Consider the following 56,452-nt stretch of genomic DNA (forward strand, 5'->3'; position numbering starts at 1 on the left):
TACCGAATTCAAGACCGATTTCATTCACTTTGTCAACCAGATTTTTCAGGCCGCCTTTGATCTTCTCTTCGTTGACAACCCAGTCACCGAGGGAAGAATCGTCTTTATTTCGTTTTCCGAACCAGCCGTCATCCATAACAAGCATCTCGATGCCGTCTTTTTTTGCCTCTCTTGCGATATCGAGGAGTTTATCGGTATCAAAATCAAAGTAAGTTGCTTCCCAGTTGTTAATCAGAATCGGGCGTTTTTTGTGGTTGTACGGGCTGCGGATCATATGTCTGCGATAAAATGCATGGTAGGAACGCGTCATTTTGCCAAGTCCCTCGGCAGAGTAGACCATAACAACCTCCGGCGCCTGGAATTCATCGCCGGCTTTTAAATTCCAGCAGAACTCCTCCTGGTTGATACCCATGACCATACGAACGGTATCAAACTGGCATCTTTCCACCTGTCCGATAAAGTTGCCGGAATATACGAAGTGCATTGCGTAAACCTCGCCGCGCTCCTGATCCGTTCCCGGTGTCACCAGGGCCACAAACGGGTGCTCCTGATGGCTGGACTCTCCTTTTCCGGAGGAAACGAGCTGTTTTCCGTAACGGAGCGCACCCTGCTGGATGTGGCGTTCTCTTCCCCAGGATCCATGAAGAGAAAGCATCTCAAAGTCTTCGTTGTCCATATCGAGGCAGGCACTGTAGATTTTCTCTACCTTCAGCGCTTCACTGCCTTCATTTTTCACGCGGACACTTCGGGTGATAACGTTTTCTTTTGTAAAAACAGAGTAGGAAAGGACAACAACAAGATCAAGAACAGGATCTTTGCAGGTGATTTCCAGAGTTTCTACTTCGTCCTCGGTTCCAAAAGAAGCCGGAAGACCGGTCAGCGGGCGTTTTCCTTTGAAAATTTCATAGGAATCAAAGAAAATCTCACATCCCATACGGCCCTGTGCATTTCTTATATTCAGACAGCTCTCACGGTAATCGCCGACTCCTCCGGTCGGGTATTCCATTGGAAAACGGTCGAGGAACGAAGATTTCTCTCTCTTATTGACGGACGGGGTGAACGGCGGCTCATCCATGCGGAGCGGATACAGATCCGGCTCTCCGTGCAGAAGGGGTCCGTAGTAAACATGTCCGACGTAGCCTTCCGGGCTCAGGCCGATCACATACGTCGTATTCTCTGTATTTAACTGAAAAAGCTTTTTCTCATCATAATATAAAATCGCCATTTTCTTCTCCTTATTTCAGGTAAGCTTGATCCGCCGGGCCGATTTTTGTACAAAAAGACCTCACCCGCCGGGCTGAGGCCTTTTTTTTGTTTCTATATCACACAGCGTTTAAGCAGTTACCATTGCATTTTTTAATTTTTCCAGTTTCTCGGCTGCATCTTCAAGGGATGTGCCTTTTACGCCGAAATAGAATTTGATCTTCGGCTCAGTACCGGATGGGCGCACACAGCACCATGCGTTGTTTTCCAGCTCATAGTAAAGAACGTTGGAGGACGGAAGTCCGGTCGCGCTCTTCTCTCCGCTTACGAGATCCTGGCGTACATCTGCTTTGTAATCGCGTACGGCAAGAACCTGGAAACCGCCCAGCTCTTTTGGCGGGTTCTCACGGAAGTTGGTCATCATGGTCTGGATCTCTTTTGCACCGTCGATACCTTTTAAGGTCATCGTTGCAAGACCCTCTTTGTAGTAGCCGTACTCCTCGTACATATCCACCATGGCATCCCACAGTGTTTTGCCCTGCTGTTTGTAGTATGCAGCAACCTCGCAGAGCATCATAACTGCCACGCAGGCATCTTTATCTCTTGCATATGTTCCGGCCAGGCAGCCATAGCTCTCTTCCAGACCAAATACATAATTGTGTGCACCGCTCTGCTCAAAAAATTTGATCTGCTCGCCGATGTATTTGAATCCGGTCAGAACCTCGATCAGTGCCACGTTATAAGCTTTTGCGATTGCTTTTGCCATATCGGTCGTAACAATCGTCTCAACGAGTGCCGGGTTCTCCGGCATGGTTCCGTTCTTGGTGCGCTCACGCAGAATATACTCTGCGATCAGCATACCGGACATGTTTCCGGTGAAGCTTACGTACTCGCCGGTCTTGCTGTCTTTTGCATAAACGCCGAGACGATCTGCATCAGGGTCGGTTGCAAGGATGATGTCAGCGTCTACTTCTTTTGCCAGTTTCAGCGCCAGTGTCCATGCTTTCTCGTCTTCCGGGTTCGGGTAAGCCACCGTCGGGAAGTTTCCGTCCGGCACTTTCTGCTCTTTTACAACGTAAACCTGATTAAAGCCAAGCTCGCGCAGAACGCGGCGTACCGGCACATTTCCGGTTCCGTGAAGCGGTGTGTAGACGATCTTCATATCTTTTGCCGCATCTTTGATGATTTCCGGATGAATGCTCTGCTCTTTTAATTTTGCAACGTAACGGTCATCAAAATCGGTTCCGATGACCTGGAACAGGCCTTCTGCTCTTGCATCATCTTCTTCCATCGTTTTAACGGCAGAAAACTCGGTTACTTTTGCTACCTCTGCGAGAATGTTTTTGTCGTGCGGCGGTGTAATCTGTGCGCCGTCCTCCCAGTATACTTTGTATCCGTTGTACTCTCTCGGGTTGTGGCTTGCGGTAATGACGATACCGGAAATGCAGCCGAATTCACGGACAGCAAAAGAAAGCTCCGGTGTCGGGCGCAGGGACTCGAACAGATACGTTTTGATTCCGTTTGCATTCAGGCAGAGTGCTGCTTCGCGTGCGAATTCCGGAGACATTCTTCTGGAATCGTGTGCGATGGCTACGCCTTTTTCCTGTCCGTTCTGGGAAATGATGTAGTTGGCAAGGCCCTGGGTTGCCTGGCGTACGGTGTAGATGTTCATGCGGTTGGTACCCGCTCCGATGACACCGCGGAGTCCGCCGGTACCGAACTCAAGCTGACGGTAGAAACGGTCTTCGATTTCTGCCTCATTTCCTTCGAGTGCTTTCAGCTCTTCTCTGGATGCCTCATCAAAATATGGATCATTGCACCATTTTTCATATACTTCTCTGTAACTCATGTTTGTTATCCTCCCTGTCTGTTGTACTTTATTTAACTTAAGACAGCAGACTTTTTCTGGATTTAAGCTCGTTTCATCACAGCTTAAAGTTACCATTTGTTTAGTCTGCTGTCAACTTAAAAATTAATTTATTTTTTCTAATTCTCTTGGTTCCTGATAAAGCTCTTTTAGATCACTGAGAACCTGTACTTTTCCTTTGCGGTCTGCGGTGCTCCAGGCTTTTCGTCAGTTCCATGACAGCCTTCATATAGCAGGCATGATCCTCTCTTAACCGGCCATACCTTCCGCAGCGTTCCGCGCAGACGGTACATCATATTTTTCAGTGCTCCGTACGGATTTTCACTCTCCTCATCCGTCCAGAGTGCTTCGGTTAACTGTTCCAGTGTTACGATGTGGTTTTTGTTGCAGATCATATAAACCAGCAGCTTTGTGATCATCGGGGAATGAATCGCTTCCTCGTTGAGGCAGCGTGTTTCATCGTACATGCGGAATCTTCCAAGCAGCTGTACGCGAATCATAAAACATCGTCTCCTTCTAAGAACTCAAGCTCTTTTTCGATCTGAATTGCCGGCAGTGCACTGTATTTCAGATTCTTTGCCCAGCCTTTTTTCTCCTCGGAGAAGCGCTCGCTGATTCTCTTGTAGACGAGTTCGCATCCTCTCTGGCTGCCGCCCTGCAGCAGAATCACATACTGGGACGGGCTGTATTTTGCAAAAAATCGGAATGACGCAGGCTGCGTTTCATTACCTCAAGCAGCTTTTCGGACATACGGTCAAGGCGCGGACCGCCTTTTGCCGGGTAACCTTTTCCGTCTGTAATGGTGCACAGCATCAGCCACGGCATCTGTCCGTTCAGCTCGGACATACGGTAAACAAGTCGGTAGCAGTCACGGAATCCGGCGAGGGAACAGAAGAATGCTCCGCCCTTTTCTCCCGGGCTCTCCTGAAGATCTGCCTGTACCTCTTCGATCACGCGGTGTCTGCTGCCCATGCGGCTTCCCAGATAGCGGTACTGCTCCACCAGTTTCTCGCTCGGTGTAACGCCAAGCTCTTCAAAGTAATGTTTCGAGGTCTGCTCGTACAGTTTCATGGCCTCTTTGTATCTCTCCAGGCCGATCAGCGCCTGCATCTGGACTGCCTGCCACTCGTCGAACGGATACAGTTCGGAAGCAACAGAAGTCAGTTTCTGCAGCTCATCGAACTCCTCGTTTTTCAGAAGATACTCACTTACTTCTTTCAGTGCATCGGAATATACTTTTTTCAGCTGCGCGCGCTCCGCCTGTACCCACTCTTCCTCGCCGAAATCTGCAAGGAACTCTCCGGTGTACAGCTCCAGTGCTTCGATCATCTGATCCATGCGCGCTTTCTCGTCCGTCTCTTTTCCTGCTTCCAGGATCTTATTTTTGATATCAATCGCATCTACCTCGACCGGCATCGGGCTGGTCCAGTGGTAAACGCCTTTCTGTGTATAAATGTACTCAAACTGCGGAAGTCCTGCCTCGACAAGGCTTCTTTTCAGGCGATGTACGCCGACACGCAGGCTGTTTGCCGCGTCCGCCACATCTTCTCTTCCGTATGTGCTCTCCAACAGTCTTCCTCTGGAAATTCCATTGTCCTTGTTATAGAGGAAAATCTGCAGAAGTCTCATCGATTTTGTTGCCATTGTTTTCCGGAAGGAAATCGGCTGGTCGCCGTACTCCAGGAAAAAACTTCCCATCATGTGTACTTTTAAAAGCGGTAACTGTTCTGTTTGGTTTTTCATTTCTTCGTTCATACTAACTCCTGTATTGCCTGTTGTGCTCTAATCTCTGTGGTCGGTTGCGCTGCGCTCCGCAATCGGCTGCGGTAACGGGCCGGCGGTTCCCTGTTCGTTCATTTCAAAAACAATTACGGACGCCGGATTTCTGTTTTCTATTTTACATCATTTTAATCAAAAATCCTACTATAAAATGTATAAAATATTAACTTTAACACCGAAAAATTCCTGCTTTTTCTTCTTTTGTCTTGTTATCTTTTTGTCAATCCCATCTCATCCGTAAATTGCCCGCATGATTTTAGCCATCAGCCGCCCTGCAGGCGCCGAGAGCACCAGTACTACAGCAAGAGATACCATGCCGCACCCGAGCAGTGCGCGGTTCACAAGTCCCCGTGCTGAGCAGAATCCGAGGCAGAATCCCTTCTTCCAGGGCCAGAACAGCTTTTCCGGTTTCCGGTTGAAAAAATCGAGCACCAGATGGGACAGAAAGCCCACGGTAAAATAAGCGGACGCATCCGGGTAGATGATGTCCACGCACGCCGTCAGCAATGCCAGCGCCGCAAATGAATGCATGAAGGAGCGGTGCGGCTGCTGTTTCCCATAGGCGCAGATCAGCAAAAATGCTGCCGTTCCGGTGAGGAGACGCAGCACGCTGCTGTCGCTTGTGAGGCGGCGGTAAATTCCAAGATTCAGTTTATACTCCGCAAGAATTGTGAGCACCGCAACTGCAACTGTTGCCGTAATAATCTTATCGGCATCGCGGTGCGCCTGTGAAGTGCCGACATCAATGTCACTGATCAAACCGCCGATCGCGGCAGCCCCGGCACCGGCCACAAGCGCGGGAACCGTCTGCGGCTGTAAAACAGCAAGTGCCGCTGCTGTTCCAATAAAAAAATGTGTTCTTCCAAGCATTTGTCTGTTTTTTCCTTTCGTAAAATTTCCTTTATCATAGCACATTCCCGCCCTTTTATGCAACCATTTGTTCGATTCTTTTACGACCGTATGGTCCTATCAGGATCAAAAAAGAACCTCCTGCGACCGTTTATCGCCGCAGGAGGTTCTCCTCTGTTTCTGCCTTTATTCCATACTATTTCCAGGTTATCTTATTTCACGTTTTTCCCTTCATTGTATGAATTTTCATTTGACATTTATCGCTCATTTGAGTTATATCTTTATGCTTCATATACCAGTTCACCAGCAAGATACGTCCGGCACACCGGAATGTCTTTGATCGTGCTCTCATCCACCTCAAACGGATTCTGACCCAGTACGACGAAGTCTGCCATCATGCCTTCTGCGATCTGGCCTTTCACGTTCTCCTCGAAACTTGCCTCGGCACTGCGGATCGTGTAACTGTCGAGTGCTTCCTGTACGGTGAATTTCTGATCCGGCAGGTACGGGCCGACATGGTCGCGCAGCGTTGTTCTTGTGACAGCGCACTGCATGCAGGCGAGGGCATCCGGCAGCTCTACCGGGCAGTCAGTTCCGTTGCTGACGGAGACGCCGTTATTCATCAGCGTCTTCCAGCTGTAGCTTGTGCTCGCAAGCTCTTTGCCGACGCGCTCCTCTACGATATGGTTATCGTAATCGAGGAAGATGCTCTGTGCGTAAACGTGAAGATGCATTTTCGCGATTTTTTCAAGCTGATCGGCTCTTGTGATCTGGCAGTGCACGATGCCGTGGCGGTGATCTTCTCTCGGGTTTTCAGCAAGGGCTTTTTCATAGGCACTTAACACGCGGTCGAGGCACGCATCACCGATCGTGTGAACTGCAGCCTGCATGCCGTGTGCATTGGCGTAGCCGATCATCTCATCCATGGTTTCCTGGGTGAATACCGGGATTCCGCAGGTGGACGGGTCGTCTGCGTATGGGCGACTGAGGAATGCTGTTCTCGCACCGAGTGCGCCGTCGCCGAGCATTTTCAGCGGGCCGATTTTAAAGCGGTCTGTGCCGATGCCGGTCACATTTCCAGCCTCAACGAAACCTTTTAAGGATTCCAGATCGGTAAAGTTGCTCTGCTCGTAAACGCGGACGGTCAGCTCGCCGGAATCCTCGAGTTCTTTGTATGCTTCGTTGACGGTCTGCCACGGAACGGCGCGGTAAACGCAGTAATCATCACTCTGGCTGCTGGTGACGCCGTAGCTGTTCAGGGCTTTGCAGGCGCTGCGGATCATATCTTTGATTTCCTCTTTGCTCGGCACCGGAATGCTGTCGTAAACCGGTTCCATTGCATTGTCGAAGAATCTTCCGTCCGGCTCACCGTTTTCCATACCGATCTCTCCGCCCTCCGGCTGCGGGGTATCTGCGGTGACGCCGAGGAGTTCCAGCGCTTTGCTGTTGACTACGAGGCAGTGGCCGCACGCTCTCGTCGCGCAGATCGGAACTTCAGTTGATACGCGGTCAAGATCGTAGCGGTTCGGCATGCGGTCCACGTCCGTGAAGTAATCCTGATTCCAGCCGCGGCCCATCAGCCATGCGCCGTCTTTTCGCGGATGCTCTTTCTGGAAGGTGTCGAGGCAGGCGAGCATATCTTCCAGGCTTTCGGTATGTGCGGCAAGCTGCGCTTTCAGCAGGGAGCTTCCGTAATTTAAAAGGTGCATATGGCTGTCGTTAAAACCGCTGCAGACGAATTTTCCGCCGAGGTCTACAACTTTGTCGCCGGCTGCTGCAAGGGCATCTGCCTCTGCGCTGCTTCCGGCGAAAACAAATTTGCCGTCTTCTACTGCAAACGCTTCGACAAGCGGCAGTTTTCCGGTGTAGACAGCTCCGTTTTTGTAAATTGTTTTCATATCATTATCCTCCTACTGTCATCTAAATTTGATTCTATTCTTTTCTGCCCATTTGCGCAATATACAAATTCAGACACGCTATTCTCATGCGTGTCTGGATTCGCTTTTGAATATTTTTTATTTCGTTTTCTCTTCGTAGAACAGGCAGGCGTTCTTGTCTACCGTGCCCTGGCCGAAGTTTCTTGCTTTGTAGTCTTTCAGCAGTTTGAAATACTGGTTCGAGAGAATCAGGATCACTGCTACGTTGACGAAGGTCGGGATCGCAGATGTGATATCAACGACAGTCCAGATAAAGCCCTGGTTGTTTGTCTTTACCAGATAGATCGTCCACAGTACGCCCGGCAGAGCGCGGACTGCGTAGAAGATTTTCATGACGATATCTTTCATCTTGCCTTCTTTTTTATACAGATGCTCCAGAATTGCCAGATAGTAGGTGAACCATCCGCCGGAAGTCGTTACAGTGAAAATGACCATGATGACTGCCAGAAGGATGCTTCCAAATTTGCCGAATCCGCTTGCAAATGCACTTAAAGCAAGTGTTCCGCCGTTCGTTCCGTCGGTCCAGTTTCCGCTTAAGATAACGGAAAGTGCGGTGATCGTACAGATAACCATGGTATCAAAGAATACCTCGAAAGATCCCCACAGACCCTGCTCTACCGGATGCGGTGTTTTTGCGGAAGCATGGATCATTGGAGAAGTACCCCATCCAGCCTCATTGGAGTATACGGAACGCGCCATACCCACACGGATAATCTCGCTGACTGCGCAGCCGGCAAAACCGCCGATCGCTGCTGTTCCGGTAAATGCGTTTGTTACGATGCTGCAAATACGCCAGGAACGCGGTTGATGTTGATGATGATCATGCCAATTCCCATCAAGATATAAAGAACGCTCATAAATGGAACGAGCTTGCTGAACAGACTTGCGATTTTCTTCGTACCGCCGCTTGTAACGACATAGGTCAGAATGCAGAGCAGAACGCCCATCACGATAACGCCTTCTACTTTGAAGCTTCCAAGATTGATATTCTCAATACCGAACGCACCGGCTACGACCTGAGATGCGGTCAGGTTGGAAGAGGTTACGAAGAAGGTGGAGAAAATACCGATGCCGAAGATGAGCGCCGGGATCAGCCACAGCTTGCCCCAGTGGCGCTCCTCGCCAAGTCCGCACTCCATGTAGTAAGTCGGACCGCCGTAGTACTCACCTTTTTCGTTGGTGTGACGGTAGTAGCAGCCGAGGGTAACCTCAACCTGTTTTAATATCATACCAAGCAGAGACGAAAGCCACATCCACATAATGGCTCCCGGGCCGCCTGCTGCAACTGCAGTTGCAACACCGGCGATATTACCGAATCCTACGGTACCGCCGATAGCGGTCGAAATCGCCTCAAACGAGGAAAGCATACCCTTTCCTTCACTTGCTTTGTCTTCTTTCTGGAACAGTTTTCCGCCGGTTCTCTTCATAATCCAGCCAAAGTGACGGAACTGGAAAAATCCAGAACGAACGGTAAAGTACAGACCGGTCAGAATCATCAGCGCGATCAGCGGCACGCCCCAAAGGACACCGTCCAGCCAGTTAAGAAATGCTATCATGTCAAAATCCTCCCTTTTTTCTTTTCCGGCAACAGTTTTCTTCAGACGTATCCTGTAACACCCGTTTCGTCTTTCGTTCTCCAACCAAACAGATTTCCACCCCTGGACCTTTTGTCACGGTTCCAACTGCAGTACAATAAAAAGAGCAGCGGTCTTCACCACTGCTCCATTAAATCTACGTTCATGAAGCAATAGCTCCTCCACCAGTACGGTGAGAGTGCACAGCCTGTTCGACTGTACCCCAACGCAGACAGTTTTTCGGGAACTGCCCCGTTTCGGCGAATGCTCCTTTCCCTGCCCGTCCCAGACCCCGTTGTCTCAGGACAGCTACTCTTAGCCTTCGCGCCTCTATTGCCGAATATGTATATTGACAGGTATTATCATATGTTTCTTTTCGCTACTTGTCAATCGTTTTTTCGACATTATTTTACAAAAATTTTATATTTTCGAAATTTGTCCTGATTTATTTGACTTTCTTGTCTCCCTCTGACGGCTTCAGCTGGTTGAACTTCCACAGACGCTCCATATAGCCGGACTGCTCTTTGGCCAGCTCTTCCACATTCGGGTTGTAAATGATTCCTTTTACCATTCATTCTCTGTCTGTCATACTGTCCTCCTGTCTGCTGTAGGATCTAAATAAGTATCCCTTCCAGATGATCCATCTCATGCTGGCAGATCTGGGCTGGCCAGCCGGTGAATTTCTGGCGTTGTTTTTTCCAGTTCCAGTCGTAGTATTCGATTTCGATGTTCTGGTACCGCTTTGTTTTCCGCACGCCTGGCAGGGAAAGGCAGCCTTCTTCTGTTTCGTAGGGGCCGCTTTTGCGGACGATCACCGGGTTGAACATGATGATGTCGCGGAATCCGGCGTTTACGATGATGATGCGTTTTTTCACGCCGATCATATTTGCCGCCATGCCGACGCATGCCTCGCGGTTTGCTGCCAGTGTGTCCTGCAGATCTCTTCCCACCTGCAGATCTTCCTCTGTCGCCGGGACGGATTTCTGTCCGAGGAAGAGAACGTCTCTCATAATTGGTTTTACCATTTGTGTTTCCTTTCTCTTTCGGCCTTAAAGGCCGAAATCGTTTAATTTTCTATTTGAATCCGCATATCGCACGATGTGCATCCGATCACGGTTTTTCCGCCTTCCTGCTCCAGTCGTTCTACTGTTCCGCCGCAGAACGGGCAGATCCAGTCGATCTGTTTTCCGGCTTTGACAACCTGCATCATGTTGACGAATTTTGTCGTATCTACATTTTTCGAATCACAGTTCTGCGTCCAATCACCGGAGAGTGCTTTTCGCAATTCGCCGTTTTCATTCAGAATGACGGTGTCGCCCTCCTCGATGTTCCGGTCATACAGCATCTGATCCTCCTGGCGGATGCGCGATTCTGTTCCGTTTTCATCTTTCAAAACAACAACTGCCATGACAGGCTCGTCGGCACCGCGCTCCTCACAGCCGAAATCAAGGTCTTCCTCAATTCGCATTACCTGATATTTCATAAAAACACCCTTTCTTCAAATATAATTCATGCTTTTTTGTATTCCACACGGTTTTTTCTGTTACAAAACTTTTTATTCCTGAATCGTAAAAATCACAACCCGCTCCCGGCTGTCCCCGCCCGGAAACAGATCCATACAGTCGATCTCATCGAGAAATTCCAGTTCCGGCACCGTCATCAGATACGAGATATAAGCATCCGACGGGTAATAGAAAAACAGCTGGATCTCCCGCGGATTTTCGTAGTACGATTCCAGCAGTCTTGCCATCGCTTTTCTTAAGATTTCAAGCGAAAACGGGTTAAAAAAATACACCCGGTCCACTTCCACAGGAACGGGAAAATTTTCGGCGCTCTCCAGCACAAACTCCGTCCGCGCACCAGAGGCCGCCGCCTTTTTGTTTTCCATTGCCTTCGCATAAATCCGGTCATCATACTCCACACCGATGGACTGGCACCGGGTCTGCGCCGATAAGAAGAAATCTACGCGGCCCTTTCCGCATCCGTAATCGAGCAGCGTATTTCCCTTTCGGATCATCCCCGTGTTTGCCATCCGCTCCAGCACGCAGTACGGGGTCGGCTCATACGGATACCGGTACAGATCCGACCGGCTGTCATCCCGCCCCATTGTGTGGATCTGAAGCAGCTTGTCCCAGCGGTTTTCGTTTTTATCCTCTCTCATCGCCCGTCTCCCGATACTGTTCGAATAATTCCAGATACTCCTGTTCCACCGCAGCAAACGGCCGCACCGTGTAGTCCAGCGTGATGTGAAGTTTCGGCGCATCCCCCGCCTGCGGTTCCTCCAGCAGATTTGTCAGATCGTACCACAGCAGATCATTGTCGATCTGTTTCATCATCCGCTGCTCCTCCGCCGTCAGATCACTGCCAAGATATTTCTCATAAATCACCGAAAGCAGATGGTCCTCGATCTCGCGGTACCGCGGCATTTCCTGTTTTAATGGCCGCGGCACGTCCGACATGTAACACTCGCTCGCGTCATGCAGAAGGCACGCCAGCACCAGCCGCCGGGAATAGCCGCGCGCGGCCGCCTCTTTCGCACAGCAGATGCAGTGCTCTCCCACTGACCAGAACGTCGTCACATGGCCGTTTCCGCGGCAGATCATCGGCAGCGCATGCGCAAAATCCTCCACACAGAGCAGTTCCGGGGCGGGATGCACAGGGTCAAAATGTTTTCTTGTATACGTTGTTATTGTGCTCATTCTTTTATCTCACTATATGATTTTACTGCCGGCTGTCCCGCGTGCGGCTCGCCGATGATTTTTTCCATCCAGACCATATCATACCAGCGGTCGAATTTGTAGCCGCAGTTGTGGAAGGTTCCCACGAGTTCGAATCCGAGATGCGCATGGAACTCGGCGCTGTTTTTCGTCAGATATTCATCCTCGACCTGCGGATAGCCGATGCAGGCGTAGAGGTTCAGAATGCCCATTTTTTCAGGCGGTCCGCCAGCTCTTCATACAGTCTCCGGCCAAGGCCTCCTTTTCTTGCATTGTGATCGAGATAAATGGTCAGCTCGCTCGACCAGTCGTATGCGGCGCGGCCGACAAAGGCATGTGCGTATGCATAACCTTCGATTTTTCCATCCTGCTCGATGACGAGGTATGGATATTTTTTCATGATATCACGCATGCGGTTCTCAAATTCTTCCAGAGACGGCACGTCCCACTCGAAAGAAATAACGGTGTATTCTACATAGTAAGCATAAATCTCCAGAATGCGTGCGGCATCCTCTATTTTTGCATCTCTGACAGTAATTGTACTCATAATAAACTCCTCCTCTGACCGTACTGCTTGCGTTTTCTGAACTTTATCTTATCACTCCGCTGAAAAATGGACAACATGATTTCCAGATTTCCTTTTTTTCTAAATTTTTCTGTGCTCTTTGCTTTCTTTCCTGTATAATAAAAGAAACAAGACGGATCACTATTTTTCTTCTTAATGAAAGAAAGGAACGTGCCTATGAAAATTTTAAATCTCGAAAACGAAAACCGGAAATTCACCAAATCCATCGAAAATTTCCACGTCATGGAATATCTCCAGGATTCCAGCGTCTCGCCGATGACTGCCATGGAGGAGTATTACATGAGCAAAATGAATGTGCGCCGCCGCCAGGTTGTCATTGAACTGGACAAGGAGCACTCCGCGATTATCCAGTCCGGTGCGATGCAGTGGATGGGCGGCCATGTACAGGCGACCGCCGGAATCAAAGGGATCGGCGACCTGTTCGGAAAGGCCATCAAAGGCGCCATGACAAAGGAATCTGCCGTAAAACCGGAGTACGTCGGCGACGGATATCTCGTGCTGGAACCGACCTACAAATACATCATTCTTGTGGATGTCGAGAAATGGGGCTCCTCCGGAATGACGATTGAGGACGGCATGTTCCTCGCCTGCGACGGCAGAGTCAAAACCAAACTGACCGCCCGCAAGAGCATTTCCTCCGCTGTCCTCGGCGGCGAAGGCTTCTTCAATCTGAGCCTCGTCGGCAGAGGCGCCGTTGCCCTCGAAAGCAACGTACCTGAGGACGAACTGATCGAAGTCGAACTCGAAAACGACGAACTGAAAATCGATGGAAACCTCGCCGTCTGCTGGTCCTCCAACCTTGATTTCACCGTAGAGCGCTCCACCAAAACCCTCGTCGGCTCCGCCGTCAGCGGTGAAGGCCTCGTCAACGTCTACCGCGGAACCGGCCGCGTCCTCATGAGCCCGGTCGCCCCGACAGATTCCCTGCTGACTGCAACCAACACGACCCAGGCGAACCCCGCTGTGAAGAACAACCTTCCGCCGGAAAATTAAATTCGAATCCTCTCCGCCCCTATGCCTAATACGCATAGAAAAAAGTCAAATTAAACCTCGTTTTTGATTGACACTTTCTTCAAAGCATGTTAGCGTAAAATACGCACTTATCTTTACATTCTTAAGAAAAACCATACGATAAAATACATGTTCTGGAGAAAATGATGAATAGAATAAACTGGACTGAACTGAAACCGCAGATTCAGCAGGTCGGGCGATTAAGTCTGCCTGCGATTCTTACACAGATTACTACGATTGCGATGCAATACATTGATTCCGCGATGGTCGGCGCGCTTGGGGCGAATGCTTCGGCGGCGATCGGGCTGGTTTCGTCGACGACGTGGCTCCTCAGCGGTGCGATTTATGCGGTTTCAGCCGGTTTTTCTGTTCAGGTAGCGCATCAGATCGGGGGAAATCATGACAAGAAGGCAAGGGATGTTGTGCGGCATGGCATCGCGTCCGCGCTTGTTGTGTCGGCTGTTTTGTGCCTGATCGGGCTTCTGATCAGTCATCCGCTGCCGGGGTGGCTCGGCGGTGCGCAGGAGATCCGGCGGAATGCCACGCTCTATTTTATGATGTTTGCCATCATGCTTCCGTTTTCCCAGCTCAACTCGCTGATGTCGTCCTTCCTGCAGTGCAGCGGTGATATGGTGACGCCCAGTATTTTAAATGCCGTCATGTGCGTGCTCGATATCATTTTCAATGCTCTTTTGATTCCGGTTTTCGGTGTCATGGGTGCCGGTATGGGAACGATGCTGGCCTGCGCCGTCATCAGCCTCACGGGTGCCTGGTTCTGTTGTGTCCGCAATCCGCGGCTGCGTCTCCGCCGGAAGGAAAAAACGGTTTTTGATACGAAAATTCTGAAAACTGCATTCAAAATCGGTGTGCCGGTTGCCGTACAGGAAATCGCGATGAACAGCGCCATGGTTGCTGCCACCATGCTGATTGCCCCGCTCGGCTCCATTGCGATTGCGGCCAATTCGTTCGCCGTCACCGCCGAAGGTCTCTGCTACATGCCAGGCTACGGCATCGGTTCCGCCGCGACAACGCTCGTCGGCAGAAGCTACGGCGCCGGAAATTACAAGCTGGCGAAACGCTACGGAAATATCTGCATTGCCATGGGCGCAGTCCTGATGGCCATCACTGGAGGTCTGATGATGATCTTCTGTCCGTTCGTCTTTAGCATTCTGACTCCTGACCCGCAGGTTCGCTCGTTTGCCGCCGAGGTACTCCGCATCGAACTGCTCGCCGAGCCGTTTTTCGGCGCTTCCATCGTTGCCGCCGGAGCCCTCCGCGGAACAGGCGATACGTTTGTGCCAAGCCTTCTGAACCTTGGCAGCATCTGGGTCATCCGCCTCGGTCTCGCGGTGCTTCTCATCACCCCGCTCGGCCTGCGCGGCATGTGGATCGCCATGGCTATCGAGCTCTGCATCCGCGGATTGCTGCTGCTCTACCGCCAGCATACATCGAAATATTATAAACTGCCCGCAGCCTGACTTGGCGGCAGCGTATAGAAAAAGCGCTTATTTGAGATTTCATTCCCGCCTCAAATAAGCGCTTTCTATTTTACCTTATCCCTTGTTTCAATTCACAGTCGGTATTTTCACGGAGTCTGACATGTCGAAAATAGTTCGACTGTGACTTGCCTCATGTCTGTGGAGGATACCGATTTCTCTCCGCCCGCCACTGCCGTTATGTTTCTTTTAACAATTCATCCCACCACTTTAGAAGCGGGGGACTTCTTGTCTACTGGTATTAAAACTGAATCACTTCCGGCTCATCCGTAAAGGAGCTGATCATTGCCGTTGCGTTCTGGAAATTTTAAACGTCTCAACCTCCACAACCCGCTCTTTCCCTCTCGTTCCCCAGATCATCAGATGGACCTTATATTCCACCGAATCCCGTGCATAAAAGAATGGCTCCTCGCGCAGCAATGATGCGCGTTTTCCTTCGGCTTCCAGTATCTTTTTCCGTTTCATTGCCTGCTCCTGGATTTTTCGGATCTGGGTTCCTTCTTCGCCGGTGAAGCGTCGTTTCGGATAATTCTGTGCTTCGCGGGCCAGTTTTTTTTCCAGTAAATCCACGACTTTCGCGTGGCGGCTCGTATGCAGCAGTTTTGCGATCTGTTTTGCGAGGAGTTTTCCCTGCCATTTTTCATAAAGTGCAAGATACCACAGCAGCACTTTATCGCCTGCCTCCGATGCCAGTTTTTTCATCTCCGTAATTGCCTCTTCCGTCGCTTCCCACCACGGGCATGACGGTACGAGATACTGATCCGGCACGGCCGGGTAGCAGCAGAAATTGAGCGGCGGGAAATTGGCCAGCGATGCCAGACGCATTTCTTCCTCGGTGCAGAACGCCTCGCCGAGGTATTCCAGCTTGTCCCGCAGGATCGCAATACGGAACTCAATCTGCCGCAGATACTCGTATCCGTCCACCCAGAAATGACCCGTTTTTCCGTAATCAAACAGATGCACTTCCAGTGAAAGGCGGCTGAAAAACAGCGTGCACACCGTCTCTTTCTGCCGCACGATCAGAACGTACTGCTCCCCGTCTTTTTCCAGTGCGGCATCTATTTCTCCCTCGTATTCCTTCTGATACGTTCCCGTCAGCTCCGCGTCATGAAAAACGAGAAAGCTCTCTGCCGCATCGTTCATCAGATAGACAAGCCAGATCTCCTTTTCTCCTCCCCCGTACCGCTCACCCGGAAGCAGCAGCTCGAACTGCCCCTGCGAAAGAAGCACATCCAGCCTTTCCAGTTCCTCGGTCCATGTGATATTTTCTGCAATTTCCATTCCGTGATTCTCCCCTGTTTTCTTTTACTTCCTATGATACACCATAAAAAGGCTCCACTGCAATCCAAAGCAGTAGAGCCCCTTCTCCAAATTTTTCTGTTATTAATCCGTCCCGTTATCCGGCGCATGCCGTCCGCACTTTCTCGTCCAGCGTCGTCTGAATCTCTTTTAAATTCACCGGTTTCGAAATATGCCCGCGTCCGCGCACCGCTTGCGGTCCGTTGCAAAGGTATTTGCTGTCATCGCAAAAATCGGAACATCATTGTCCTCACGCACACTGTTTCGAATTTTTTTCGTCGCCTCGATGCCATCCATCACCGGCATCTGCATATCCATGAAGATCGCAAAATAGCTTCCCGGATCCGACGCTTCAAACTGATCCACGGCCTTGGAACCATTCTCCGCCCAGTCCACGACAAGGCTGAGGCTTCCGAGCAGCTCCGTCGCAACCTCTGCATTCAGTGCATTATCCTCCGCAAGCAGAACAGCAGCACACCTGCAATCAGTGCCACCAGATACAGCGGGTGGTCAAACAGATACGCCACGATGGTCGGTGTCTCCACGTTCATGCTCGTAAATGCGGTGATCGCCGGATGGCGGGAAAATGCAAACTCCTCCTCTCGTATTTTCTTTTCGCAGGCAATAAAAAAGCACCCTAGATTCTCCTACTGTGCATTTCAGTCATTTCTCCCTATTTATTTTATAAGAAATGTTCCATATTTACGCAGCTGGCTGCCATTTTACAGGCCTTGTAGCTTTGCGTCACAGCCTTTCGACTGCTTTGCCGAGATTCTTTTTTTATTTTAATTCATTGCTGTAAGACTCTCTTCTCCTTTCCCATCGGAATATGATATAATGACCTCTGGATTTTGGCAGATTACTGTTTTTAACATTGGAGGTGTACGATGAAATACAAACTCATGACAGAAAACGATTTAGAATATGTTGTCGAAAAAATAATGAATACTACAACAATGTCGAAGGCTGCTGCTGGACCTATGAAAAAGCCTATAAGAGAATTTATCAGGTACTCACAATGGAAAATTCCTGACGTAAACTGCGGAATCGCAAGTATGTGTTTCGTCTTGAAAAAGCAGCAAAAATATAGTATAATATTTTTGTTGCTGACCCGGCTGAAACATTTATAATTCTTGTTTCTGTAGCTCAGTAGGATAGAGCGTCCGCCTCCTAAGAGAAAGCCGAGGCATTCCCCAAAGGGAAAAAATGAAAAACAACTTTCAGTTCGAATCTATTCTGAAAAATGCCAAAGGTGACAACAAAGCATTCCCCAAATTGGGGAGCATTCTAATGTTACCAAATCGAAAAAATCTGTAGATTGACAACTCGAAATAGAGTTGATAATCTTATATATGGCCGAAGGGAAAAATCCCAGAAACCCAGTAAAATCAAGGGTTTGCGGCATGTGTCGTCATAGCTCAGCTGGATAGAGCACTCGCCTCCTAAGCGGCAGATTGTTCGATTCCTTCGAGCCTTGAAAATTGCATAAAACTTATAAATGTCTCAGTAGCTCAGCTGGATAGAGCTCAGTAGCTCAGCTGGATAGAGCACACGCCTCCTAAGCGTGGGGTCGGAGGTTCAAATCCTCTCTGGGACGCCAGAAAGCACCGCTGCAAGCCTTTTTTCGGGGTTTGCAGCGTTTTTTTGTTCCTCCTTCTCCCGGTAATTTCACTTCCGTTACCGGGAGATTTTTATACGCCGCATGATGTATATTTGCTAATTGGACTCGAACGCTTTTCAGAAATTTGCTAAGGAAATTCTGCGTTTTGCTAATTCGATTTTTCGGATCACTTTGCCGGGGCTTGCACCGCTATCAGGGCTGCGAGCGCACTTGCCAGCTCCGGCGACTTCTGAAGCTGCTCCACAAGGCTTTCAAGGTCCAGGGTCGCAGGCTCCGATTTTACCGGTTCTTCCGGTGGACGGACATTGCGAAGATCAGGCTTGGCATAGAAGGCTGTCTCGAATTTCTGAGCATTGACCTTTCTATCCTCGTCCAGAATGTGAGCATAGATACTGGTTATCATGTCGATCTCGGCATGGCCCGTATCGCCCTGGGTGGCTTTCAGATCGCCGTGGTTGAGTTTCAGTTTGTAGGTGGTACTGGAATGACGGAGAGAATGAAAGACCACCTTCGGCAGCCCTGCGTCCTCACGGAGCTTTGCAAATTCTTTGAGGATGATACGATCCTCGCAGGGCCGTCCATTGGGAAGTGCGACAACCAGATCGAAGTCCTGATACTCGTCGCCCAGGAAGCCTTTCAACTCGTCTTGGGACTTTTTCCATTCCCGCAGAATGTAGGCCAGTGTTTTCGGCAGCCACACCTTACGGATGCTGGAATCGGTTTTCGGCTTTTTCAGAATAATTCTTGTGCTGGTGTTCGGCATAAGCGGAGTGAAGATGTAATAGATATCCTTCTCACCCAGCGTTTCAATCGCCCGTTTGGAAGCCCTCGTCAGCTCCTTGTCGATGTAGACATAGGCATTATCCGCCGCAATATCTTCATCGGAAATATGGACGTTCTCCCAGGTCAGTCCCAGGATTTCACCCATACGCAGAGAGCAGGCAAAGGAAAGGTTCATTGCCACATAGAGTTTGCTGTCCGTGCATTTGTCCAGAGCAAGACGGATCATATCCGCCGTCCAGATATCCCGTTTCGCATACTCCGTTTTCGGGAGGATCACATTGTCAAAGGGATTTCTTGCAATGATTTCCCATCGTACCGCCTGCTTAAACGCACACCGCAGGAGCTTGATGATCTTTTCAATGGTCTTGTCGCTGACATAAGTGGTAACGGCCTTTCGGGTTTTGGTAGACACTGACTTGGTTTTCTGCAAGGTCTGGATATAACCATCAACCGCACGGGGCGTAACCGCCTGTACCTCCATATCACCGATGATCGGATTGATATAGTTCGCAATCAGCGCCGTTTGGCTGTCATACATAGACACGCCCCATTTCTTTTCTCCGTAAAGTGATACGAAGTCATAAAGGAACTCGGTGATCGTCTGATTGCTTGGCGGGAGAAAAGTTCCCGTGTGCTGCTGATTTTCGATTTCTGCCTTGCGCTTCAAGGCCTCTTTGTGGGTATGCCAGGTCTCCCACTTCTGTTTGGTTTCTCCGTTTTCGTCCACATAGTTGTAAACAACGGAATAGTTTTTCTTTCGCTTGATAATAGATGCCATATCGTTCTTCCTTTCTTGGATCACAGGTCGAGGGAGTCAAGCCACTCGTCAAATGACCGCTTGGAAATGCGTATGGCGTTACCAATTCGCACGATTTTGAAGTGCCCTTCTTTTACAAGGATATATGCGGAAGTTCTTCCGATGCCTAGGATTTGAGCAATATCGTCAACCGTATACGTCCTTCTTTCAGGGGTTTCTTTCTTCGTGCCGTTCCATGTTTGAGACATGAGAACCCCCTTTCAGTTATGAAAAGGAACAGCACGAATATGTGTGGGTAATATAACTTCCACTATTATTTTACCGTGCTGCTCCGTGTTTGTCTGCTGCTAATTGAAAAGTTTACGATCTATCCATAAACTTTCAAAAAAGAAAAGTAGGCTTACGGACGGCTGCTGGCACAGCTCCACGGGAGTCTAACCCCGGCCCATGCTGATGGGTGCGGCGCACAATGCTTTGTGGGCGTTCAATGCGCGAGTATCTTTGACCCTGCCCGTGTGTCATCGCCCGCAAGCTGCCACGCTTGCTTTGCGGCTTGGTGCTGTTCGCTCGCCCGTTACAGTGGTCCCGTCCTGCGGACTTGAAACGAGGTCATGGCGCACCGACCGTATGGCTCGGCACAAACAGGAATGTATCCGTTTGCCTTATACTGCGGCGCTGGCCTCCCAACGGGCTTTCTTTGTCAAGGTGCTGCCTCCGGTCACGAAAGAGAGAAACAGGGAAAGGGTAAGCTGTTTCCGCTTTCAGACCGGGCTTGTCAGCTCATGCTGACAATGGAATGAATGAGCTTGATCTCCAATCGGCACTTCATGTACTCGTCCACCCGAACATGGGGCTGGCCGTCAGGATCGTAAAGCGTCCGGGTGCAGAGCTTATTGATATAGCCCTCATAATACCGGAGTACCTGATCCACAGCCTGAGAGTCCCCGTCACGGGCGGCGTCAATCACCGAAAGAGGAAGAAGCTCCTTGCCCTTGTAAGTGGGGTTCTTCATACCTTCAACCTCCCTTCGGCATGAGTGCGGCTAACTTGATCCGCAGCTCGGTCAATGATTTTGCCCTTCGCCGCTGAACGGCGCTGCGAGACATTCCAACAAGGCGGCCAACTTCCTGATCCGGCAGGTCCAGAACAAAATGCAGAATCAAAATACTCTGCTCCTGAACAGACAAACCGGCGAAGGCGTCAGCTACAAGCTCGTTTTCGATATGCAGATCATACCCGTGGGACGAGAATGTAAATCTGTCACTGGGGTAATGATCTACAACGCAGAGCTTGTCCATCTCCATTTGCGGAATGTCGCTGAATGACAGTTCCCTGTCACGGCGCCTCTGCATTTCCCGAAGGTAGTCGATTGCCTCATGGTACAGTACCAGCTTGCAGTAAGCATCGAACTGGCACCGCTCGCCATAGTCATTGCGGGGGATCATATCCATCTTTTCACCCCCTTTCCTGGGGGAATGAGGTGGGTTTCTCCCTTTCCGCTAACAAGGCGAACGCAAAGCCGCTCGCTACCCGCTAAAAGCCTCCTTTTTGAAAATTTCTCAAAAATTTTTTTCGAGGCGGGCTTGTCCTCGGAAAACAGCAAAAAGCGCCCAGCAAGTCGCAACGGACCTGCAGGGCGCGGAAGTGTTTTATAAGGATGATTGCTTACATGGTATAGTTCACATTCAAAGCCGGATGGCTCCGATGGAGGGACTACGCTTTTTTTAGCTGGTGCAAATCATGGATACTACGAAAAAGAGAAAAGGACACGGTAAAATAACCTCCCATCGACTACCGTGTCCCTGCAAGTCGTCATTGGTTTGTGTAAACGCAAAGAAACGGCGGCTCTGATTTCTCAAAACCACCGTTAGGGTAATAACTTAAAATGAGCGCGCAAAATCACCTGCCCCAGCCAGCGGTTTTTTTCTTTCCCCGTAGTCGGGGCAGGTTCATGCGCTATGCAATTATTCTTCTTTAGCTTCTATCAAGCTGATATTTTTTGCTCTGCGTTCCACATAGCAGCATATTTTCCGCCTTTCGCAAGCAATTCTTCATGGGTTCCCGATTCAGCAATCCCACCATCACCCATTACAAGGATTTGGTCTGCATTTTTGACAATGGAAAGGGTATGAGCAATCATTATCACTGTCTTTTTCTCTTTTAGCAGATTGGCGATGGCCTGCTTTACGGCAAGCTCATTTTCAATGTCAAGAGATGCGGTTGCTTCATCCAAAAGCAGGATGGGGCTATTTTTCAGGATGGCGCGGGCTATTGAAATTCGCTGACGCTCACCGCCAGAGAGAAGATTTCCATTCTCGCCAGTCGGCGTATCGTATCCCTTTTCCATCTTACGGATGAAGCTGTCACAGTTAGCCTCCCGGCAGGCAGCCTCGATTTCCGTGTCCGTAGCATTAGGGCGAGCGTGGCGGATATTATCCCGGATGGTATCATCAAAAAGAAATACGTCCTGGTCTACCATAGAAACTTGTTCCAGTACACGCTCTGCGGCAATATGGTTAATGGGTTTACCGCCAATCGAAATCGTCCCGCTCGTTGCTTCATAATATTTTGCAATCAGGTTCAAAATAGTAGATTTGCCGGAGCCAGAGTCCCCGACAATGGCTGTGAGCTTTTGATCCGGCACCGTAAAAGTAGCGTGTTTCAGTACCGGCTCACCGGGCACATACGAAAAATCTACATTGTCAAAGGTGATTTCATGGGTAGCTGTGTGAAGCGGCTCCATGCTGCCAGTTTCCTCCGGCTCATTCATTACACCCCCAATTTTGTTTTTTGAGATCATCAGGTTCTTATAACTGGTGAGATCTACAAAAATCGAGTTAGCCAGCTTTGCACAGAACAGGGGCAGCATACAAATCAAAAGGTAGTCCACCGCGTTCAGTGTCCCTGCGACCCAGGGTGCATAGGCCAGCAAGATAACCAGCGGGCAGGACAGCCAACTCAAAATACCAAAGACCGCACCAATAGGAAGCACTTTTGATTCGTACACAAAGCTGATCCGGGAAAACTCCCGCATGGCGTTGATAACAGTTTTGTTCTTCATACCGCCTACACCATAAGCTCGGAAAGTCTGAATACCAGAAACATACTCAACAATGCTGCTGACGTTCTCCGCACAAATATCGTTCTTTTCTTTTCCATATTTCCGTACCATGCGGAAAGAAAGCCATAGGCCGGGGATTAAAAGAAGATCGGCTATCAGCAGGATAATTCCTGCCGGAACATAGAGCGTCATAACAAAGACAATCAACATCAATGACAGGGCAAAATTCTTTGCGAAATCTCCGACTTTATGGGTCAGGATTTTTTCGTAGTTGTTTACGTCGCTTGTAATGGTGTTGATATAATCGCCGGTCTGCCCCTGCGTAAAGCGGGACAGTGGGATGCGCTTCAAATGGTCACCCATAAAAAGCCGAATATTCTTACTGACCTCCGCACCGCCAATCTGCGCTTTGGTATAACCGTAGCTGTAAATCAGGATACGGAGAAGAAAAACCACTGCAATAATACCGGTCAGAGCCAGAACGCGGTTCATGTCAAATTGACCCGACCACAAAAACTGCATAACAGAGTAAAGCAGCATAAACAGGCTGCCGGAGAGAAGTCCTTCCAGAACGGTTCCGCCGACACCAATATAGAAATTGCGGTTTTTTTTCAATACATCGTGCTCATTCATACTGCTCGCCTCCCTCCAACTGATAAGTGATATTCCGGGCTGTTTCGTAGTCATCCCACGCTTTTCGATAGTAGGCGTTGTTCTTCCGAACTTCCTCATGGGTGCCAACGTTGGTAATTGTATGGTTTTCCACCACAGCCACCCGGTTACACATTTTCAAAGCACTCAAACGGTGTGCTACTACAATGACTGTTTTGCCTTTGCATAGATTTTGAATAGCTTTATCAATCTCCATCTGATTTTCCGGGTCAGAGGCGCTTGTGGCTTCGTCTAAAATCAAAATGGGGGCGTTCTTCAGGATAGCGCGGGCAATGGCAATCCGCTGTTTTTCACCGCCGGAGAAGCGAGAGCCAAAGCTGCCCACTTTCGTGTCATATCCATCTGGCAAGGACATGATAAAATCGTCAATCTGCGCCTCTTTTGCAGCAGCCCGCACTTCTTCCAGAGTGGCGTTGCTGCCCATTCGGATATTTTCTAAAACGCTGTCACGGGTCAGGAATGTCTTTTGAAATACGATGGCTACATTTTTCAGAATGGTATCGTAGTCAAGCTCCTTGACATTTTTTCCACCAATCAGCACTTCGCCCTCCTGCACATCATAGAAGCGGGAGATCAGTTCAATCACAGTGCTTTTGCCGGCACCAGACTGTCCCACAAGAGCCACGCGTTCCCCGTCATTGATTTTGAGGTTGACGCCTTGCAGTACATCGGTCTTGCCGTCATAGGAAAATCGGACATTACGAAGTTCAATATCGTGATTTTGGGGAAAGTCCGTTCCACCCTCATAAATCGGAATATCCAGGATTTCTTTGGTCTTGGTAACAGCGTTCAGTACATTAGCAAAATTAGTCCCCAGTTCTTGCAGGGGGCGGATTTCCGTCAGATACATGGAACCTACATAGACGAACAGCAAAAATGCGCTGGCCGCCAGTGAACCTTTGAGGAAAAACATTCCGCCGATTGGAACCATCAGCAACATCCCACATTCGATGATAACAACAAAGGCCGCATAAGGTGGCCCCATGCGCCGGGAAGTTTCATTCCACATGGCGTTTTCTTCCTGGATAGCGTCTGAAAACTTTTGAAACGATTTGCTCCCCATGTTATAGGCTTTAATCAATTTCATACCGCTGATGTACTCAATCATAACCGAGTTCAGTGTGGTAATGGAGCGATTGGCCCGTTCCATCAGGTCATCCGTGTTGCGGAACATCATCCCCATTACAACAACAGCAAGGATCAGCGGAACCAGGGAAATCAATGCCAGAGGAATATTGACGGTCATCAGGTAAATAAAGATGACTACCGGCCCAACCAGATAGCACACAAGGTCAGGAAGGTTATGGGCTAGGAACAACTCCAGCTTTTCAATATCTTCATTCAGAACCGTTTTTATATCCCCGGTGCGCCGTTCATTCAAGGCCCCCAAAGGCGCTCTGGCCATGTGTTCCGCAACCATGCAGCGCACTTTGAACAGTGCGCCGTATGCGCCTTTATGGGCTGCCACGCCGGAACAGCCGAATAATGCAAAACGCAGGGTGACAGCGGCGGCAATCATTGCCACAGTCTGTACCACAAGTTCTTTTGTGCAGGCATTGTTAAATGTAGCATCCATCAACCTGTAAATCCCAATGTATGGGACAATAATACACAGCCCGCTGCACATGGACAGCAGGATTGCCAGAAACAACCAAAATTTCTGTTCTCCGGCCCAATGGAGCAGCAATGCCATACTGTTTTCTTTTTTCTGCTTCATAGACTACCTCTCCTTTCCATCTGAAACAGAGAAAAGCTCTCTCAATTTCGGAAGGGCCTCCATTGTAACTGATACGTCATCGGGCATTTCGCCTTCGTCAAAATGCAAGACACGAGAACAGGTACGGCAGACAAACTCAAAATCATGGGTGACAATGAAAATGACTTTTCCCATATCGGATAATCGCCGGATCAGTCCCGCCACCTGCGTCATACTGTCAAAGTCAAGACCGCTGGTCGGTTCATCAAATACAAGCAAGTCTTTCCCACAAATCATGCTGACAGCTACTGCTACTCGTTGCTTTTGACCGCCGGAAAGCGTGTTTGGATGGCGCTCCCGGTATGGGGTAAGGCCCAATTCCTCCAAAGTTGCATTTACCAGTGTTTGATCTGGATTGCGTATACCAAAGGAACACTCTGCCTCCACGCTGTCAGCGAAAAGTTCATAATTCACATCCTGCATAACCATGTAGGAGCGTTTTAGCCTTTCCTTACGCTCAATCGGCTTTCTTTCCCACAAGAATTGTCCATCACAGTCTTTGTGAAGCCCACAGAGAGCGCGGGAAAATGTAGTTTTTCCAGCTCCGTTATGTCCAACTACGCCAATCACTTCGCCCTTTCCGGCGGATAGTCCAATGTCATGCAAAATGGTTTGCTTCTTGTAACGGAGCGTCACATTCCGCAATTCCAATACAGGGGTAGGCGCAGGCAAGTGGGTTTTTGGTGGGAATACCGCCTGTAGATCAACAGCCCGCAGCCCCATGTGTTCACGGTCAGGTTCAGATAGCTGCCGAAATTCTTCCGGGGTGTATATTCCTTTGATTTCTCCTTTTTCCAGATAAACAATTCGGTCAGCCAACTCCGTCAGGTAGTACAGACGATGTTCCGCTATCAAAATTGTTTTGCCCTGTTTTTTTATCAGCCGCAAATGTTCCTTTAGTTCCTGGATCGAAGTCATATCCAGATTAGATGATGGTTCATCCAGTAGATAAATCTGTGGGTTCATGGCATAAACAGAAGCAAAGGCGATTTTCTGCTTTTCTCCGCCGGACAACTCAAAAATATTCCTGTTCCGTAGCTTTTGAATACGCAAATCTTCAGTTGTCTGCTCTACTCGCTCAGCCAATTTCTTAGGAGGGCGAGCTTCATTTTCAATTCCAAAGGCAATCTCGCTGTCTGTATCAACATTGAAAAACTGCGTCCGTGGATTTTGGAAAACGGAGCCAACTTTAGCGGCAATCTGATACATAGGGATATTGCTGATTTCCTGACCATCTACCAGCACACGGCCATGAAGCTCTCCCTGATAAAACTGAGGGATCAGGCCATTCACCAGCCTTGTAATCGTTGTTTTTCCGCACCCGCTGCGGCCACAGAACAGGACGCATTCTCCGTCCGAAATTTTCAAATTGATGTCATGCAGCCCACCATGTTCCTGCCCCGTATAGGAAAACGATACATTTTCAAACTCAATCAACCAATCACACCTCCCCGCACACATAATTCAAAAATCAGATAAGCTACGGCAACGGCCATAACACCCCAATCGGCAACTCCGCATTTTATCTGGACAAGACAGGTGCGTGGATTGGGATTTTCAATTCCACGAGTGACAGAAGCAACAGAAAGATCATCCGCTGCTTTTGAAGCTGCCATCAACAAAGGCACATAAATACACTCAACCGTCATGCCCGGATGTGCTAAAAAGCCCGCCAGAGAAGGTGAAACATCTCTCATCCGCATAGCGTCCTTGATATATCGCCAGTCCTCTTGAATAGTTGGAATGTACCGCAGCATAACTGCCATAGGAATTACTAACTTTTTGGGTGCGTGGACACGGTTCATAGCAGACAGGAACTCATTGACTTTTGTAGTAGTCAGAACAATCCCAGCCAAGGTTCCGCACGCATAGACCTTATGAAACAATCCTAAAAAGGCAATAAACATTGTCCGCAGCGTGCCTGTCATTTCTGCCATGATCCAAACTGTCAGGACACAGATGACCGCATAAAAGCATACAGCCTTAATGACATATTTCCACTTTCCAAAGAAAGCACCCAATATCGCAATCAGCATAACAAGGACAAATTGATATGCAAGTGAAGGAGCGAACATGGACGATAAAACACATATAAGAATAAGAAAGAGCTTGGCCCGTGGGTCGAGCCAAAGCCCTTTCTTGTGGCGTTTACCGCTCATTCTGTAATACCTGCTTTTTCAAACTGCTTTTTCAGCATTTTGCAGCCTACAAAAGCGCTGATTGCAGATGTAATGATAACAGCAGCGAACATGGCAATCAGGATGCCGGTATTTGCAGTTGCCTGCATGGTGTCGATGTAGCTCTGTTCGGTTCCATTACCCAGCATGGTCTGCGCCCAGCCGTTGGGATCAACAAAGAACACGATATATGAACCAGTGCCACCGAGAGAGAACAGGATATAAGACAGGCTGTTGAGTTTTTTGCTTTTGTACTGCCCTGCACCAGCAACAAAGTCCGCGACAATCGCCATGATCAGATAGCCCAATGCAAAAGCCCAGTGCATACCGGTCACGAACCAAATAATACCCATGATAACGCCCATTATAGAAAGGCTCCAACGCTTATGTACTTTTGCAATCAGCAAAAGATAAATGGGGCCAGCAAGCAGCCCACCTCCTGCCGGCATGAAAAAAGTAAGTACAGGATTCGTTGCAAAAAAGACACCGCCCACCAATACAAAAACAAATAACAGTGCAGTAAAAATACCTGTTGTTACAAGGTCTTTCACTGTCAGACCTTTGTTCATAGAATTTACTTGATTACTCATTTTGACCTCCTACCTTTCATTGTCTTGACTCGACAAGTGGTTTGTGATATTCTTCGGTTAGATAGTTCTAACCACTGTCTAATACAATACGCATTTATCGAACAACATTCAATAGGCCCCGGCGATGTTCGTCTGTTCCTTTCAAAAGTTCGTCTAATCGTTGCAAAAAGGAGGCGGTCTGTTTTCATGTCTGAAATTATTGACCAGTTTTATACACCGTTGCTGATTGAACACGGTTTTATCCATGACCCAGACAACCAGCAATATGGGGCATTAGGTGACTGCTGGAAACTTTCTCCCGAAGTTGGAGAAGGCTCCTACTGGACTTATGGACAGAAAGACCTATATGATATTAAAATCCACAACTTTTCCTTCCACGAAGATTTCATGTTGGAATGTTCCCTGCCGGAATGTCTGAGTATCACTCGGTATGACTCTATTTCCGGGGAGGAATTATCTCCATACCGTAGGCTGTCTGCCGGTTGTATCAAAACATTTATTGGAGGCTACGCTCCATACAAGGCTTTGATACATAAAAATATTCCAATCCGTTCGGTTGGGATTGAGATTGCACCGGCATATTATGAGGACTACCTGAAAAAATGTACCCAGAGGCACAGATCAATCCTGTGGATGCATTTCGGAAGATCGACCAAACTTCCGACTTTCCAGAAATGTCACGGTTACTCACAGAAATCAAAGACTATCGCGGGGAAGGGATTGCCGCAAAACTTTTTTATGAGGGTAAAGTCGCAGAAGCTGTTTCAATGGTGGTGGAATATCAGAAGAAGCATCCTGATAAACCAGCCCATAAGCTCTCTCAACAGGATATAGAAAATCTCCAAATAGTTGCCGCTTATCTTAGCGACCACTATGCTTTTGATATTCCCCTAGAGCGGCTAACACAGATTGCCTGTATGGGAACGACAAAGCTCAAAAGCTGTTTTAAGAAATACTACGACTGCACCATCACGGAATATGTTCAACAGCGGCGCATGAGCCAAGCAGAATATCTGCTGGCATATACAGAGCTGACAGTCGGACAAGTTGCCCAAACAGTAGGCTATTCCACTTCAAGCCGATTTGCAGAATTATTCCGAAAAAGCACTGGATTGTTACCATTAGAGTACAGAAAAAACGCACAACGAAAGTAAAATGAGCGCCAGAGTTTACTCTGGCGCTCGTCTGATTTTGTGCTGAATTATAAAATGTAGACAAGAAACATATAGCATCATTCCATGTGCAAACTATGAAATATAGAATGTATATGGGTGATGTTGAATGGCAAAAGTTAAAGACTGCCCTGGCTTTGAAACCTTCGGTGCGGATGTAAAAGAAGCACGGAAGGCGAAGAACCTTGCACGAAAAGATTTAGCCGAAAAGGTGAACATTGATACCAGGTATCTTGCCAACATCGAAAATGAGGGCACGATCCCCAGCCTGCCGGTCATCATTCAGCTTGTAAGAATCTGCGGTCTGCCGATGGAGCGGTATTTCAATCCAGAGGTTATGCGGGAGGAAAGCGAGCTGCGTCAGCGGGTCGGACAGAAGTTAAAGCTCTGCCCGGAACAGTATTTACCTATCGTGGAAGGTGCCATTGACGGGGCCTTAAAAATTGAAAAGCCGAATGAAGAAACGGAGGGTGTCTGAACATCCTCTGTTTTTCTTATTTTGCGGGCATTTTGGGGCTTCCGCAACGCTTTATAAGTAGGGATAAGATACGGTAGCAAGCACAGCAAGCGAGTACCCGCTTGCGAATTTTGAGATTTTCAGGTCCCTTACCCGAAAATTCAAAATTGCTTGTTGGGATAGTCCCAAACCCTTATAAAGAACGGAGGCGGCGCATGGCAAACCGAAAGCGAAATATTCAAATAAAATTCTATGTCACGGAGGACGAAAAACGGCTCATAGACGAAAAAATGAGCCAGTTACCCACACGCAGATATGGCGCTTACCTCCGCAAGATGGCGATTGACGGATATATCATCTATACGGACACCGCAGATATCAAGGCATTTACCAAAGAGCTTTCCGCCATTGGTCGGAATATCAACCAGATTGCCAAGCGGATCAACGCCGGAGGTCCTGCGTATCAGGCCGACATGGACGAGATACGGGAAAGGCTGGATGAGATATGGCAGTTACAAAGACACATCCTATCAAGTCAACGCTGAAAGCCGCCATTGACTATATCTGTAACCCGGAAAAGACGGACGGAAAGCTGCTTGTTTCTTCCTATGGCTGTGCCGCCGAAACTGCGGATATCGAATTTTCCTGGACCCGCCGCCATGCCATCGACAAGGGAACGAACCTGGGCCGTCACCTGATCCAAGCCTTTCAGCCTGGGGAGGTTACGCCGGAACAGGCCCATGAGATCGGCATGGAGCTTGCAAAAGAAATCCTGGGCGGCAAGTATGAATTTGTACTTACCACCCATATAGACAAAGATCATGTTCATAACCACCTGATTTTCAATGCGGTCAGCTTTGCGGATCACAAGCACTATCATTCCAACAAGCGGAGTTATCACTATATCCGCCGCACCTCCGACCGGCTTTGCAAGGAACACGGTCTGTCTGTCATCATCCCCGGACAGGACAAGGGCAAGAGCTATATTGAACATCAGGCTGCACAGAACGGCACCAGCTATAAGGCAAAGTTGAAAGCTGCCATTGACCGGCTTCTGCCAGCCTGTTCCGATTTAGAAGAACTGCTTCGTCGCCTGCAGAGAGAAGGCTATGAGATCAAGCGGGGCAAATATATCTCCGCCAGAGCGCCGGATCAGGAACGATTCACCCGTCTGAAAACCCTGGGTGTGGACTACACCGAAGAAGCCCTTGCCGCCCGGATTGCCGGACGTTCCAGACCTTCCCGCCAGCCGAAACAGCGAAACGGAAAGATCAGCCTGCTCATTGATATCCAGAACAACATCAAGGCACAGCAGAGTGCAGGCTTCACCCATTGGGCGAAGCTGAACAATCTGAAACAGGCCGCCAAGACCATGAATTTCCTGACGGAACACGGGATAAGCAGTTATGGAGAACTGGAAAGCAAATTGACCGCAGTATCCGCACGCAGGGATACCGCTCATGCAGAGATCAAGCGGATAGAAAGCAGAAGTGCCGAACTTGCCCTTGTGATGAAGCATGCCGGAACTTACCGTCAGCTAAAGCCGCTTTATGACCGATACCGCAAATCAAATGACAAAGAAAAGTTTCTGCGGGGGCATGAGAGCGAGATCATCCTTTTTGAAGCGGCCGCCAGAGAATTGAAACGGCTGGGGGCTGTGCTGCTGCCGACAACGGAAAGTATGAAAACGGAGCTTGCTAATCTCAACGCAGAAAAGGAACGGCTCCTCGCTGAATACAAAGCCGCAAGAACCGAAGCCCAGGAATACGATACCGTCAAGCAGAATGTGGATGCGCTGCTGGCCGTTCCAAAGGAACAGAAACAACAGCGGCGGCATGAACTTGAATAATTTTCTCTGAAAGACGCTGGGCGTAGCTCCCGGCATCCTGTATAATGGAACTGCGGAAGGAGGTTTTACCGATGACAAGAAGCGAAGCAATCAAAGCATTTTTCTTCAAAAGTGTACTGCCCGTAATCGTGGCGCTGATCCTGTATTGTATTTTCAAATCCGCCTGCATGAAGAACGGAGAGCTTGACTATGTATGGCTCTGGATACTCTGCGGGCTGCCGTTTGGCCTCCATCGGATGTGCCTCTGGATCGTGCCGGGCGGCGGCTCCCTGGGTGGAGGGATCGCCCTGTTCGCGTTGAACTTTATTATCGGCGGCGTGATAGGCGGTTTCGTTCTGGCATGGCGGTTGATTGTGGCGGTATGGTATGTGCCACTGACAATATACCGGCTGATTATTGGTTGATTTTCTTGCGTCATGGAAATATGGAAAACTGCCGCTCGTGCTGATGGAAAAGCCATTCACAACCTGATGGAAAAAGACAAGCCTTTTCCACAGGTCTGCAAACAACTTTCCCACAGCCTCGCAATTCTGGCAGTTTACGCACATTCCCACAACGCCTACTACGGCGGCTATCCATCCTTTCCTATCCAATCCTAAAAAAATACTATGGAAATCCTTCTCTAACTGAGGTACAGTTTGTACCCCTGTTCAAATAATTTGATTAAAAAGAAAAAGCGGGAGTACAGCCGATCGGACGAACCGAAAAGCTGTACTCCCGTTTTGCGTGACAGAAAGTGTTTGAAATCAAGCATTTTTTTCATGTGCCAGCAAGCAGACCGACACATGAGAAATCATAAAGGCTCCCTTTGAAAATACGGATACAGGGAATTATTCTGCGGTTTTTCCACCCTTATCTTCACAAATTTTAGATCGTTTGGAACTGTAATGCGGACAAGCGACCAGACACGCCCGGAAACTCTGCTTGCAGCCGTGAACACATTTTTTACAGATATGGTTATACTGCCGCCTGCCGTTGTCACCCAGGAAGAACGCCCATTCCAACCGCCATTTCTTGCTTCGGCTCATAGGCAGTCATGCTCCGGCACATCACGACCGGGCTTCTTGCCCTCCTGGGGTTTATGCTCGGCACATTCCCGTTTGGCGTCCTCCAACCGCTCACGGATGGAAGGCTTCTCCGGCGTCGTCCGCTCTGCGTACCCCTGGCTTTTTCCAATTCCTCGCCGCGTCTGCCGTTGTTGATAACGCCATCGATCATGCCGTAGTCATCCTCCAACGTCATTTCCGCTGTGCGGAGAGGATTGTCCTTCTCCGGCTGCTCCGCTGCCACGGCAAAGGCCCGTGTGCCGTTTCCCATGATAAGATACTTTCCATCATCGGAAATATGGTGGACACCGTAACCGGCCGCCTCCATCTGCTCCCGGCTCATAGCCGTCACCTGAAAGCTTCCCCTCGGTGTCTGTACACGTTCGCCAGTTTCAAAACGGTCTGGCAGATAAGTGAGGTCTTGCTTCTCTGCCGGGACAGGGAGAACAACGATATTGCCATTGATCTGCATAAATCGTTCCGGCGTTTTGAACTGTTCCGTGTATTTCTGAATCAGTTCCGGGGACAGGGACGCGAAATCTTCCTCACCAAGTCCAACCACCAGGAAAGTCCCTGCTACGATATCATAAATTTCTCCATTTTCATCCCGCAGCCCACGGTTCAGATCAAGCCCGATGAGCTTGCCTTCATCATTGCAGACCAGCGCCACCGGGTCAGAATAAGGATAAGTCGCTCCAATATCACCGCCAACCTCTGCCTGCAGGGAATGAAGGTCGGGGTCGATCTCCTTCACATAGGGTTCCTTCATAGGCTCCACTACAAGCACAGTCATCTTTTCCGAGGCAACCTTCTCCGCAGCGGACAGCATTTCATCCACATGGGACTTCTCCGGGTCCTCCAAAGCTGCCTTGACCTCCGCCGGGTCAAAATCAAGAAATTCCTCATAGCCCGTGGCATCCTTGAATTTTTCGATTTCCGAAGGAAGATAGTCCTCCTGCGTCTGCCCCAGTGCCGCCAGCTTTTCATCCAGTGCGGAAATGCGTCCGGCCATCAGATTTTCGTAAAGTTCTTCTTTTGCGGCGTGTGCCTCCGGGTGCTCCGCTGCATACTGCGGATCATTCTGACGGAAAAATTCGTCCATGTCAAAGGCAATATCCATAGCCCACTCGGATTTTTCTTCTTCGGGAAGATCGTCCTGGAAGGTCATCACCCGGTACTCGTCGGGGATACTGCCGCGCTCACCGTCGTAATACTCATGGAACTGTCACCCGTATCACGCACATAGCCCTGATCCGTGAAGGTGCCGTTTTCCTCCAACGCAACGTCCCGGCCGTAGGCCTCATAGTCGATGTAATTCTGCAAATGCTCTGGCACCTGCATAACGTCCAGTTCTTCGATGTAATAGCGGCCCAGATCGTCATAGTCATGGATATCGGGGTAAACCTCATAGCAATCCAGATTCTCGGTGAGGTTGATGATCTCCTGCAGGCTGCCGCAATGGTCGCCCATTTCCATACCGGCCTGAAACTGTGCGTATTCGCTTTCGCTCATTTCATCCAGCTTCGACGCCAGATAATTCAGCTCGTCCAGATTTTCATATTCACCCAGCTTACTGTAAAGACCGTCCACATAGCAGTCATAGTCCGTGATGAACCATTCCTCATAGGGCTGGCCGAAGTCATCCTTCTGGCCGATCCCGATCCGCTTAAACACTTCCTTCAATTCCTCGGCGGTGGTGGGAAACTTCACCCACTCGCCCACAAGCTCGCCCTCATTGTACTTCCCAAGATTGGTGATAAAGGCGGCAAAGGGATAATCCTTGTCGTGATCGTAATATGGCATATCAGCACCTCCTTACAGTTCCGGCGCAGATTTTTCCTTGTGTGGCTGCGCCTTGTTTTTCTCCGCACATTCCTTCTTGCCCTGTTCCAGCCGTTCCCGGATGGAGGGCTTTTTCTCCGGCTCCGCAGGGCGTTCATGGTTCCACTCGTCGCCGGAGAGAGAAATATATCCGTGTTTCGTAAAATGGCCCTGTTCCTCCTGCATGGCGTACTTGCCAAACGGAACAGGGTCGATCGCTTTCAAAAGTTCCGAGGGTAACGGCGTATCCATGTGCTGTGCTAGATACCTCCAGCCCAGATCGTTCAGGTCGTGGATGTTTGGCTCAAATACGAAATAGTCGATGTTGGCCGCAAACTCCTTGAACTGCTCCAGCGCTGTCAGCTTGAAAGGCGATGCCTGCACCGCCGCCAGCACCTCCCGGTCCTCCGGGGAGAGGGCAGCCACCGCCGCCCTCACTTCGGGTAAATGTTCCAAAGTCTTATTTTCTGCCATTGACACCTTCCTTTCTTTTCGGAAATTCCAGTTTGAAGTTGATGTATTTGCCACCCATGTCATCCAGGATCACCGCAGCGTCATAAGCAGCCTGTTTCTTTTCAGACCACATTCCCTTGACATTGGTACGTCCCTTTTTCAGAAGGTCCGCTGCCATCTTCTTTGTCAGCTCTTTCTTGCGGCTCGTCCAGAAGCGGTCATTTTTCCAGAGCACGAAATCGCAGGACCGGTCCGAACACGCAAAATTCTTTTTACCTTCATAGATCGGCTGGCCGCAGCGGGGGCAGGTACCGATCACTTCCTTCTCCGGGGCAAACAGCTTTTTGCCGTCCTCGGAAATGCAGGAATAGGTAGAAACAATCTCTTGAACCATCGTGCGGATACCGGCCATGAAGGTATCCGGGTCAGCGCCGTTCTTTGCAATCTCCGTCAATTTCTGTTCCCATTCCGCTGTCAGCATGGGAGAGGTCAGCGGCTCCGGCAGGACCGTGACAAGGTTGATACCGGCTTTTGTGGGGATCAGGCTCTTGCCCTTGCGCTCCACAAATCCGGCTGCCACCAGCTTTTCGATGATGGCCGCCCTGGTCGCAGGTGTGCCAAGACCTTTTCGTTCCGCCTCGTCTGGAATACCATCCTTGCCTGCGTTCTCCATAGCGGACAGGAGGGTATCTTCCGTGTAGGGCTTCGGCGGCTGGGTGAAATGCTCGGTGACGGAAACCTCCACATCGTCAAAAGTCTGCCCTTTGGTAAAATCGGGCAGTTCACTGTCGTTTTCACCTTTCGGCTTTTCTTTCAGAGAGAAACGGAAAATGTGGTCAATTTCCCGCCAGCCTTCGGCAAGGATGCGCTTGCCCTTTGCGGTGAAGGAATGGCCGCCGCAGTCAAAAGTTGCTGTGACCGCCTCGTATTCGTAAGGACTTGCCGACGCACACAGCAGCTTGCAGCAGACCAGCAGCAGAAGGTTCCGTTCACCAACGGGGAGCAATTTCAAATCCGCTTTTTCAATCTCCATCGTGGGAATAATGGCGTGATGGTCGGATACGTCCTTGTCGGAAATCATGGCCTCCACCAGCGGAAAGAAGTTGCCGCAGCCATCAAAGGGCGGCAGCTTTGCCGCCAGGTGGATCACGCAGGAAGCCGTTTCTGCCATGTCGGAGGTCAGATACCGGCTGTCCGTGCGGGGATAGGTCAGCAGCTTCTTTTCGTAGAGGCTCTGGGCGTAGTCAAGGGTCTGCTTCGCCGTGTATCCGAACAGGCGGTTTGCCTCACGCTGCAAGGTGGTAAGGTCATAGAGCTTCGGAGGCTGTTCTTTTTTCTGCTCTTTCGTGACAGAGGTACAGGTGACGGCCGCACCCTTGCACATGGCCGCTGCCTGTTCCGCCTCTGCCGGATCGGTGAATTTCTCCGACACTGCTTCGGCTCCATCCAGCGTCAGGCGCAGCAGATGATATTTTTCTTTGTGGAACAGCGTGATCTTCGCGTCACGCTCCGCCAGCATTGCCAGCGTAGGCGTCTGCACACGACCCACATTCAAGGTACGGTGATAGAGAACGGAAAACAACCGCGTGGCGTTGATCCCCACCAGCCAATCCGCTTTCTGGCGGCAGAGTGCTGATTGATATAGGGCTTCATAATCGGCACCGGGGCGCAGATCAGAAAATCCCTCCCGGATGGCGCTGTCCTCCATCGAGGAAATCCAAAGGCGAAGGATCGGTTTGTGGCAATCCGCCATTTGATACACCAGACGGAAGATCAGCTCGCCTTCGCGCCCGGCGTCACAGGCATTGACGATGGTATCCACGTCGGGGCGGTCCATCAGGGCACAGAGATTTTCAAAGGTGTCCTCCTTGCCCGGTGCCAGCACATAGCGGAACGGCTCCGGCAGAATTGGAAGATCATCATAGCGCCATTTCTTGAAACGCTCGTCATAGCCGCCCGCATCCATTGGGGATACCAGGTGCCCCACGCACCAGGATACGAGAAGGCCGTTGCCCTCATAAAAGCCATCGGCCCTGGATGAAGCACCCAGGGCGACGCGATAGATTTTGCCACACTCGGTTTTTCTGCGATAATCAGTTTACTCATTCTTTTCCTCCGTTTCCTCGTCCTCGGTCAGATATTCTTCTTCATCCTCCAGGTCGAAATCATCCAGATCAGCGGGAACTTTCTTTCCCTGCTTCGGTTTCAGCACCAGGAAATAGACCGCCGCACCACCTCCGGCTGCAAGGATCAGCAGCACTGCCAGGAGCGCCCCGGCATTGCTTTTCTTTTCAGGCTCCGGATTGTCTGGCTCGGTGGGCTCTGCGGCTTTCTGCTCTGTGCCAATACATTCACTAAGGTTTTTTACGCAGACCGGGCAAGTGGTATTGACCGCTCCGGCCTGGCACTTCTCTGTACAGGTGCAGACAATAGGTGTTTCCACCTTTTCTCCATCTTCCGTGAGCGCCATGAGGTCGGCTTCATCCACCTGGTTCAGAAAATGTACGGTTTCCTCGCCCTCATCGTCACGGTCGATAATGAGATAGAACACATTGCCGTTCTTCGTTTCTACTGTAATAAACTGCTTGCCGCTGGCGGCAGGGCTGCCGATATCGTCAATCAGCGACAGGTTCCCATCCGGCGTCAAAGCGGCACCGCCATTCAAACCGCCGCCCAGCATCCCCAGCAGATTTTCCAGCGTTTCCGCGTCCAGAGAGAAAGAGCCTTCCCCGGAGCCAGCCTTGCCGTCACTTACCGTCATGTAGCCGGAATAGACATAGCCGACTTTCTCCGGCAGGATGACCTTCAGCCAGTCGCCGTCCGTGCCAATCACCTTCACGGTCGTTCCGTTGGGAAGCTGGGTGAAGGCGGTGTAATCCATTCCAGCACCCGTGCGGACATTCAGATTGCCGCCGCCCGTGGTGACGGTGCCGGTCTGCCCGGAGTCATTTTCGCCGGAACTGAACTGGATACCATCCTCGGCGACGGATACCGTGACCTGGCTGCCTGCCAGAGCAGAAAGCAGATCAGAGACATCCCCAGCCGTTTCCTGTTCAGCCACGGACTCCGTGCTTTCCTCGCCGCCGCTGGCAAAGGCGGTGATAGAAAAAGCGGCAGTGCTGAGCACCACCGCCAAAAGAGCCGATACCATTTTTGTCATAAAGTTATGCTTCATCCTCATATCCCTCCGTTTCCTCATGCTCAGTGCTGGCCTCCTGCAGCATACCTTCCGGCAGGGAGATCATACCGCTGGCATAGGCTTTCAGGAAAGCGGTCAGCTCCTTGTTGTCCATCTTCACGGCTTTCACCATGCGGACGATTTCCAGATTTTCTTCCTCCGCAAGCTGAGCCTCCAGCGCACGAAGGCGTTTCTGCTGCTCTGCAATCTTTTCTTTGGTTTTCGCAATGTCATTGCGGATCTTCTGTGTCGTTGCCATAAATCAAATTACCTCCATATCGTTTTTTAGTTGTAGGGTGGTCGCCCGAAAGCGTAAAAGTGGGATTGCCAGTAGCTTGTGTTGATATCTGCATACTGAATGGGGTCGCCGCAGTGCAGCATTTTTCCACCGCCCACATAGATACCCACATGGGAAACGCCCGGCGTATCGTAAGTACCGACGAAAAAGATCAGGTCGCCGGGCCTTGCGTTGGCAGAGGATACCGGGGTGGAAATGTTGTAGAGCCCCTGGCTCCCAGCCTGCCCGTATTGCAGACACCGCTTTGCGTCAGCACCCAGGATACGAAGCCGGAGCAATCAAAAGAAGTGTTCGGATTGCTGCCACCCCAGACATAAGGATATCCGATGTACTTCTCCGCCTCGGTAATGAGCGCTGCAAAGGTTTCATCTTCCAGTGCGGAAGGCGGAATATCATAGGTGGTGGGCAGTTTGGTGTACTTGTCTACATAGCCGGAGCCAGGGAACAAATCTTCCCGGTTTCCCAGCGTTGCCATATAGACCGCATACAGGGAAAGTGTTTCTTCGTCCATGATGTAGACCGGCACATGGGAAAGGTCGAAGTTTTCCAGCTTCACATTGCAAATATAGTAGTTGTATGGTACTTCCACGTCATAGTCGTTTCCTTCGCTGTCTGTCCGTGTCTCCGTCCGATAGCGCACCTCCACTTCCACGGTCTGCGTCAGGATGTACTGCTTTTCAAAGAGCATTTGCAGTTCCTCCTGAACCTCATTGATGGTAAACACCCCTTCATGGAACGCCGTGAGAATGGAGATCAGCACATAAGGATCATGCTCGATCTCGTCCAGGTCAAAACGGTATTCGTCATATCCGGGGTGCAGAGCCTCATAGTGGCTCAGCTCATATTGAAGTTCCTGCTCCAACTCGCAGTAGGCCGCCTCCGCAGCCAGCATATCCGCATCCTCGGAGAGATAAGAGGAAGTAAATACACCGCCCACACCGGAGCCTGCCATCATAGAACAGGAAGATACCCCGCCAAACAGCAGAGCAACACAGGCACCAATGCCGATCACCAACAGCACCGCCCGGCTATGGTGCTTGATGTAGAGGAAAGTTTCCTTGAAGGCGTCCTTTGCTTTCTGTGCCGCACTTTTCGCCGTGGCCGCTGTGTTCTTTGCGGTTTTCTCTGCCTGTCGCAGCTCCTTTGCATAGTTCCGCTTGATCCGCTGTTTCTGCAGAAAGCGGGATACCGGGTTAGAAGCTGCCAATGCAGGATCATCATGCAGTGCCTTTTGGTAAAGGTAGTCGGCGTTTGCCTTAAAAGAAGCCTGCTCTGCCTTCGCCGCGTCACGCCATGGCTTTGTGCGGTGATGGTGGACGGCGGCACGGACTTTGCCTTTTCCGTAGGCAAGCCCGCGCTCTGTCAGCACCTCGCCCTTGTGTCCGGCCTCCACACCCACATTTTCCTGCTCTACCTCATGCACCTTCGCATGGGCGGCGTGGACGATCTCATGGACCGGTCGGGAAAGCGGATTGTGCCGCAAGTGTCCGTTGGAGCGTTTCTCCACTTCTTCAAAGTGAAGTTGTATTTTGCCTTTTCCGGCTGTCTCGTCAAAAACACGCTCGGTACGGAGAACTTTCTTTGTGGGGATAGCGGCCTTTGCCGCGTCCAGCCTGTCCGCCGCACGGTCGGAACGGTCGATGTACTTTCCAAGTGCGGGATCGGCACGTTCTTCTGCGGTGAATTGCAGACGGGAGGACGGGCACTGCCTTGCGGCAGAACCATCCCGCACCGCCTGGGTGTCAGCCTTTTCCGCCTTTCGTGCGCTTTTCTTCTCATGGTGTTCCGCCGCACGCAGGGCAAGGTCAGCCGCAGCGCCAGCGGATTCTTCCGAAGAAGCGGACAGTTCTACTTCCGGCTCCCGGCTGCCGATATGTTTCACCTCGCCTGTGGCAAGGTTTTCCGATACCGCACCGTCACGAGTCATTTTCTGCGTGATCTTATCGGTTGCTTTCAGTTCCCTCATAGGCAGTCACCTTCCTTTCCATAGGGGCAAAAGTCGCCGCAGGTGCCATTCTCGATCATGGCGATATAGCGGAAAATGGGATAGGCCTGGGGCGGGCAGACCGCATTTCCCAATGTTTTCAGCCGCAGCGCCCGGTCATCCATGCGCTCGGTCATGCGGGGGATTCCTTCCGGTTCGGCGGTCCAGAGGACACGTCCGTCCATCCCTTTCTGAACAATGGCTTTCACCTCCTTTTCCGCCTGGGCCTGCCGCTCCAAGGCTGCGTAGAAATTGTTTGTCTGGTAAGGCCGTTCCTTCGTCCGCAGGAACATACAGCGGATGACCTGTCCGGCCACCACCTCCAGGGGTTGACCATGCCGCTCATACATGGCAAGTAGAAAGAACGGGAGCATGACGATAATCATGCAGAACGCGGCGGCGCTGTTGCTGGCCGTGCGTCTGAGCAAAAAGAAAAGCGGTACTCCGATGAGTGCCGCCGCTCCGAAACATATAAGCTGCCGTTTGGTAAGTCCAAACAGCACTTTGGATTTTACTTTCGTCAAATCCTTTGGAATGGTTACATACGCCAATTTATCAAGCCTCCTTAATGCGCTCCGAACAGGCTCTTAGAGAGGCTGCCGGTCTTGAACAGGGCGAAGCACAGCAGGACCGTGTAGCCCATGCAGGCCCATATCGCGCCTGAGATATTTCCGTCCGTGGCGATACTCTGTACCAAAACAGAGTAGATTCCCACGCACACCATGATTAGAAATGCCTGGAACGCCAATGCAAACAGGGATTTCAAGTAGTTCTGTCCTGTATGACTCCAATCCCGGTTTGTCATAGTGGCAAGCGGAATCGGTCCAACGGAAGTTGTCAAATACACCTCGATCATGCGGCCGTAGATGACAAGCATGATACAGATGGAAAGGGCGTTCATGGTAAGTCCCACAAAAAGGGACTGGAACCACAGCCCGAACAGTTCTCCCGTGCCCAGGGCTTCAAGCTGCGCCTCCATATCCGTGATGACGCTGCTGATATCAATGGAGGTATTCCCGATGATGACGCCTGCGCTGCTGTTCACAACGCTTTGCCCGACATCGAAGATACCCATGACGATATTCCATGTGTTCGTCACAATGAGAACGGCACAGAAGGTCTTGAAAATCCACTTGAAGAACATCCAGGTGTCCACATCGTGCAGATTATTTTTCTCTGTCACAAGCTGAATCAGCTCATAACACATTACGAATGTCAGGATAACCCCGGCGATTGGAACGATCACCGTTTCAGAGAGGTTTCGGATCATAGAAAAGACGCCGCTGTTCCATGCCAGCGGCGTCTGTCCCACTTCACCGGCGATCTCACCTACTTTGGTATTGACCGTATCGAACATGCCCGACAGGTTTCCCGTGATCCCCTCGATGAGCAGCCCTCGGAGCCATTCATCGAGTTTGTCGAGTATGCCGCCCATAAGCGATCACCGCCGGACGATCAACCGAACAGGCCGGAGAGCAGAGGTACAAGGGTGATGCCGATGAGGGCGACACCGCCGCCGGCCATCAACTGTTTTATCCCCAATTAGGTGTAAAACTCTGCTCGATGGCGGGCGGCGGCGTACAAAAAATCTATATGGTGTTTTTAAGAGAACCGTCCCGGCGGGACAGGTCAGGCAGTGACCTGTTCCACCTCCGGGATGGGTTTGAGATTAAAATGAATTTCGATAGAAATGTGTCTTGTTTTATCTTCGTCAATGCGCTCATGCACGACGATTTCTTTGATTAAGCGGTTGAGGGTGGCTGCGTCCAACTCTGTGATGTTGGCATATTCCTGAATGGCTTCCACCCATTGTTTTGCGTCATTGGCAAGCTGGACTTCATCGGACAGCCGCTTTCTGCCCTCGGACACTTTTGTTTTAAGTTCCGTCTGCTCGGTCTGTGTCTTTTCCAGCATGGTGTTGAAGTTCTGCTCACTGATACGCCCTGCAATCATATCTTCATAAAGCCGCATTACCATTTTGTCCAGAACCTCAATCCGTTCCTCGTCCCTTGTAAGGGAGCGTTCCATTGCTTCCCGCTGTTCCCGCTGCTCGGCTTCACAGGTATTGGTCAGGCGGTCAGCAACCGCTTTCCCGTCCATCAGGGCAGCTCTGGCACATTCCCGGATTTTCCGCAGCACATGACTGTAAAGGGTGTCATAATCAATCCGGTGCTGGGTGCAGTGGTTCTTTCCAAAGGCATTGTAGGTCTTGCAGGAGTAAATCTGCTGGGGATGTTTTGCGTTTGTGTAGCGTACCGTCAGAGACTTCCCACACTCGCCGCATTTTATCAGTCCGGCAAACAGGCTGATTTCATTGGTCTGCCCCGGACGCTGGCGGGATTTCAGCTTGTTCTGCACAATGTCAAAGCTCATGCGGTCAATCAGCGGTTCATGCTGTCCTTCCACTACAATCCAGTTCTCCGGCTTCTTTTCCCCAATCGTGCCGATTTTGAAACGGTAGTCCTTTTTCTGGGAAGCAATCGCCCCAGTGTAAACGGGATTCATCAAAAGGTCTTTGATAACGGAAAAGTCCCACATATACCGCCCGTTTTCCGGGTCTTTCTTTTCCCATTTGGTGCGGGTATTGCGAAGCCCCCGTTCCCGGTTCCACCATGTGGGGCAGGGGATTTTTTCTTCCTCCAGCCGTCTGCGGATATAGTTCGGACCATGACCGTTTAGGGCATATCCGAAAATCAGCCGCACAATCGGGGCGGTTTCCTCGTCAATGAGCAGATGGTTTTTGTCCTCCGGGTCTTTCCGATACCCAAACGGGGCAAGACACCCGGTAAACTGTCCTTTCTGCGCTTTCAGAAGATAAGAGGAATGGACTTTCTTGGAAATATCCTTGCTGTACATCTCGTTCAGGATATTCTTGAACGGGGCGATGTCGTTGTTATCCCGCAGGGTGTCGATACCGTCATTCATGGCGATATAGCGGACACCGTTTCTTGGGAAAAAGTCCTCAATCAAATGCCCTGTTTGCAAATAGTTACGCCCCAGTCGGCTGAGGTCTTTCGTGATGACAAGGTTGATTTGCCTGCGCTCAATGGCTCTCAACATTCTCTGTAAATCAGGACGCTCCATATTAAGACCTGTGAAGCCATCGTCCTGATAGACTGCCACAACCTCCCATCCCTGCTTTTCGCAGTATTTTTCCAGCATATCACGCTGGTTTGCGATACTGGCACTTTCGCCTTGCAGGTCATCGTCCTTTGACAGCCTGCAATAGACCGCCGCACGATAGCCCCCGGCAAGTGCTGAACCGATTGTTCTGTATTCCATTTCGTTCATCATAGCCATTTACCCACACAATCCAGACGGTATCTGGCTCTGTTGAACCTCATCTTCATTATACTTCAAATCTTTCTTTTTAGCAAGATATTCTTTTGTATTTGTTTTGCCGTATTTCTGGGAAATCAGGCTGACGAACACATCGGTGGCGTCCAGTTCCCCGTCAAATACGGTTGTCACTTCAATCTTGGTCTTATTTTTCGCCATAGGCAGTTATCCTCCATACATGAAAATAGCCAGACAGAGAACGGTCGGCAACGAAGTCCGGCAACGGGCTTCAAAAGACCTTGCAAACAATCTCAATCTGGCGTTGATTACTATTTATACTTTTCTTTTATTTTTCTGTTGTTTTGGTTGTCAGAGAGGGAAAAAGCCCGGAAATAAGGGATTTTCCCCGGCAACCGGCTCGGCAACGGGATAGCAACGAAGTCGGCAACGGGCTGTCATTTTCAGAATGGAAGCTCCATCTGCTCTGTGACCTCCACAAAACCGTCCATAGATTTTTCGGGCGGGTTGTCGGTGTCCGTTGCCGGGATTTCACGCTCCCAGCCCTTTTGTCTGCCGTATTCCGCAAACATCCTCGGATTGGAAAAGTAGTTCCACCCGGTAATGCACTGGTTCATTATCTCGTTGATTTCCCGGATTTCCCATTGCTTCGGCTCATCAAAGGTGTGGTTTAAGGCTTCCTTGTAGAGCTGCTTGGAGCAGACCGTTTCCCCGGTGTACTTATCAAGGTAAGCCTGTATCATCCCGGCTTTGGTGTCCTCCGGCATAAAATCCCGCTGGTGTTCTTTGAGATACCGCTGCATGGCTGGGCTGAATGACAGCTTGAACATGCCGCTTCGGTAAATCTCCATTGCTTCCGCCCACATCTGGCTGATATAGGCTCTGGAAGCGGCTTCGTCCTCCAAAATGTGAACCTCGGCTTGCTCCGGGTACACCATGACCGGGATAAATCGGCGGTTGCCGGAACGGTCAAGGGGGAGAAAGTCAAGGGCGTTGGAAGTGCCGCCGAACACGCATTGACGGGGGCGGTCTGCCGGGTGAGTTTCATAGGGAATTTTGTAAACCTCTTTCTGGCGGCTTAGAAAGGACTTGATTTCCTCAATGCTCTTGGCATTGGCGGTTGCCATCATTTCCGACATTTCAATTATCCAGTGACCTTGCAGCTTGCGGTACACGTTATCATCGTCCAGCTTCCGCAAATCATCGGAAAACCACTCGTCCCGGACTGCCAGCAGCCGGAAGAAGGTGGATTTGCCAGCCCCCTGACCGCCTACCAGACACAGCATGATTTCAAACTTGCTTCCGGGCTTAAATGCCCTTGTAATCGCCCCCAGCATGAACAGCTTCAAGGCTTCATAGGTGTAATCGTCCACATCAGCTCCCAGAAAGTGCCGCAGACAGAAGCGGATGCGCTCAGTCCCGTCCCATGCAAGGCTGTTCAGAAAATCCCGGATGGGGTGGTACTTATTCTCATTCGCCACAATCCCGATGGCGGTTTCAATCTTTTTCTCACTGGTAAGCCCGTAGGTTTCCTCCAGATAGAGAAGCAGATACTTCATGTCCGTATCGGTCAGGGCTGTGCTTTCTCTGTGAAAACCGATGGGCTTTATGATGTCCTTGCGGTCGGTCAGGATGTTGTAGGCGATTGCCCCGGCAAGCACAGGGTCACGCTGGAATACGGTCAGGCAGTTCCGTATGCTCTGGCGGACGCCGCCTTTCTCGGTGGTTTCCAGAGTTGCCTTTACTTCCTCAACGCTCTGGGGCGGCTGCATGGCGTTCATGGTGTTTTTTAGTTCTTGCTGCGTCTGCGGCTGCAAGCTCTGCCATTCGCTGTTCAAGCTGTATCACATCCTTTCCGTAGTCCATAATCAAAACCGCTTTTTCCTCTGTCTCCCCGAACAGCAGCACATCCAGCAGATATTCCACATGGGCTTGCTTCTGCAAGGCTTCCACGAACCGGGGATGAAACGCTTCCTCCGGGGAGTGCGGGGCATAGTCGGTTTTCCATACCCGTAAGAGGTGTAGATAATCGGCAAGGACACGGAAGCAATGTGCCTTTGCTTCCCGGAACTGTTCTTCCGGGGATTTCTGCCGGGGCTTGGGCTTCCTTGCCCTGCCCGGTGGCTTCCAGTCCTCATAGGCAAGCCCGAAGTCACTCGCCAACTGTGCGGCGGCTTCCTTTTTCCCCAGCCCGTACAGGGCAGCTACAAAATCAATCACATCCCCATCTGCACCACATCCGAAGCAGTGGAAACGCTTGTCCAGCTTCATGCTGGGGGTCTTATCGTTGTGGAACGGGCAGCAAGCCATCCCGTTTCTGTTTACCCGGATTCCGTAATGCTCCGCAGCCTGTCTTGTCGTAACGGACTGCTTCACAGCTTCAAATACATTCAAATCAATTCCTCCTTGTAAAAAAGAAAAGGCACTTATCATTCTCAATCTGAAAATGGCAAGTGCCTGTTAAAGTTCCATATCCTGTTGTTTGTGTTTCGTCTGCGCCGGGGCGTTTTTCTGTGCTTTCTTCTCGTCAGCCTTATCCTGCAAGACTTCTTTGAGGGGCTGCTTCTTGGGCGGCTCTTTGCTTTCCTCTGTGCCGGGTGTGGCTTTCCGTACCCAGTAGCGGATGTCCCGCAGCTTCTTCAAATCTTCCTGCACCTCGGTCAACGGTACTTTCAAGTCTGCGATTTCGCCCACAAGCTTCGCCTGTTCCTGCAAAAGCTCCTTTTTCGTGCTGTCCTTATCATCCGGGTGCTTGGCAAGGTAGGCACTGGCTTTCTCAAACCGGGCAACCTCCGGGTGTTCCAGCTTGAATTTTTCCTTAGTTTTCTTGAAAAATATCTTCTGGTATTTCTCATAAACGGGCTTACATTCCTTACAGTCCGTCCGGGCGGCAAGGATAGCGTCAATCACGTTGCTGCGGGTTTCCTTTGGCTTCATCTGCTTTCGGTAGTCGGCGGCAGATTTCCCGGACGTTTCTATAAAGTTTTCCAAATCCTCCACGGTGGAAAGTCCCTTTCTCTGAAGATAGGACAGGGCTTCGCTGACTGCCTTTAAGTCTTTGGAAGTTCCACGGTTTTGTCCCGCCCGTGTCCAGTCGCTCCGTTCTGCCTTTCGTACCTCCATGTACTTCATCAACAGATTGGGAAGAAATACCGCTTCCTCCGCAGCTTTTTCCGCAAGCAGTTCTTTTCGTTTTTCACTAAGCTCGATAATCCAGCCTTTGAGATTTTTAATAAGCTGCCGGATAGACTTCATCAGGCTGTTGGCGGCTTTGATTTCCCGGTTCAGATTTCCGATGTTGGTCTGAATCCCTCGCTTTTCCATCTGCCGGACAGCAGCACCCTCATGGACGGTAGGGATAATATCAAGCCCCTGTCTTTCATAAGAACGGAGATCCACCCGCTCCGGGCGGTTGTTGGCTTCCAGATAGCGGTTCTGGATGATCTCCCATTCATGCCGCCAGATTTCACAATACTTGCGGTCGTTCCAGTCAACCGTATCTTCCTTGTGACTTTTCCATCTGCCGGACGGAAGTTTTATCCGTTCCCCGTTCTCGTCAAGGTCATAAACCTTGCGGCTCTTGGGAAGCCATTTCCCATGTTCATCCATTGCCCGCATAGTCAGCATGACATGAGCGTGAGGGTTTCCGTCCCCTTTGTCATGGATGGCAAAATCCACGCACATTCCTTTGGAAACAAACTGCTGATTGCAGAAATCCCGGACAAGGGCGGCGTACTGGTCGGGCGGTATCTCTCTGGGAATGGAAAGCACCCACCGCCTTGCAAGCTGGGAGTTCCATTGCTTCTCAACAGCTTCGGCGGCGTTCCATAAGGTATTGCGGTCTGCATACTCTGGCGGGGCATTTGCCGGGAGCAGGATTTCATTATGGACGATACCACGCTTTTCTGGGTAGTGCTTCACTTGCTGGTCGTATTCACAGAACAGCTTTTCGCCGCTTTGGTAAGCAGCGGCGGCAACAGCAGACTGGCGGTTGCTACGCTGGACGATGGAGATTTGATTGTGTGGACAGGGCATTTAGTGTTCCTCCTTTCCGATTTTAGGTATAAAAAAAGCAGGAGACCTTTTTCAGATTTCCTGCTTGGTGTGCCGCTGGGGGCGGCGGGTATTTAGTTAAAATTCAAGATTACTTAACTTTATAATAGTTTTCTATTGCCTGTGCAAAGAAATCAGAAGCCCCTTCACCGTATTTTTCGTCTATCATTGGTTTGATTTGTTCATTGCGGTAATACTGCGCCTGTGCCATCATAAAGCCTTTTTCTTCTTTTATCTGGGCAAGCTGTTTCATAACAAAGCCATATTCTCCAACAAGCTCTTTTACTTCAAAAGAATCTATGTCACAATTCTGTTTTGCAATCAGTTTTTGCAAAATCGCTTCTATCCGTTTGTTATAGCTTTCTGCAACTTCTTTGCTGACGGGAGTTCGGGCAACAGACAGAAACTTGTCCTTTCCACCATACCATTCAACTACCTTTGCATAGCCTTTCTGCATTTCTTCCGAAGATACGACTTCCATATAATGCTTTTTCCATTGTTCAATGCTACCAAATTCTTTAATTGCAATGTTTCTCATATTCTCCGGCATATGCTCAAGCATGGTTTGGAACATTTCTTCTACTTCTGTTTTGGTAAAAATTGTAAAATCCATTTTGTTCTCTCCTTTCAGAATGTCATCAATGCTGGCAATCAGACGTTCCATTCGTTCTTTCTTTGTTACCAACATTTTTCGCTGTACTTGTAGAATCTGATTTCTTTCAAGAGCCGGATTGTCCAAAACAGCTTTGATTTCTTTCAAGGAGATATCAAACTCACGGAAAAATAAAATCTGTTGTAATGTTTCCAGTGCCTTATCGTCATAAAGCCGGTATCCCGCATCACTTTTTTCTGTTGGCTTTAACAACCCGATTTCATCATAATAGTGAAGCGTGCGAACGCTGATACCTGTTAAATCTGATATTTCTTTTACTGTCCTCATAGCTGCTGACCTCCTGTTCCTGATAAGGTAACTTTAATCTATGACGTTCCGTGAGAGTCAATAGGCATTTTCATTTTTTAGTATAACATTTTTCATTTCTTCTCAAAAGACAGAAAACTGATTCTGTAAAACTTGTCGGCTGGGAACAGCTTGCAACGCAAGGTGTCCCCAGATGGCAAGTCCACAAAAGGGTAGCTGGCGAAAGCCAGCGCAGGGGAAGTGTAGCGTCCCCTGTTTGATTTGGAGCAGACCGTGGCTGCGGAAAATTACAGCCCTCCGGCGAGGAGCCTTCGGAGAACGCAATGCACCAACCTTTGGGTGGTGTATAATTGCGCCCTTAGTAAACTAAGGGGTTTCTGGCTTCTTCCGTTCCAGCAGTTTTTTCAATAATTCCTGCGTGTCCTGTCTGTGAAAAATGAGTTTCAACAACAGCATGACATCATCATCTGTCAGGCGTTCCGGCTCTTGCAGAAAACTTTCCAGCATACCGCCACGGGTACAGAGCCGGTGCGTCCGTTCCTTTCGGGTAAGCTGTTTCAACTGGTGCTGCAATGCCTTTTCATCATTGATGGCTTTCCGCAGTTTCTTTTCGCTTTTCTCCAGCTCCCGGTTGAGCTTTTCCAGCTTTGAGGTATCAGGCAAGGGCAGCGTCCTCCTTTCCCGGTATCAGCACATAAATTCGGTTTGGTTCTCCAACGCCCTGACGCACCCGCATGATAAGTCCGGCGGTTTCCAGTTCATTCAGAGAACGCTTGACCGTCATAGAGCTGCGGGACAAGACTGCGGCAATGGCTGTAACAGGGAAGCAGACAAACAGGATTCCGTTTTCGTCCTCCTGCCCTTTGGATAGCATAGCGTCCAACATCCGGCAGTACATGACCTTTGCGGTGCTGCTGACTGGAAATCCTGTCAACGCTCTGGGAAAGGGCATACAGGGCGGCAATGGTGTGTCTATCGTCATAAATTCAAAATTCATTCGGTGTCTTCCTCCTTTTTCCTTGCTCGTTTGGATAAATAACGGGGGCAGTCAACCACAACCGCCCGGAAGCTCTGCCTGCACCCATGCTGGCATTTCCGGCATAATTCGTTGTAAGTGACACGCCCCCGGTCATTGAGGTAAAAGGAAAGCTCATGCTTCCTCTTTTTGCTCATTCTCGGCATATTGCGCTTCCTCCCGTTTTAGTGTATGGTTTCGGGGCGATTTTCGGCAAAATTACAGTCATAGAACCGCCTAAAATCTCCCGAAGTATCAGCGATAGGGTAGACTATCCCCCTATCAGGTTGTCGTGTTTCGGTATCATTTCGGTGTCAGTTCGCCAGTTCTCCCCGGTGTCGTTCCTCCCCTGAATCTCACAACGGCGTATCGCTCCCTTTGGTATGCTCGTTTCGGTCAGGGTTCCTCCATATCCCTGCCAAAAGTCATGGCACTACATCGCCGGGGAAGCATATCCCACACAGGCTGGTCATTCGATTGGAATAATCCATCGATGAACTACCTGTATCATAGAACATTTTTGTGCCCTGTGCCGTATATCCACAAAGTAGGAATCAGGGGTAAAAATCAGAAATTTCCACGATTGCGGAAAGTGTGATATAATCCAGATAAGCGGCAGCAATCAAACCACCGGAAAGGAGCGTGCGCCCATGAAAGGAGCAACAAGCATACAGGAACGCCTTTGGGAACTCCGCAAGGACAAAGGCTTAAATCTGGAAGAATTATCAAAGCTGACGGGCATTTCCAAATCAGCTCTTGGGAATTATGAAAAAGAGGATTATAAGGAAATCAATCATGGCAACCTTATCCTGCTGGCAGATTTTTATGGGGTGTCCCTCGATTATCTCTTTTGCCGGACAGAGAACCGGGCGGAGATCAACACGCCATTAAGGGAGCTGCATTTGAATGATGAGATGGTGGCACTGCTGAAAAGCGGTCGGATTAACAACCGTCTGCTCTGTGAGCTTGCTACACATAAAGATTTCATCAAGTTTCTTGCAGACATTGAGATTTATGTGGACGGGATTGCTACCATGCAGATTCAAAACCTCAATGCACTTGTCGATACCGTCCGGCATGAAATCATTGAACGGTATCGCCCAGGCGAAGATGACCCGCATTTGAAAGTGCTGCAAGCCGCCCATATCAGTGATGATGAGTATTTCAGTCACATGGTTCTGGATGACCTCAACCTGATTATCCGGGATATTCGGGAAGCCCACAAAAAGGACAGTGAGAGTGCGCCCCAGACCACCGTTGCCGATGAATTGAAAGAAAATCTCGAAGCAGTCGAAAATTTCAAGGGCAGCCGGGATGAAAAGCTGGTTGTCCTTTACTGCAAGCAGCTCGGTATCAACTATAAAAATCTGTCAGACGAAGAATTTCGCTGGCTGATTCGGATTCTCAAAAAATCAAAGAAAATGGGAACGCCTATCAGCCAGAGGAAAAAACGGTAAAAAAAACCGCTGTTGCATGGTTGGGGTGCCTTCCATGTAGCAGCGGTTCTTGCTGTGGTTATTATTTCATTCGTTTTCTTAATATCCGGCGATAATTTGTTTCTCCCTTTGGTGCGTCCTGTATAATTTCCAACACACCATCTTCAAGCATTTTATCAATGCGATTAGAAATCCATACATCACTAATTCCAAGTTGATATTTTCCTAAAACATTACCTATAACAATAGCCATTTTGAATTGCTCTGGCTGTTCCGCAATTTCACGAAGAATGAAACTATCATATATATCTTCTGAAACACTTTGCAATTTACCATTTAGCATTGCACGCAAAGGTGCATTTTCATTTTGAAGTTGATTCCATTTCATAGCACAAGCTGAAAGAAATACAGGCTTAGCTTTTTCTTGTAGAGTTATATATTTTCCCCATTCGCCAGGAGAAACCTCACCCCATGCTATTTTGGATGTCATAGTATTTTCTTTTCCATATTCCCAGGCAGGTAACTTAACCAAATAAATTGTTGTCTGACAGTTTAATGGTCGAAGTTGTTTCATAAGCCAGTACATACCGCAAAGTTCATCCGGATTATAGCTATACCAAATACGAACTTCTTCCCCAGCTACATATCGTTCAATAACCGAAGACAATGTAGTTTTAATTTTCTGTATTTTTTCTTCAACCTGATAGTCTAAATCCTCTACAAACCAGACAGACAGCATTTTCTTGAGAACATTTTTCCGCTGTTCGCCAATTCCATTATCAGAAATATCTCCCACACTAAGAGCCATATCAAAACAATAAACATCACTGCTCTTGCCTCCCAATGGAATAGCATTCTCCCAAGCAATATGTTCTTGTTCCTGTGCTTGAATTTGTGCTTCTTTCATTTCATCTGAAGATGGAACACTCCCATCTTCGTGCCTCATAAAGACCGAAACTGCACTTCCTCTATACTTTCCCTTACCGTAAGTTTGGGCAATTTTCAAACTTCCACAGGCACTTTCACCAAATACAATTTCAATCATCTTATATACCTCCGATTTAATTACTCCCGTATGAATAAATTATATCATGCAAAACAATTTCTTCTGCCCGGTTGTGAATGTTATTACAACGCTGCACCCATTCCATTTGTTGAGTTCGCTTCAATTCCTCTGTCACGCCCTCGGTGGCTTTCATCTGCTCCATGATAGTGTCTAACCGTTCCTGTGCCTGTTCGTTCAGGTCTGCAAGATATGTCCACAATTCTCCGGTCAGTATCAATGTATTCAATCTGGCTGGGTGGACTTCCCTTAAATATTCCCGGTGCATCCGTCCGTACTTTCCGATAGGGCGGTGTTCCTCCGGCAGTTTCAAGTCCGGGATGTAGTAATCTCCGACAAGGATATAATCAATTCCGTTTTCCGTTATTCTTGGTTTCAATTCTCTCATGTTCCTTACCTCCTGTGGAAGCAGGCTCGTCTGGTACTAACTCAATCACATCGGTAATCTCACAATTCAGCGTTTCACAGATACGGGCTAATGTGTCCATGCTGATGTGCTTTCCCTCTTTGCTCATGTTGGCAATCATATTCGTTGTCATACCAGCGGCAAGCCTTAAATCCTCTTTCCTCATATCACGCTCTAACAGTGTGTGCCAGAGTGGTTTATAGCTGATGTGCATATTGTTTTCCTGCCTTTCTATCCATACCACCGGGGCGGCTGCCCCGGCAGGACTTTTCTCTTATTATAGCACCAATCTTGTGAAATCACAATTTATTCTTGTATCCTGCCGCTGATACCGTCTGGATTGGTTTTCCTTTCTTTTTTGTTCCCTTTAATTAGCCATGAACTGTTTCATACCCTGGCTTTTGGAAGCAGGGTTGTCCTGACCGTAACCTTCCAGAAGGTTGATAACGCCCCAGATACCAAGACCTGCGCCCAGGGCCACTACGAGAGTCTGCAAAACACCAACTGCGCTGTTGAAAAATTCCATAAAATAATCCTCCTAAAAAATGTTTTTGATTTTGGGTTAAGTTGTTGCGTCAATCTCGTACACATCGAAGGTGTCCGTGGGTTTTACCACGGCACGCTGCTTCTTCATGTACCGTTCCATGTCAAAGACATTTTTAGGGTCGGCGTCGGCCGTGTATCTGTAATTCGGGTGTCGGGTGAGGTCGTACTTGTCCGAAAGGAACGGACGCACGCCTCGCAGCATGAAGATACACTTGCCGCCGTCCATCACTGCCAATTCGTCCTGGGTCATCAACTCCTTTCCTAATTTCTGATAACTGAGGCCGTGGGAAACCTGGCTGCCCCGGTTTCGGACTGGTTATAGAGATCAATGGTCTCTTTCCCCAGCAACTCCGAAATTTCCTTGAGGGTGGATTTCTCCTTGCCTCCCAAAAACAAGGTGCTGTCACAGTTACCGACGATGGTATCCGCCGCATCCTTGTAGATGGTCTTTAACTGGCTTTGCGACTGCAAAATAATAGAAGCCGATATCTCACGGCTTCGGATGGTGGCAATCAGCTTATCGAAGTTCGGTATCTGGCCGATGTTGGCAAACTCGTCCAGAATCAGACGGACATGGACGGGCAACCGCCCACCGTAGAAGTCATCCGCCTTGTCGCAGAGCAGATTGAAAAGCTGACTATACATGAGGGCGGCCACGAAATTGAAAGTGCTGTCCGTATCTGACAGGATCACAAACAGCGCCGTCTTTTGGTCGCCCAGGGTATCCAGTTCCAGTTCGTCATATTCCATCAGGTTCCGCAGCTCCTTGATATCGAAGGGAGCAAGCCGGGCGCCGCAGGAAATGAGGATGGATTTTAAGGTCTTGCCCGCCGCCATCTTGAATTTGCGGTACTGCTTGACGGCAAAGTGGTCCGGCTCCCGTTCCTCCAGTTGAGAAAAGAGCAGGTCCACCGGGCTTTGATAAGTCTCGTCATCTTCTCTGGCTTCACTGGCATTGATAAGGTCCAGAAGTGTGATGAAGTTCTTTTCTTCCTCCGTGGCCTCGTACCAGATGTAGCCGATCAACGCAGAATAATACAGGCGCTCTGCCTTGACCCAGAAATCTTCCGAAGATTTTTCGCCTTCTCCCTTCGTGTTCATAATCAGGGCGTTCACCAGCTTTAAGATATCCTTCTCTGACCGAATGTAGGCCAGTGGATTGTATTTCATGGATTTTCGGAAGTTTATCAGGTTGAGGCACTTGATACGGTATTTCTTCCGTTCCAGGAAAGTGCCGATCTCCGGCAGCAAGGTCCCTTTCGGATCGGTGCAGACATAGGACGAATGGGCTTGCAGCAGAGATGGTTTACAGAAGAACCGCGTCTTGCCGCTGCCGGAACCACCGATCACCAGAATGTTTTTGTTTCTGGCATACTTCGCCTGCTTTGGACGGCTCGCCATTGTGATCCGCTCCGTCTGCGTCATAGGGATGTTCTGGAAAAAGTCCTTGTCCATGTAGGGAGCGATATCTGCCGCCATACCCCAGCGAGCAGAACCATACTCGATCCCGTGACGGTACTTCTTAGCGTTCTTGCCTTTCAGGTAGACCGCCATGCGAAGGACCACCGCACCGGCTATGCCGATCAGAAGGTCCGTTGGCTGGAAACTGAGCCACGGGGAGGAAAGCGCTGCCGTGAAGCCGTCCCCAATGGAGAGCAGCTTGCCGGAAAGGTCAGCACCGGGCGCAAGCCGGAAAGCCTGTGCCAGCTTATCGAAGGGATACACGAACAGAAGATACGGGAGATTCAGCAAAAACAGTTTTTTCATGTTCATCTCTGCACGCTCCGATCTTTGACCTTTACTTTCTCCCGGTCAATGGTGCGGTGTTCCACTTTCTCCGCCGCCTGTTCCTTCGCCTGGGTCAGCCGTTCCCGGATGGAGGGCTTTTCCTCACGGCTCATTTTCCGGCTGGCAAACTCCTGAAATGCCGCTGTGATGGCATCCGCGTCCCGGCTTTTGAAAAAGACCAGGTAACGAGGCTGCTCTGCAGTGGTGTCCTTCTTCAAGGCAAAATCCACATGGTATTTCTTCGCCACACGGGAGAAAGCCTTGATATTCTTGTCGCTGATCTCGATATTGGCAAGACCGGCGTTCTGGCTGGCAAGCTGTTTAAGGCTCTGCCTGCCGCGGTAGATTTTGGGCTTCTGGCTTTTCTGGATTTCCTCCAAAAACTTTTTGACGGCCTTTTCAAAGACCTGCTCGCTTAGCTTGGCTCCGTCAACAATGAGTGTTACAGCGCCCCGCGTTACTTCCTCCTGCATTTAGCCTCGCCCCCTTTGCCCGTCCCCGTACATATCGTGCTGCACCAGAGAAGAATAGTAGCTGTTGATGGTGGTCGGGGCGTTATACAGCGCCGCCAGAAGGTATTTCTTGATATTGCGGACATAGGTGGTGTTGTCCTTCATGCAGTCCATAACATACTGAACATGGGAGCTGTCCAGCTTCATAAACCGGGACTTTACCACCTCCGCCGGATAATCGTCTCCGGCAATGCGGATGACTTTGCGGGCAGAACATACGGTATCCACGATTAGGTCAACGATTTCGTCAAGCTGCTCACGGTCGATATGGCTGTCCTGCACCAGATAGCTGTACTCGATGTTATCCAAAATCACTTCACGATAACATTCTCTGGCTCCCATCCGATCCGTTCCCATCCGTGCCCCTGCGGGGGTAGGGGGATTTGATTGGATAGGATTTGATAGTTCTGTACTTGATAAATCAGTCTTTGATGTTTCTTTACTTGATTTTTTAGTATTTAATTGTGCGGGGTTTTCCGTACACGGTTCCGCCGTATCCGGGATACCCATATCCGGGTTTTCCGTATATGGCTTTGCCGTACCCGGTAAAGGCGTACCTGGGCTTGACGGCGGCTCGCACTGAGGCATTTCGTAAATGACATACTCGGTATCCGTGATCTTGCCTTTTTCATCCCGAGCTGGGTGCGCCGGATATACCCGTGGTTTTCCAGCTCCTTCAATGCCGCACCGATGCTGTCCACACCTTCCCGGCAGATCGCCGCAAGACCTCTGGTGGTGTAATTCCACTCGTCAGGGAGCGACAACATCATGGACAGCAGCCCTTTGGATTTCAGGGTCAGCGTTCGATCTTTCAAGTGATGGTTCGACATGACCGTATAATCACGGGTCTTTTCAATACGAAAAACAGCCATCTTCGCACCTCCTTCCTGTGAAAATAAAAAGTGTTGATTTTAAGCGGTTTATCCGTCTGTACGCCTCCATAGCCTCCCGCATGGGAAAACATCCACGCCCTGTTCAGAACGCAAGCCACGGAGGAAGAAACAGAAGATTTTCCGCTGATTTTGATACATTTTGGGGGCGGCTACCTCTCACGGTCTTTATGGTCATAGTGGAGATTGCCGGAAAGTACCTTCGCATGGTTGCGGATTTTGATATGCCCCTTTTCCTGATTTTCCAAAGCCTTGCTGTATCCGGTGTCGGTCAGGAACAGGCGCATTTTCTCACCCTTCCAGCCAACAGGCGAGTCATGGGTAAGAACATCAAAGACGATCATGTGTCTGGTTGCCGGGTCGAAACGCTCCAAAGCCATAATGTCATGGCCGGATAACTTCTGCGCCCCGGATTGCTGTCTGGCCTCTGCCAGCATTTCCCCGATGGTGCGGGCTTTCTCCGGCAGACGGTATTCGGTCTGCACCTTGCGGATCAAATCCATGCACTCCTGATCCGACAGTGGGCGGAGCTTG

At 49.8% G+C, this 56,452-nt stretch carries 54 protein-coding genes, 10 pseudogenes and 2 riboswitches (2 of these 66 only partly in view); of the genes and pseudogenes, 10 read left to right on the forward strand and 54 right to left on the reverse strand.

Features of this window, described 5'->3' with window-relative positions:
* From DWZ60_RS07975 to DWZ60_RS19630, 15 genes and pseudogenes are all read right to left on the reverse strand, one after another.
* Positions 1-1,225, reverse strand: the 5' portion of a protein-coding gene (locus DWZ60_RS07975) for an alpha-galactosidase (RefSeq protein WP_118659912.1). 965 nt of this gene lie to the left of the window's left edge; only the first 1,225 of its 2,190 coding nucleotides appear in the window; it begins with the start codon at positions 1,223-1,225; its stop codon lies beyond the left edge, outside the window.
* Positions 1,226-1,333: 108 nt separating this feature from the next.
* Positions 1,334-3,052 (reverse strand): phospho-sugar mutase, encoded by a 1,719-nt coding sequence (locus tag DWZ60_RS07980; protein ID WP_055225852.1) that lies wholly within the window; start codon positions 3,050-3,052, stop codon positions 1,334-1,336.
* Positions 3,053-3,219: 167 nt separating this feature from the next.
* Complete coding sequence (locus DWZ60_RS07985) at positions 3,220-3,570, reverse strand: winged helix-turn-helix domain-containing protein (RefSeq protein WP_117805121.1); 351 nt, start codon at positions 3,568-3,570, stop codon at positions 3,220-3,222.
* Positions 3,567-3,740 carry a hypothetical protein gene (locus tag DWZ60_RS17280; protein ID WP_158576359.1) on the reverse strand — a complete coding sequence of 58 codons (174 nt, stop codon included), beginning with the start codon at positions 3,738-3,740 and terminating at the stop codon, positions 3,567-3,569. Before DWZ60_RS17280 ends, DWZ60_RS07985 begins: the two co-directional genes overlap by 4 nt.
* Positions 3,737-4,825, reverse strand: a complete 1,089-nt coding sequence (locus DWZ60_RS07990; protein WP_119188831.1) for an AfsR/SARP family transcriptional regulator — start codon at positions 4,823-4,825, stop codon at positions 3,737-3,739. Before DWZ60_RS07990 ends, DWZ60_RS17280 begins: the two co-directional genes overlap by 4 nt.
* A gap of 255 nt (positions 4,826-5,080) precedes the next feature.
* Complete coding sequence (locus tag DWZ60_RS07995; RefSeq protein WP_158565921.1) at positions 5,081-5,719, reverse strand: metal-dependent hydrolase; 639 nt, start codon at positions 5,717-5,719, stop codon at positions 5,081-5,083.
* Positions 5,720-5,979: 260 nt separating this feature from the next.
* On the reverse strand, positions 5,980-7,596 hold the full coding sequence (locus tag DWZ60_RS08000; protein ID WP_117805124.1) for an amidohydrolase: 1,617 nt from the start codon (positions 7,594-7,596) through the stop codon (positions 5,980-5,982).
* Between the two features lie 117 nt (positions 7,597-7,713).
* Positions 7,714-9,191 (reverse strand): annotated as a pseudogene (locus tag DWZ60_RS21160) (alanine/glycine:cation symporter family protein).
* Between the two features lie 184 nt (positions 9,192-9,375).
* Positions 9,376-9,550, reverse strand: a riboswitch (Lysine riboswitch).
* Between the two features lie 104 nt (positions 9,551-9,654).
* Positions 9,655-9,780 (reverse strand): maltose acetyltransferase domain-containing protein, encoded by a 126-nt coding sequence (locus tag DWZ60_RS08010; protein ID WP_117510523.1) that lies wholly within the window; start codon positions 9,778-9,780, stop codon positions 9,655-9,657.
* A gap of 43 nt (positions 9,781-9,823) precedes the next feature.
* Positions 9,824-10,234 (reverse strand): peptide deformylase, encoded by a 411-nt coding sequence (locus DWZ60_RS08015; RefSeq protein WP_117805125.1) that lies wholly within the window; start codon positions 10,232-10,234, stop codon positions 9,824-9,826.
* Between the two features lie 41 nt (positions 10,235-10,275).
* Positions 10,276-10,692: a hypothetical protein gene (locus DWZ60_RS17495; protein ID WP_199669407.1), complete on the reverse strand. Its 417-nt coding sequence runs from the start codon at positions 10,690-10,692 to the stop codon at positions 10,276-10,278.
* Positions 10,693-10,764: 72 nt separating this feature from the next.
* Positions 10,765-11,370, reverse strand: a complete 606-nt coding sequence (locus tag DWZ60_RS08025; RefSeq protein ID WP_022461823.1) for a class I SAM-dependent methyltransferase — start codon at positions 11,368-11,370, stop codon at positions 10,765-10,767.
* Positions 11,357-11,908 carry a hypothetical protein gene (locus DWZ60_RS08030; protein ID WP_119221483.1) on the reverse strand — a complete coding sequence of 184 codons (552 nt, stop codon included), beginning with the start codon at positions 11,906-11,908 and terminating at the stop codon, positions 11,357-11,359. Before DWZ60_RS08030 ends, DWZ60_RS08025 begins: the two co-directional genes overlap by 14 nt.
* Positions 11,905-12,138: a GNAT family N-acetyltransferase gene (locus DWZ60_RS19625; protein ID WP_330421088.1), complete on the reverse strand. Its 234-nt coding sequence runs from the start codon at positions 12,136-12,138 to the stop codon at positions 11,905-11,907. Before DWZ60_RS19625 ends, DWZ60_RS08030 begins: the two co-directional genes overlap by 4 nt.
* Positions 12,126-12,473: a GNAT family N-acetyltransferase gene (locus DWZ60_RS19630; protein WP_330421089.1), complete on the reverse strand. Its 348-nt coding sequence runs from the start codon at positions 12,471-12,473 to the stop codon at positions 12,126-12,128. The genes DWZ60_RS19625 and DWZ60_RS19630 overlap by 13 nt, the downstream gene beginning before the upstream one ends.
* 195 nt (positions 12,474-12,668) lie before the next feature.
* Here DWZ60_RS19630 and DWZ60_RS08040 point away from each other — a divergent pair, with 195 nt between their 5' ends.
* Entirely contained in the window at positions 12,669-13,505 is an 837-nt protein-coding gene (locus tag DWZ60_RS08040; protein WP_118659926.1) for an AIM24 family protein, read from the forward strand.
* A 161-nt stretch (positions 13,506-13,666) separates the two neighbouring features.
* On the forward strand, positions 13,667-15,001 hold the full coding sequence (locus DWZ60_RS08045) for an MATE family efflux transporter (RefSeq protein WP_118659928.1): 1,335 nt from the start codon (positions 13,667-13,669) through the stop codon (positions 14,999-15,001).
* A 300-nt stretch (positions 15,002-15,301) separates the two neighbouring features.
* On the opposite strand, the gene DWZ60_RS08050 is transcribed toward DWZ60_RS08045, so the two are convergent.
* On the reverse strand, positions 15,302-16,300 hold the full coding sequence (locus tag DWZ60_RS08050; protein ID WP_117510510.1) for a DUF3878 family protein: 999 nt from the start codon (positions 16,298-16,300) through the stop codon (positions 15,302-15,304).
* 174 nt (positions 16,301-16,474) lie between these two features.
* Positions 16,475-16,783: a response regulator gene (locus DWZ60_RS08055; RefSeq protein ID WP_118700224.1), complete on the reverse strand. Its 309-nt coding sequence runs from the start codon at positions 16,781-16,783 to the stop codon at positions 16,475-16,477.
* A gap of 237 nt (positions 16,784-17,020) precedes the next feature.
* Positions 17,021-17,096: riboswitch (cyclic di-GMP riboswitch) on the reverse strand.
* Positions 17,097-17,205: 109 nt separating this feature from the next.
* On the opposite strand from DWZ60_RS08055, the gene DWZ60_RS08060 reads away from it, so the two are divergent.
* Entirely contained in the window at positions 17,206-17,448 is a 243-nt protein-coding gene (locus tag DWZ60_RS08060) for a hypothetical protein (RefSeq protein ID WP_118700225.1), read from the forward strand.
* 657 nt (positions 17,449-18,105) lie between these two features.
* On the opposite strand, the gene DWZ60_RS08070 is transcribed toward DWZ60_RS08060, so the two are convergent.
* From DWZ60_RS08070 to DWZ60_RS08115, 9 genes are all read right to left on the reverse strand, one after another.
* Positions 18,106-19,500, reverse strand: a complete 1,395-nt coding sequence (locus DWZ60_RS08070) for a site-specific integrase (RefSeq protein ID WP_199669408.1) — start codon at positions 19,498-19,500, stop codon at positions 18,106-18,108.
* 20 nt (positions 19,501-19,520) lie between these two features.
* Entirely contained in the window at positions 19,521-19,727 is a 207-nt protein-coding gene (locus tag DWZ60_RS08075) for a helix-turn-helix domain-containing protein (RefSeq protein ID WP_005541444.1), read from the reverse strand.
* 527 nt (positions 19,728-20,254) lie between these two features.
* Positions 20,255-20,491: a helix-turn-helix domain-containing protein gene (locus tag DWZ60_RS08080; protein ID WP_119221484.1), complete on the reverse strand. Its 237-nt coding sequence runs from the start codon at positions 20,489-20,491 to the stop codon at positions 20,255-20,257.
* Between the two features lie 4 nt (positions 20,492-20,495).
* Complete coding sequence (locus DWZ60_RS08085; RefSeq protein ID WP_117579796.1) at positions 20,496-20,930, reverse strand: sigma-70 family RNA polymerase sigma factor; 435 nt, start codon at positions 20,928-20,930, stop codon at positions 20,496-20,498.
* Between the two features lie 533 nt (positions 20,931-21,463).
* Positions 21,464-23,173, reverse strand: coding sequence for an ABC transporter ATP-binding protein (locus DWZ60_RS08095; protein ID WP_119221485.1), 1,710 nt, complete (start codon positions 23,171-23,173; stop codon positions 21,464-21,466).
* Complete coding sequence (locus DWZ60_RS08100; RefSeq protein ID WP_117579793.1) at positions 23,166-24,929, reverse strand: ABC transporter ATP-binding protein; 1,764 nt, start codon at positions 24,927-24,929, stop codon at positions 23,166-23,168. Before DWZ60_RS08100 ends, DWZ60_RS08095 begins: the two co-directional genes overlap by 8 nt.
* A 3-nt stretch (positions 24,930-24,932) precedes the next feature.
* On the reverse strand, positions 24,933-26,405 hold the full coding sequence (locus DWZ60_RS08105) for an ABC transporter ATP-binding protein (protein WP_118557516.1): 1,473 nt from the start codon (positions 26,403-26,405) through the stop codon (positions 24,933-24,935).
* Positions 26,402-27,127: an energy-coupling factor transporter transmembrane component T gene (locus tag DWZ60_RS08110; protein WP_015518390.1), complete on the reverse strand. Its 726-nt coding sequence runs from the start codon at positions 27,125-27,127 to the stop codon at positions 26,402-26,404. Before DWZ60_RS08110 ends, DWZ60_RS08105 begins: the two co-directional genes overlap by 4 nt.
* Positions 27,124-27,735, reverse strand: coding sequence for an MptD family putative ECF transporter S component (locus tag DWZ60_RS08115; protein WP_009272640.1), 612 nt, complete (start codon positions 27,733-27,735; stop codon positions 27,124-27,126). The genes DWZ60_RS08110 and DWZ60_RS08115 overlap by 4 nt, the downstream gene beginning before the upstream one ends.
* Positions 27,736-27,921: 186 nt before the next feature.
* On the opposite strand from DWZ60_RS08115, the pseudogene DWZ60_RS20730 reads away from it, so the two are divergent.
* The 6 genes and pseudogenes from DWZ60_RS20730 to DWZ60_RS17605 all read left to right on the forward strand — a co-directional run bounded on the left by DWZ60_RS20730 (position 27,922) and on the right by DWZ60_RS17605 (position 31,812).
* Positions 27,922-28,889 (forward strand): annotated as a pseudogene (locus tag DWZ60_RS20730) (helix-turn-helix transcriptional regulator).
* Positions 28,890-29,016: 127 nt separating this feature from the next.
* Positions 29,017-29,385 (forward strand): helix-turn-helix transcriptional regulator, encoded by a 369-nt coding sequence (locus tag DWZ60_RS08125; RefSeq protein WP_117579787.1) that lies wholly within the window; start codon positions 29,017-29,019, stop codon positions 29,383-29,385.
* Positions 29,386-29,579: 194 nt separating this feature from the next.
* Positions 29,580-29,909, forward strand: a complete 330-nt coding sequence (locus DWZ60_RS08130; protein ID WP_021632164.1) for a MobC family plasmid mobilization relaxosome protein — start codon at positions 29,580-29,582, stop codon at positions 29,907-29,909.
* Positions 29,870-31,213 (forward strand): relaxase/mobilization nuclease domain-containing protein, encoded by a 1,344-nt coding sequence (locus tag DWZ60_RS08135; protein ID WP_119221486.1) that lies wholly within the window; start codon positions 29,870-29,872, stop codon positions 31,211-31,213. Before DWZ60_RS08130 ends, DWZ60_RS08135 begins: the two co-directional genes overlap by 40 nt.
* A 71-nt stretch (positions 31,214-31,284) precedes the next feature.
* Positions 31,285-31,617, forward strand: a complete 333-nt coding sequence (locus tag DWZ60_RS08140; protein WP_119221487.1) for a DUF6050 family protein — start codon at positions 31,285-31,287, stop codon at positions 31,615-31,617.
* 12 nt (positions 31,618-31,629) lie between these two features.
* A complete protein-coding gene (locus DWZ60_RS17605; protein WP_207664420.1) occupies positions 31,630-31,812 on the forward strand; it encodes a hypothetical protein in 183 nt (60 codons plus the stop codon).
* A 571-nt stretch (positions 31,813-32,383) separates the two neighbouring features.
* On the opposite strand, the pseudogene DWZ60_RS21165 reads toward DWZ60_RS17605, so the two are convergent.
* From DWZ60_RS21165 to DWZ60_RS08240, 20 genes and pseudogenes are all read right to left on the reverse strand, one after another.
* A pseudogene (locus DWZ60_RS21165) lies at positions 32,384-32,689 on the reverse strand (DUF4316 domain-containing protein); the annotation flags it as partial.
* Positions 32,690-32,806: 117 nt separating this feature from the next.
* A pseudogene (locus DWZ60_RS21170) lies at positions 32,807-33,427 on the reverse strand (DUF3846 domain-containing protein); the annotation flags it as partial.
* Entirely contained in the window at positions 33,427-34,062 is a 636-nt protein-coding gene (locus DWZ60_RS19650; RefSeq protein WP_330422187.1) for an antirestriction protein ArdA, read from the reverse strand. The gene DWZ60_RS19650 and the pseudogene DWZ60_RS21170, both read right to left, overlap by 1 nt.
* A 12-nt stretch (positions 34,063-34,074) precedes the next feature.
* Positions 34,075-34,554 carry a hypothetical protein gene (locus DWZ60_RS08155; protein WP_119221489.1) on the reverse strand — a complete coding sequence of 160 codons (480 nt, stop codon included), beginning with the start codon at positions 34,552-34,554 and terminating at the stop codon, positions 34,075-34,077.
* Positions 34,541-36,639: pseudogene (locus DWZ60_RS08160) on the reverse strand (DNA topoisomerase 3). Before DWZ60_RS08160 ends, DWZ60_RS08155 begins: the two are co-directional and overlap by 14 nt.
* Positions 36,632-37,708 carry a CD1107 family mobile element protein gene (locus DWZ60_RS08165; RefSeq protein ID WP_119221490.1) on the reverse strand — a complete coding sequence of 359 codons (1,077 nt, stop codon included), beginning with the start codon at positions 37,706-37,708 and terminating at the stop codon, positions 36,632-36,634. The pseudogene DWZ60_RS08160 and the gene DWZ60_RS08165 overlap by 8 nt, the downstream one beginning before the upstream one ends.
* Positions 37,698-37,970, reverse strand: a complete 273-nt coding sequence (locus tag DWZ60_RS08170; protein WP_119221491.1) for a DUF4315 family protein — start codon at positions 37,968-37,970, stop codon at positions 37,698-37,700. The genes DWZ60_RS08165 and DWZ60_RS08170 overlap by 11 nt, the downstream gene beginning before the upstream one ends.
* 26 nt (positions 37,971-37,996) lie before the next feature.
* A pseudogene (locus DWZ60_RS08175) lies at positions 37,997-39,975 on the reverse strand (CD1108 family mobile element protein).
* 206 nt (positions 39,976-40,181) lie between these two features.
* Positions 40,182-40,544 (reverse strand): annotated as a pseudogene (locus DWZ60_RS08180) (PrgI family protein); the annotation flags it as partial.
* 14 nt (positions 40,545-40,558) lie between these two features.
* Positions 40,559-41,428 (reverse strand): VirB6/TrbL-like conjugal transfer protein, CD1112 family, encoded by an 870-nt coding sequence (locus DWZ60_RS08185; protein WP_021739912.1) that lies wholly within the window; start codon positions 41,426-41,428, stop codon positions 40,559-40,561.
* A gap of 20 nt (positions 41,429-41,448) precedes the next feature.
* Positions 41,449-41,532 (reverse strand): annotated as a pseudogene (locus DWZ60_RS08190) (Maff2 family mobile element protein); the annotation flags it as partial.
* Between the two features lie 90 nt (positions 41,533-41,622).
* Entirely contained in the window at positions 41,623-43,293 is a 1,671-nt protein-coding gene (locus DWZ60_RS08195) for a recombinase family protein (RefSeq protein ID WP_119221492.1), read from the reverse strand.
* A complete protein-coding gene (locus DWZ60_RS08200) occupies positions 43,294-43,491 on the reverse strand; it encodes a hypothetical protein (protein ID WP_002595176.1) in 198 nt (65 codons plus the stop codon).
* 242 nt (positions 43,492-43,733) lie between these two features.
* Positions 43,734-45,071 (reverse strand): virulence-associated E family protein, encoded by a 1,338-nt coding sequence (locus tag DWZ60_RS08210; protein WP_008394605.1) that lies wholly within the window; start codon positions 45,069-45,071, stop codon positions 43,734-43,736.
* Positions 45,040-45,684 carry a CHC2 zinc finger domain-containing protein gene (locus tag DWZ60_RS08215; protein ID WP_025544160.1) on the reverse strand — a complete coding sequence of 215 codons (645 nt, stop codon included), beginning with the start codon at positions 45,682-45,684 and terminating at the stop codon, positions 45,040-45,042. Before DWZ60_RS08215 ends, DWZ60_RS08210 begins: the two co-directional genes overlap by 32 nt.
* Before the next feature lie 66 nt (positions 45,685-45,750).
* A complete protein-coding gene (gene mobQ / locus DWZ60_RS08220) occupies positions 45,751-47,325 on the reverse strand; it encodes a MobQ family relaxase (RefSeq protein ID WP_025544159.1) in 1,575 nt (524 codons plus the stop codon).
* A 109-nt stretch (positions 47,326-47,434) separates the two neighbouring features.
* Positions 47,435-48,283, reverse strand: a complete 849-nt coding sequence (locus tag DWZ60_RS08225; RefSeq protein WP_054325003.1) for a MerR family transcriptional regulator — start codon at positions 48,281-48,283, stop codon at positions 47,435-47,437.
* Between the two features lie 345 nt (positions 48,284-48,628).
* Positions 48,629-48,925 carry a DUF3847 domain-containing protein gene (locus tag DWZ60_RS08230; protein WP_097786106.1) on the reverse strand — a complete coding sequence of 99 codons (297 nt, stop codon included), beginning with the start codon at positions 48,923-48,925 and terminating at the stop codon, positions 48,629-48,631.
* Positions 48,918-49,259 (reverse strand): DeoR family transcriptional regulator, encoded by a 342-nt coding sequence (locus DWZ60_RS08235; RefSeq protein WP_097786107.1) that lies wholly within the window; start codon positions 49,257-49,259, stop codon positions 48,918-48,920. The genes DWZ60_RS08230 and DWZ60_RS08235 overlap by 8 nt, the downstream gene beginning before the upstream one ends.
* On the reverse strand, positions 49,256-49,444 hold the full coding sequence (locus tag DWZ60_RS08240) for a hypothetical protein (RefSeq protein ID WP_015573981.1): 189 nt from the start codon (positions 49,442-49,444) through the stop codon (positions 49,256-49,258). Before DWZ60_RS08240 ends, DWZ60_RS08235 begins: the two co-directional genes overlap by 4 nt.
* 483 nt (positions 49,445-49,927) lie before the next feature.
* Between DWZ60_RS08240 and DWZ60_RS08250 the strand changes: the two genes are divergently transcribed.
* Positions 49,928-50,734, forward strand: a complete 807-nt coding sequence (locus DWZ60_RS08250) for a helix-turn-helix domain-containing protein (RefSeq protein ID WP_119221493.1) — start codon at positions 49,928-49,930, stop codon at positions 50,732-50,734.
* Between the two features lie 61 nt (positions 50,735-50,795).
* On the opposite strand, the gene DWZ60_RS08255 is transcribed toward DWZ60_RS08250, so the two are convergent.
* The 8 genes and pseudogenes from DWZ60_RS08255 to DWZ60_RS20735 form a co-directional block, all read right to left on the reverse strand.
* Positions 50,796-51,758 (reverse strand): DUF3658 domain-containing protein, encoded by a 963-nt coding sequence (locus tag DWZ60_RS08255; protein WP_014078537.1) that lies wholly within the window; start codon positions 51,756-51,758, stop codon positions 50,796-50,798.
* Positions 51,759-51,774: 16 nt separating this feature from the next.
* Positions 51,775-52,164 carry a TnpV protein gene (locus DWZ60_RS08260; protein ID WP_009296082.1) on the reverse strand — a complete coding sequence of 130 codons (390 nt, stop codon included), beginning with the start codon at positions 52,162-52,164 and terminating at the stop codon, positions 51,775-51,777.
* A complete protein-coding gene (locus DWZ60_RS08265) occupies positions 52,124-52,396 on the reverse strand; it encodes a helix-turn-helix domain-containing protein (RefSeq protein ID WP_002593556.1) in 273 nt (90 codons plus the stop codon). Before DWZ60_RS08265 ends, DWZ60_RS08260 begins: the two co-directional genes overlap by 41 nt.
* A gap of 153 nt (positions 52,397-52,549) precedes the next feature.
* Positions 52,550-52,708, reverse strand: a complete 159-nt coding sequence (locus tag DWZ60_RS08270) for a Maff2 family mobile element protein (RefSeq protein WP_118144607.1) — start codon at positions 52,706-52,708, stop codon at positions 52,550-52,552.
* A 36-nt stretch (positions 52,709-52,744) separates the two neighbouring features.
* Positions 52,745-54,501 (reverse strand): annotated as a pseudogene (locus tag DWZ60_RS08275) (VirD4-like conjugal transfer protein, CD1115 family).
* Positions 54,498-54,989: a PcfB family protein gene (locus tag DWZ60_RS08280; RefSeq protein ID WP_117863038.1), complete on the reverse strand. Its 492-nt coding sequence runs from the start codon at positions 54,987-54,989 to the stop codon at positions 54,498-54,500. Before DWZ60_RS08280 ends, DWZ60_RS08275 begins: the two are co-directional and overlap by 4 nt.
* Positions 54,990-55,900 (reverse strand): annotated as a pseudogene (locus DWZ60_RS08285) (DUF6017 domain-containing protein).
* A 170-nt stretch (positions 55,901-56,070) separates the two neighbouring features.
* Positions 56,071-56,452 carry the 3' portion of a DUF5720 family protein gene (locus tag DWZ60_RS20735; RefSeq protein WP_119221494.1) on the reverse strand. It continues 140 nt past the right edge of the window, so only the last 382 of its 522 coding nucleotides appear in the window; its start codon lies beyond the right edge, outside the window; its stop codon occupies positions 56,071-56,073.

Origin of the sequence: Blautia sp. AF34-10, from assembly GCF_003477865.1 — a bacterium.
GTDB lineage: Bacteria > Bacillota > Clostridia > Lachnospirales > Lachnospiraceae > Fusicatenibacter > Fusicatenibacter saccharivorans.

Coding starts and splice junctions, on each gene's coding strand:
- DWZ60_RS08195 (WP_119221492.1), bottom strand. CDS start 43,293: ATGGCTATGATGAACGAAATGGAATACAGAACAATCGGTTCAGCACTT.
- DWZ60_RS08030 (WP_119221483.1), bottom strand. CDS start 11,908: ATGAGCACAATAACAACGTATACAAGAAAACATTTTGACCCTGTGCAT.
- DWZ60_RS08050 (WP_117510510.1), bottom strand. CDS start 16,300: ATGGAAATTGCAGAAAATATCACATGGACCGAGGAACTGGAAAGGCTG.
- DWZ60_RS08115 (WP_009272640.1), bottom strand. CDS start 27,735: ATGAGTAATCAAGTAAATTCTATGAACAAAGGTCTGACAGTGAAAGAC.
- mobQ (WP_025544159.1), bottom strand. CDS start 47,325: ATGCCCTGTCCACACAATCAAATCTCCATCGTCCAGCGTAGCAACCGC.
- DWZ60_RS08015 (WP_117805125.1), bottom strand. CDS start 10,234: ATGGTAAAACCAATTATGAGAGACGTTCTCTTCCTCGGACAGAAATCC.
- DWZ60_RS08040 (WP_118659926.1), top strand. CDS start 12,669: ATGAAAATTTTAAATCTCGAAAACGAAAACCGGAAATTCACCAAATCC.
- DWZ60_RS08140 (WP_119221487.1), top strand. CDS start 31,285: ATGACAAGAAGCGAAGCAATCAAAGCATTTTTCTTCAAAAGTGTACTG.
- DWZ60_RS08095 (WP_119221485.1), bottom strand. CDS start 23,173: ATGAATGAGCACGATGTATTGAAAAAAAACCGCAATTTCTATATTGGT.
- DWZ60_RS08010 (WP_117510523.1), bottom strand. CDS start 9,780: ATGGTAAAAGGAATCATTTACAACCCGAATGTGGAAGAGCTGGCCAAA.
- DWZ60_RS08165 (WP_119221490.1), bottom strand. CDS start 37,708: ATGAAGCATAACTTTATGACAAAAATGGTATCGGCTCTTTTGGCGGTG.
- DWZ60_RS19625 (WP_330421088.1), bottom strand. CDS start 12,138: ATGGGCATTCTGAACCTCTACGCCTGCATCGGCTATCCGCAGGTCGAG.
- DWZ60_RS08260 (WP_009296082.1), bottom strand. CDS start 52,164: ATGAGAGAATTGAAACCAAGAATAACGGAAAACGGAATTGATTATATC.
- DWZ60_RS08210 (WP_008394605.1), bottom strand. CDS start 45,071: ATGAACGCCATGCAGCCGCCCCAGAGCGTTGAGGAAGTAAAGGCAACT.
- DWZ60_RS08070 (WP_199669408.1), bottom strand. CDS start 19,500: ATGGCATCTATTATCAAGCGAAAGAAAAACTATTCCGTTGTTTACAAC.
- DWZ60_RS07985 (WP_117805121.1), bottom strand. CDS start 3,570: ATGATTCGCGTACAGCTGCTTGGAAGATTCCGCATGTACGATGAAACA.
- DWZ60_RS08255 (WP_014078537.1), bottom strand. CDS start 51,758: ATGATTGAAATTGTATTTGGTGAAAGTGCCTGTGGAAGTTTGAAAATT.
- DWZ60_RS08280 (WP_117863038.1), bottom strand. CDS start 54,989: ATGCAGGAGGAAGTAACGCGGGGCGCTGTAACACTCATTGTTGACGGA.
- DWZ60_RS08270 (WP_118144607.1), bottom strand. CDS start 52,708: ATGGAATTTTTCAACAGCGCAGTTGGTGTTTTGCAGACTCTCGTAGTG.
- DWZ60_RS08225 (WP_054325003.1), bottom strand. CDS start 48,283: ATGAGGACAGTAAAAGAAATATCAGATTTAACAGGTATCAGCGTTCGC.
- DWZ60_RS08185 (WP_021739912.1), bottom strand. CDS start 41,428: ATGGGCGGCATACTCGACAAACTCGATGAATGGCTCCGAGGGCTGCTC.
- DWZ60_RS08135 (WP_119221486.1), top strand. CDS start 29,870: ATGGCAGTTACAAAGACACATCCTATCAAGTCAACGCTGAAAGCCGCC.
- DWZ60_RS17605 (WP_207664420.1), top strand. CDS start 31,630: ATGGAAATATGGAAAACTGCCGCTCGTGCTGATGGAAAAGCCATTCAC.
- DWZ60_RS08235 (WP_097786107.1), bottom strand. CDS start 49,259: ATGAATTTTGAATTTATGACGATAGACACACCATTGCCGCCCTGTATG.
- DWZ60_RS17495 (WP_199669407.1), bottom strand. CDS start 10,692: ATGAAATATCAGGTAATGCGAATTGAGGAAGACCTTGATTTCGGCTGT.
- DWZ60_RS08265 (WP_002593556.1), bottom strand. CDS start 52,396: ATGCACATCAGCTATAAACCACTCTGGCACACACTGTTAGAGCGTGAT.
- DWZ60_RS08060 (WP_118700225.1), top strand. CDS start 17,206: ATGAAATACAAACTCATGACAGAAAACGATTTAGAATATGTTGTCGAA.
- DWZ60_RS08170 (WP_119221491.1), bottom strand. CDS start 37,970: ATGGCAACGACACAGAAGATCCGCAATGACATTGCGAAAACCAAAGAA.
- DWZ60_RS08025 (WP_022461823.1), bottom strand. CDS start 11,370: ATGAGAGAGGATAAAAACGAAAACCGCTGGGACAAGCTGCTTCAGATC.
- DWZ60_RS08085 (WP_117579796.1), bottom strand. CDS start 20,930: ATGGATATGATCCCCCGCAATGACTATGGCGAGCGGTGCCAGTTCGAT.
- DWZ60_RS07990 (WP_119188831.1), bottom strand. CDS start 4,825: ATGAACGAAGAAATGAAAAACCAAACAGAACAGTTACCGCTTTTAAAA.
- DWZ60_RS08130 (WP_021632164.1), top strand. CDS start 29,580: ATGGCAAACCGAAAGCGAAATATTCAAATAAAATTCTATGTCACGGAG.
- DWZ60_RS08100 (WP_117579793.1), bottom strand. CDS start 24,929: ATGAAGCAGAAAAAAGAAAACAGTATGGCATTGCTGCTCCATTGGGCC.
- DWZ60_RS08155 (WP_119221489.1), bottom strand. CDS start 34,554: ATGGCAGAAAATAAGACTTTGGAACATTTACCCGAAGTGAGGGCGGCG.
- DWZ60_RS08110 (WP_015518390.1), bottom strand. CDS start 27,127: ATGAGCGGTAAACGCCACAAGAAAGGGCTTTGGCTCGACCCACGGGCC.
- DWZ60_RS07995 (WP_158565921.1), bottom strand. CDS start 5,719: ATGCTTGGAAGAACACATTTTTTTATTGGAACAGCAGCGGCACTTGCT.
- DWZ60_RS19630 (WP_330421089.1), bottom strand. CDS start 12,473: ATGAGTACAATTACTGTCAGAGATGCAAAAATAGAGGATGCCGCACGC.
- DWZ60_RS08240 (WP_015573981.1), bottom strand. CDS start 49,444: ATGCCGAGAATGAGCAAAAAGAGGAAGCATGAGCTTTCCTTTTACCTC.
- DWZ60_RS19650 (WP_330422187.1), bottom strand. CDS start 34,062: ATGCCATATTACGATCACGACAAGGATTATCCCTTTGCCGCCTTTATC.
- DWZ60_RS08080 (WP_119221484.1), bottom strand. CDS start 20,491: ATGAAGAACCCCACTTACAAGGGCAAGGAGCTTCTTCCTCTTTCGGTG.
- DWZ60_RS08250 (WP_119221493.1), top strand. CDS start 49,928: ATGAAAGGAGCAACAAGCATACAGGAACGCCTTTGGGAACTCCGCAAG.
- DWZ60_RS08200 (WP_002595176.1), bottom strand. CDS start 43,491: ATGGCGAAAAATAAGACCAAGATTGAAGTGACAACCGTATTTGACGGG.
- DWZ60_RS08045 (WP_118659928.1), top strand. CDS start 13,667: ATGATGAATAGAATAAACTGGACTGAACTGAAACCGCAGATTCAGCAG.
- DWZ60_RS08000 (WP_117805124.1), bottom strand. CDS start 7,596: ATGAAAACAATTTACAAAAACGGAGCTGTCTACACCGGAAAACTGCCG.
- DWZ60_RS08125 (WP_117579787.1), top strand. CDS start 29,017: ATGGCAAAAGTTAAAGACTGCCCTGGCTTTGAAACCTTCGGTGCGGAT.
- DWZ60_RS08075 (WP_005541444.1), bottom strand. CDS start 19,727: ATGTCTCAAACATGGAACGGCACGAAGAAAGAAACCCCTGAAAGAAGG.
- DWZ60_RS07980 (WP_055225852.1), bottom strand. CDS start 3,052: ATGAGTTACAGAGAAGTATATGAAAAATGGTGCAATGATCCATATTTT.